This window comes from Salipiger mucosus DSM 16094, assembly GCF_000442255.1.
GTDB classification, from domain to species: Bacteria; Pseudomonadota; Alphaproteobacteria; order Rhodobacterales; family Rhodobacteraceae; genus Salipiger; species Salipiger mucosus.
Window position 1 is genome coordinate 1116158 of the sequence record NZ_KE557273.1, and the last position, 56223, is coordinate 1172380.

A 56223-nucleotide genomic window follows, 5' to 3' on the forward strand; every position below is an offset into this window, starting at 1 on the left:
CGACCGCGTGGTGCTGGCGGGCGGGGCCTGGTCCTCGCTGCTGCTGCGCCGGCACGGGATCGACATTCCGCAGCTCTCGGTGCGCTCGACCGCGATGGCGACCGAGGCGCTGCCGCAGGCGGTCAACACGGCCGCCGTGGACGACGGGCTGGCCTTCCGCCCGCGCGCCGACGGCGGCTACACGTTGGCGCCCGCGGGCTTTGCCGAGCTTTTCGTGGGGCCGGATTCGGTGCGGCACCTGAGCCGCTACCTGCCGCTGGCGATCTCGGGCGACTTCGACGTCCACCTGCGCCGCCCCGCGCCGGCGGGCTATCCCGATGCCTGGGGCACGCCCCGGCGCTGGGACGACGCGGAGGAGAGTCCCTTCGAGCGCGTGCGAATCCTGTCGCCCGAGCCGAACGCGGCCAAGGTCATCGAGATGCGCACCCGCTTCGGCGGGCATTTCCCGCAGATGGGCAAGGTGCCGCTGCAGGCCTTCTGGGCGGGGATGATCGACGTGCTGCCCGACGTCGTGCCGGTGGTGGGCCCGGTGCAGCAGCTTCCCGGCCTGACGGTGGCGACCGGCATGTGCGGACATGGCTTCGGCATCGGCCCCGCCTTCGGCCGCATCATGGCCGACCTCGCGCAGGAGCGCGACCTGGGCCACGACCTGCACCGCTTCCGCATCACCCGCTTCTCGGACGGCTCCAGGCTGGTGCCCGGCCCCAATATCTGAGGCTTACGGCGCAAAGCTCACGCGGACCGTCACATCGTAGCGCTCGGGCAGGCCGGTGCCGGGGTAGCGCGCCTCCTCGACCAGCCAGGCGCCGGTGAGCTTCCCCGCCATGCCGCAGGCCCGGTCGAGCGCGGCCTCGCGCGCGGCGTGCAGCGAGCGGTCCGAGGACAGGCTCAGTTCGGTCACCCGGCCCGGCGCCGCGTCCGGCGCGGGACAGGGCACTTTGACCTTTCGGCCTCGCTCGGCGGAGCCGGGCCAGGTCGGGTCGAAGCTGCGCAGGCGCAGGTCGCTCTGGAAGAGCGCGATGTCCGGAAACCCCGCGTCAAAGACCGCGCCGAGCGCGGCGCCGTCGTAAAGGGTCAGGTTGTCAGTGCCCGACACGGTTGGAGTGTCATGCACCTCGATCACCGCGCGCACCTCCGGCGAGGCATAGCGTTGCCGGGCGGGCGAGGCCTCGATCATCGCTGCGTAGGCGGGTGTCGCGGGCATGTAGCCGGTGCAGCGCACGCGGTCGTCATGTTCGCGCCAGGGCGCGGGCTCGTCGCGGGTCTTGCCTGGCGGCATCTGCCTGCCGGGCCTGCTCCTGCGCTCGGTCGCGAGCACGAGAAAGCCTTCGCCCCGGCGGTAGAGCGGCCCATGGAAGGCTCGGTCGGCCAAGACAGTGCCTTGCGCCAGAATGAACTCCAGGGTCTCGCGGGCGCGCTCGGGCGAGCCGATGTCGGGCACGCCCACCGTCGAGATCAACGCCAGGAGCATTGCCCTGTCGTCGGGATCCCGCGGGTCGAACTCACGGACGATGTCGGGCCGCATCGGGCCGGGGATGATCTCCTCCCAGCCGGCCGCGCGGAGCATCGCGTCGCGGGCCTCGGGCGGGATGTCGATGCGCTGGCAGAAGGCGTGGAGGCCTTCGGGTGTGGTCCGGTCGGGCGTTTCGGCAGCCGCCAGGCCGCCCGCCGCAGCGAGAGAGAGGGCGAGGCCCCCGGAGAGGAAAATGCGGCTCACGATGACGTTCCGGGCTGTTTCTCCGGCAAGAGGAGCACTGTCGTCACGCGGAAGGCAAGCGGCCTCTCGCAGCGTCCGTCTTGTGCCCTGCCGCCCCCGGTGGCACGCTTGCCGGCAAACCTGATCAAATTCCGCAGGAGCCCTCCATGCCCGTCAAGAACAGCTTTGCCGACCGACAGGACGAGATCACGGCCTGGCGCCGCGACATCCACGCACACCCCGAGATCCTCTTCGACACGCACCGGACCTCTGCGCTGGTGGCCGAGAAGCTGCGCGCCTTCGGCTGCGACGAGGTGGTCGAGGGCGTGGGCCGCACCGGCGTCGTGGGCGTCATCAAGGGCAAGGCGACGGGCTCGGGCAAGGTGGTCGGCCTGCGCGCCGACATGGACGCGCTGCCCATCGAGGAGGCGACCGGGCTGCCCTATGCCTCGAAGACGCCGGGCGCCATGCATGCCTGCGGCCACGACGGGCACACCGCGATGCTGCTGGGCGCGGCGGAGTACCTCGCCGAGACGCGCAACTTCGACGGCACCGTCGTGGTGATCTTCCAGCCCGCCGAAGAGGGCGGCGGCGGCGCGAAGGTCATGTGCGACGACGGGCTGATGGAGCGCTGGGGCGTGCAGGAGGTCTACGGCATGCACAACTGGCCGGGCCAGCCGCTGGGCAGCTTCGCGATCCGCACGGGGCCGTTCTTTGCCGCCACCGACATATGGCAGATGGTGATCGAGGGCCGCGGCGGTCATGCAGCCAAGCCGCACGAGACCGTCGACCCCGTCGTCTGCGCCGCGCAGATCGTGAGCGCCGCGCAGACCATCGCCGCGCGCAACGCCGACCCGGTCAGCCAGCTCGTGGTCTCGGTCACCAGCTTCGAGACCTCGTCCAAGGCCTTCAACGTGATCCCGGCGCGGGTCACGCTGAAGGGCACGGTGCGCACGCTCTCGCCCGAGAACCGCGATCTCGCCGAAAGCCGCCTCGGCGCCATCGGCACGGGCATCGCCGAGGCCATGGGCTGCAAGGCGACGCTGGATTACACGCGCAATTATCCGGTGATGGTGAACCACCCCGAGCAGACCGAGTTCGCCGCCGAGGTGGCGCGCGGCATCTCGGGGCAGTGCGCGGAGGCCCCGCTGGTCATGGGCGGCGAGGACTTCGCCTTCATGCTGGAGGAACGCCCGGGCGCCTACATCCTCGTGGGCAACGGCGACACGGCGGCGGTGCACCACCCCGAATACAACTTCAACGACGAGGCCATCCCGGCGGGCTGTTCCTGGTGGGCCGAGATCGTCGAGCAGCGCATGCCGGCGGCCTGATGCGCAGGCCAACACGATGAGCGACGCGCAGTAGGTGCCGCGGCCCGGAAACAAGGCACGCAGTGCCGCCGGGCCAGCTGCCCGTCCGCTCCCCGCGGCAGCTCGGCGTGCCGCAACGGACGGCGGCATATGGCCGAGGGACGCAGTGCCGGAGCCTCAGTCCATGAGCCGGCCCGGCGGACGGGGGCTGGCGAACTCGCCTTGCGGCTCATCGGGACGGCGCGCGGCGGGGAACCGCTGGCCCCGGGCAGCCGCCTGCGGTAGAGCGCCGGAAGAACCAGCGGGGATCCTGCCGTGACGACACCAGTCAACATCGCCTGCATCAAGTGGGGCACGCTCTTCGGGCCGGAATACGTCAACCGGCTCTACTCCGGCGTGCGGCGCAACATCTCGCGCCCCGTGCGCTTCCTGTGCATGACCGAGCACGCCGAGGGCCTGCACCCCGACATCGAGCTCATCGACCTGCCCACCGAACCCTTCGCCGAGCCCATGGCCGCCGCGCTGGCCGTGGCCAACCGTCAGGGGGCGATGCGCAAGGTCTCGCTCTTCCGGCCGGGCCTGGTGCCCGATCTCGAGGGGCCGGTGCTGGGCTTCGATCTCGACGTCGTGATCACCGGCAGCCTCGACGAGATCCACGATCTTGCGCCCGGCACCGTGGCCATGCGCCACGACTGGACCGAGAAGCGCAAGGGGCGGCCCACGGGGCATGGCTCGGTCTTTCGTTTCGACCCGGCGGTGCACGGCTTCCTCTACGAGGATCTCGCCGCCAACCCCTATGACGAGGTCGAGAAGGCGCGCGGCTCCGAGCAGCGCTACACCAGCCACAAGGCCATGGATCGCGGCGTTTTCACATATATTCCGGAGCCCTGGGTCGTCTCCTTCAAGTACGACTGCAACCCGTTCCCGCGCAATTGGGTGGCCCCGCCGCAGCTGCCCGAGGATGCCCGCGTGGTCTGCTTCCACGGCAGGCCCAAGATGCCGGAGGCGATCGAGGGTTATTCCGGCAGCCTGATCCGGCGCTCGAGGCCCTGCGACTGGCTCCGCGAGCACTGGGTCGAGCGGAGCCGCGCCGATCTGGGCGCCTATTGGGCCTGAGAGGGTCCGCTTCCCCTTGCCCCGCGCGGGCCGGGCAAGGTAAGAGCGGGTCCACGAAAAACCTGTGAGGGAAGGGCAGAGCAATGCGTCGCGTTGTGGTTACCGGGCTGGGGCTTGTCACGCCTCTTGCCGACGGTGTTGAAAAGAGCTGGGAACGCATTCTCGACGGAAAGTCGGGCGCGGGCCCGATCACGCAGTTCGACACCGAGGGCCTGGCCACGACCTATGCCTGCGAGGTGACGCGCGGTGACGGCAGCGATGGCACATTCGACGCCAACGCCTACATGGAGCCCAAGGAGCAGCGGAAGGTCGACACCTTCATCCTCTTCGGTCTCGCCGCCGCCGACCAGGCGGTGAAGGACGCCGGCTGGACCCCCACCGACCGCGAGGAGCAGGAGCGCACCGGCGTTCTGATCGGCTCGGGCATCGGGGGGCTCAACTCCATCGCCAACACCGCCGTGATGATGGAGGCCAAGGGGCCGCGTCGCGTCTCGCCCTTCTTCGTGCCCGGCGCGCTCATCAACCTGATCTCGGGGCAGGTCTCGATCCGCTACGGTTTCCGGGGCCCGAACCATTCGGTCGTCACCGCCTGCTCGACCGGCGCGCATGCCATCGGCGACGCGGCGCGGCTGATCCAGTACGGCGACGCCGACGTCATGATCGCGGGCGGCGCCGAGGCGGCGATCTGCAAGATCGGCATCGCCGGCTTCAACGCCTGCAAGGCGCTTTCGACCAAGCGCGCGGACGAGCCCGAGAAGGCCAGCCGGCCCTACGACGCCGACCGCGACGGCTTTGTCATGGGCGAGGGCGCGGGCGTCGTGGTGCTCGAGGACTACGAGCACGCCAAGGCGCGCGGGGCCAAGATCTATGCGGAGGTCAAGGGCTACGGCCTGTCGGGCGACGCCTACCACATCACCGCCCCGGCCGAGGACGGCGACGGCGCCGAACGCTCGATGCGCGCGGCGCTGCGCAGCGCGGGCCTGACCGCGGCGGACATCGACTACATCAACGCGCACGGCACCTCGACCATGGCCGACGTGATCGAGCTGGGCGCGGTCGAGCGGATGCTGGGCGAGCACGCGGGCAACGTGACCATGTCCTCGACCAAGTCCGCCACCGGCCACCTGCTGGGCGCGGCGGGCGCCATCGAGGCGATCTTCTCGATCCTGGCAATCCGCGACCAGGTCGCGCCGCCGACGATCAACCTCGACGATCCGGCGGTCGAGACCTCCATCGACCTGGCGCCGAATGCCAAGCGCGAGCGCAAGATCGACTTCGCCCTGTCGAACTCCTTCGGCTTCGGCGGCACCAACGCCAGCGTGATCTTCGGAAAGGCGGGATAACCCCATGTGGCGCAGCATTGCCTCGAACGCGATGACATTCCTGGTGGTGCTCGTCTTCCTTCTGGGCGGGGCGCTGATCTGGGCGCAGAACGAGTACAGCTCCGAGGGGCCGCTCGATCAGGCGATCTGCCTGCAGGTGGCGCGCGGCAGCAACTTCACCCGCGTTTCCGAGGATCTGGCCGGGCAGGGGGCGATCTCGTCCGACGTGCTGTTCCGGCTGGGCGCCGACTATTCGGACAAGCTGGCCGAGCTCAAGGCAGGTTCCTTCCTGGTGCCCGAGCACGCCTCGATGTCCGAGATCGTGGACATCGTCACGCGCGGCGGCGCCTCGACCTGCGGGACCGAGGTCGTCTACCGCATCGGCGTCACCCGGGCGACAGTGCAGGTGCGCGAGCTCGACCCCGCCGAAGGCCGCTACGAGGAGGTGTTGGAGTTCGATCCGGGCACCGAGGAGCCGCCGGCGGAATACGCCGAATACACCGGCGACGTTGGCACCCGCTTCCGCATTGCGCTGGCCGAGGGCGTGACCAGCTGGCAGGTGGTCGAGGAACTGGGCCAGATCGACGTGCTCGAGGGCGAGATCGGCGAGGTGCCGTCCGAGGGCTGGCTCGCGCCGGACAGCTACGAGGTGTCGAAGGGCGACAGCCGCGAGAGCGTCATCGCACGGATGCGCGAGGCGCAGGAGGCGATCCTGGCCGAGGCCTGGGAGAACCGCGACGAAGGCCTGCCGCTGGAAAGCCCCGAGGAGGCACTGACGCTGGCCTCGATCGTGGAGAAAGAGACCGGCGGCGCCGAGGAGCGGCCCCTGGTGGCCAGCGTCTTCATCAACCGTCTCGAGCGGGGCATGCGCCTTCAGACGGACCCCACGGTGATCTACGGCGTGACCGAGGGGCAGGGCGTGCTGGGCCGCGGCCTGCGCCAGTCGGAGCTGCGCGAGGCGACGCCCTACAACACCTACGTGATCGAGGGGCTGCCGCCGACGCCCATCGCCAACCCGGGCCGCGCCAGCATCGAGGCGGCGCTGAACCCGGACGACTCGGACTACCTCTTCTTCGTGGCGCGCACGCTGGACCCGGCGGACGGGCACGTCTTCGCGGCGACGCTGGACGAGCACAACAGCAACGTCGCCGCCTACCGCCAGCTCGAGGCGGAGCGGGACGCGCAGCAGAACTGAGGTGGCGGGGGCGGCCGGGCCGCCCCCTGCGACCCCCCGGGCGCCGCCGTGAGGCGGGCGCTGGACGCGGGGCGGGATTTCCGGTAGGAGCGCGGCATGACCGACGCGGCCCACATCATCTGCTGTATTACCTGCTGACATAGTCGGGAGACCCCCCGGCATCCGGCGGGGCGGTCGTCTATTCCAATCGACATCCGAAGTTGCTAGTCCCGCCGCGATCTTCGTGCGAAGGAGCGCGCCATGGACATCACTCTCACCAACACCCGCACGCGGCGCAAGGAGCCGTTCGAGCCCATCGATCCGGCCAACGTGCGCATGTATGTCTGCGGCCCCACGGTCTACGACCGGGCGCACTTGGGCAACGCGCGGCCCGCCATTGTCTTCGACGTGCTCTTCCGCCTGCTGCGCGAGGTCTACGGACCGGACCACGTGACCTACGTGCGCAACTTCACCGACGTCGACGACAAGATCAACGCGCGGGCCGAGGCGACGGGGCGCGAGATTTCCGAGATCACGGCCGAGACGACGCAGTGGTATCTCGACGACATGGCGGCCGTGGGCGTGATGCAGCCCACCGAGATGCCGCGCGCCACCGCCTTCATCCCGCAGATGATCGAGATGATCGCGGGCCTGATCGAGAGCGGCCATGCCTACGAGGCCGAGGGGCACGTGCTTTTCTCGGTCGAGAGCTATGCCGATTACGGCGCGCTCTCGGGCCGGACGGTCGAGGACATGATCGCGGGCGCGCGGGTCGAGGTGGCGCCCTACAAGCGCAACCCGATGGACTTCGTGCTGTGGAAACCCTCGGGCGAGGGGCTGCCGGGCTGGGAGAGCCCCTGGGGCCGGGGCCGGCCGGGCTGGCACATCGAGTGCTCGGCCATGAGCTACGAGTTGCTGGGCGAGACTTTCGACATCCACGGCGGCGGCAACGACCTGATGTTCCCGCACCACGAGAACGAGATCGCCCAGAGCTGCTGCGCGCATCCCGGCGGCGGGTTCGCGAAGGTGTGGCTGCACAACGAGATGCTGCAGGTCGAGGGGCGGAAGATGTCCAAGAGCCTCGGCAACTTCTTTACCGTGCGCGATCTGCTGGACGGGCACGACGGGTTGCCCGGCGTGCCGGGCGAGGTGATCCGTTTCGTCATGCTCTCGACGCACTACCGCAAGCCGATGGACTGGACCGCCGAAAAGGCCCGCGAGGCCGAGGCGACCCTGCGCAAGTGGCGCTCGATGGTCGCGGGCGTCGAGGCGGGTGCCGTGCCCGGGCCCGTGCTGGCAGCGCTGGCGGACGATCTCAACACGGCGGGTGCGATTGCGGAGTTGCACAAGCTGGCGGGCGCGGGCGACGGGGCCGGGCTCAAGGCGGGCGCGGCGCTGCTGGGGCTGCTGACGCCCGATCTTGGCGACTGGGCCGAGGTCACGGCCGACCTCTCCGGCTGGCAGGACCGGCTGGCGGCGGAGCGCGCGCGTGCGATGGAAACCAAGGATTTTACCGAGGTCGACCGCCTGAAGGCCGCTCTGGTCGAGGCGGGCGTCGAGGTGCGCATGTCGAAGCAGGGCGTCGAGCTGCTGCCGGGCGCGGGCTTTGCGCCCGAGAAGCTGGAGACGCTGGCATGAGGGGCGCCATGTCTCTTCGCAAAGAGCTGCAAATTCCGGGGAGGGAATTTGGCGGTGGCCGGTCGAGACTGTGCGCGGCCTGCAGGTCCGCGCCCGGTCTTCGCGTATTTTCGGAAAGATGAAAGGAGGGGGCGCGATGTCGAAGGACCGCCTCTATCTCTACGACACGACCCTGCGGGACGGGCAGCAGACCCAGGGGATTTCCTTTTCCACCGCCGAGAAGCTGCGGATCGCCGAGGCACTGGACGGGCTCGGGATCGACTACATCGAGGGCGGCTGGCCCGGGGCGAACCCGACGGACAGCGCCTTTTTCGAGGAGGTCGGCGCGACGCGGGCCACCATGACCGCCTTCGGCATGACCAAGCGGGCCGGACGCTCGGCCGAGAACGACGACGTGCTGGCGGCTGTGCTGAACGCGGGCACGCCGGCGGTCTGTCTCGTGGGCAAGACGCATGACTACCACGTGACCGAGGCGCTGGGGATCACGCTGGAGGAGAACCTCGAGTCGATCCGCGCTTCTGTGGCGCATTGCGCGGGGCAGGGGCGCGAGGCGCTCTTCGATGCCGAGCATTTCTTCGACGGCTGGAAGGCCAACCGCGATTATGCGCTCGAGTGCCTGAAGGTCGCGCTGGATGCGGGGGCGCGCTGGATCGTGCTCTGCGATACCAACGGCGGCACGCTGCCGACCGAGATCGGGCGCATCGTGGGCGAGGTGATCGCGGGCGGCATTCCCGGCGACCGCCTGGGCATCCACACCCACAACGACACCGAAAGCGCCGTGGCCGGCACGCTGGCGGCCGTCGATGCGGGGGCGCGGCAGATCCAGGGCACGCTCAACGGCCTGGGCGAGCGCTGCGGCAATGCGAACCTCACGTCGCTGATCCCCTCGCTGCTGCTCAAGGAGCCCTATGCCAGCAGCTACGAGATCGGCGTGACGCGCGAGGCGCTGGAGGGGCTGACGCGGATCAGCCGGATGCTCGACGAGGTCCTGAACCGCGTCCCCATGCGGCAGGCGCCCTATGTCGGCTCCTCGGCCTTTGCGCACAAGGCGGGGCTGCATGCCAGCGCGATCCTCAAGGACCCCTCGACCTACGAGCACATCGAGCCGGAGCAGGTGGGCAACCGCCGCGTCATTCCGATGTCGAACCAGGCCGGTCAGTCGAACCTGCGTCGCAGGCTCGCCGAGGCGGGCATCGAGGTGGAGAAGGGCGACCCGGCGCTGGCGCGGATCCTCGAGCGGATCAAGGCGCGCGAGTCGGAGGGCTATGTCTACGACACGGCGCAGGCCTCGTTCGAGCTGCTGGCGCGCGACGAGCTGGGTCAGATGCCCGAGTTCTTCGAGGTCAAGCGCTACCGGGTGACGATCGAGCGCCGCAAGAACAAGTACAACCGCATGGTCTCGCTCTCCGAGGCGGTCGTGGTGGTCAAGGTCGGCGGCGAGAAGAAGCTCTCGGTGAGCGAAAGCCTCGACAACGCGGGTTCGGACCGGGGGCCGGTCAACGCGCTGTCCAAGGCGCTGGCCAAGGATCTCGGGCCCTACCAGCACGCCATCGACGACATGCGGCTCGTGGACTTCAAGGTGCGCATCACCCAGGGCGGCACGGAGGCCGTCACGCGCGTCATCATCGACAGCCAGGACGGCTCGGGCCGCCGCTGGCAGACCGTGGGGGTGAGCGCGAACATCGTGGACGCCTCGTTCGAGGCGCTGCTGGATGCCGTGCGCTGGAAGCTGATCCGCGACTGCGGGACGGCGGCGTGATGGATCTGCCGCCGGAATTCCTCGAGCTCTACGCCCGGCTCGACCGGCAAGGGCCGGGCGTGCCCGACGACGTGCTTTGGGCGACCGGGCGGCTTGGCCTTGCCGGACCGCTGCGGGTCTGCGACGAGGGCTGCGGCACGGGGGCGGATTGCGCCACGCTGGCGGCCTGCCTGCCGGAGGCGCGCATCGAGGGCGTCGACGCGATGCCGGCCTTCGTGGAGGCGGCGGAGACGCGGCTGGAAGCTGTGCCGAACGTGTCGGTGCGCACCGGGGACATGGGCGCGCTGGAGGGGCCGTTTGACCTCATCTGGTCGGCGGGTGCGATCTATTTCCTCGGCGTGATCGAGGGACTGCGGGCCTGGCGCGAGGCGCTGGCGCCGGGCGGGGCGGTGGCCTTCTCGCAGGGAGTGCTGCCCGAGGGCGAGGTGCCGCAGGCTGTGCGCGACTTCTGGTCGGCGGAGCCGGACATCACCGATCAGGACGGGCTGCTGGCGCAGGTCGAGGCGGCCGGTTACGCGGTGATCGACACGCGCTGGCTGACCGCCACGCCCTGGGCGGCCTACTACGACAGTCTGGAACGCGAGATCGCGGCCCTGCGCCCGGGCGCGAGTGCCGCCATGACCGAGGTGCTGGACGGGGCCGCGCGCGAGATCGCGCTCTGGCGGCAGGCGCCGGAGCAGATCGCCTACCTTCTGGTGCTCGCGCGGCCGCGCTGAGGCTTTCCTTTCCGCCGGTCGCGACTTAGGTGCACCCCATGGAATTCGACGATGACCTGACCGCCTGTGCCCAGCTCGTGGAGCGCGGCGACCCCGACCGTTTTGCCGCCGCAATGGCCGCGCCGGTCGAGGCGCGCGCCGTGCTCTTCCCCATCTATGCCGCCAACCTCGAGATCGCCCGCGCGCCCTGGCTCACGCAAGAGAGCATGATCGCCGAGATGCGCCTGCAGTGGTGGCGCGACGCGTTGGAAGAAATCGGCGCCGGCGGGCAGGTGCGCCGGCACGAGGTCGTGACGCCGCTCTCGCGCGTGCTCGATGCCGAGGGGGCGCGGCTGCTCGACCGGCTGGTGGGCGCGCGGCGCTGGGACATCTACCGCGACGCCTTCGAGGACGAGGCGCATTTCATCCGCTACATCGAGGAGACCTCGGGCCACCTGATGCTGGCCGCCGGCCGTGCCCTTGGAGGAATGCCGGAGGAGGTGGCGCTGGACGCGGGCTATGCCGCGGGCCTGGCGCAGTTCCTGCGCGCGGTGCCCGAGCTCGAGTCCAAGGGCCGCGTGCCGCTGGTCGACGGCCGGGCCGAGGCTGTTGCAGCGATCGCGCGTGATGGGCTGGCGCGGCTCGCGCGGGCGCGGCAGACGTCGGTGCCCAAGGCGGCGCGGCCGGCCTTGCTGGCGGGCTGGCAGGCGGCCCCGGTGCTGCGGCTGGCGGCGAAGGAGCCCGCGCGCGTCGGCGCGGGGGAGCTAGAGCTGTCGGAGTTCGGCAAGCGGATACGTCTTCTGCGAGCGGCGGCCCGCGGCCGGATCTGAAGCGGGATCCCTTCCCAGGGAATTTTCTCAAGTCTTCAAAAACTGCCGCGGCGCGTTATTCCGCCGGTTGTTTCTCGGGCCGCAGCAGGAGCCAGATCAGCGCGCCGCCCGCGAGGGCGAGGAAGGGCGCCATGGCCATGTTTACGGCCAGCCAGCCTTCCTGTGCCGTGCCGCCCGAGCAGTTCATCAGCCCGCCCGAGGTCAGCGAGGCGAAGGTCACCGCGCCGAAGACCAGCAGGTCGTTCAGCCCCTGCATCCGGCCGCGCTCGTGCGGCTCGTGCGCACCGGCGAGCATGGTGGTCGCGCCGATGAAGCCGAAGTTCCAGCCGATGCCCAGCAGGATGAGCGCGCCGAAGAACTGTTCGAGCTGAACGCCGGTCATCGCAACGCCGCCCGCGCAGGCGAGGATGAAGAGCCCCAGCCCCATGACCTTTTCCACGCCCCAGCGCGCGATCAGGTGCCCGGTGAAGAAGGAGGGGATGTACATCGCCAGCACGTGCGCGGTGACCACGTCGGCGGCGTTGTCGGTCTCGAAGCCGCAGCCGACGACCGCGAGCGGCGTCGAGGTCATGACGAGGTTCATCAGCGCGTAGCTGACCATGGCGCAGATCACCGCCACCGCGATGCGCGGCGTGGTCAGCAGCTCGCGCGCGCTGCGCCCGCGCGGCGCGTCGTGCGCGGGACGGGGCGGGGGCGGGATACGCAGGAAGAGGAACAGCAGCGCCCCGACGAGGTTCACCGCGATCACCGCCACGTAGGCTCCGAGGAACGGGATCACGAAGGCGTCCGTCGTGGCCTTGACCAGCTGCGGCCCGATGATCGCCGCGGCAAGCCCGCCCGCCATCACGTAGGAAATCGCCTTGGGCCGGAAGGAATCCGAGGCGGTGTCGGCGGCGGCGAAACGGTAGAACCCCTGCGCCGACATGTACATGCCCGTCAGCAGGCTGCCCGCCAGGTAGATCGGGAAGGACGCCTCGTAGAGCCCGTAGGCTCCGATTGCACCGCCGACGGCGCCGCCGAGGGTGCCCAGCATGAAGCCCGCGCGCCGTCCGAAGCGCTGCATGAAGGCCGAGAGCGGCCGTGCCGAGAGCATCGAGCCCAGCACGATCAGCGAGATCGGCAGCGTGGCCCAGCAGGGATTGGAGGCCAGCGATTCTCCCGCGAGCCCGGCGATGGTGAAGATCATCGGCATCTGCGCACCAAGGATCGCCTGTGCGAGCACCAGGACGGTCACGTTGCGCTTGGCGAGGCTGTCGGATTGGACGGTCATGGCGCCTAGCGGTATGCGGAGCGCGGACGTATCGCAAGAGGGGAATGGGTGTGGCGAAACGCCTTTGCCGTCTCTATGTGAGGGGCATGACACAGGACGCGAGCCCCACCCCCGGACGCATCATCGAGACCGACGCCTGCGTGGCCGAGGGCGCCGCCCACCTCTGCGCCGCCGAGCCGCGCTTTGCCCATGCGCTTGAGCTGACCGGCCCGCTGCCGCTGCGCCGCCGCCCGGACGGGTTCGAGCAGCTGCTGTCGGCCATCGTCAGCCAGCAGGTCAGCGTCGCCTCGGCCCGGGCCATCCAGGGCCGCCTCGAGGCCGCGGGCATGACCTCGCCCGAGGCGATCCTCGCCACCGACGTGGAGGGCCTGCGCGCGCATGGCCTCTCGCGCCAGAAGGCGACCTACGCCCAGGCGCTCGCCTCGGCCGAGATCGACTTCGACGCGCTGCGCCACGCCCCGACCGAGGAGGTGGTGAAGACCCTCACGGCGGTGAAGGGCATCGGCGTCTGGACCGCCGAGATCTACGCCATGTTCTCGCTCGGGCGGGCGGATGTCTTCGCCCCGGGCGACCTCGCGCTGCAGGAATCCGCGCGGCTGCTCTTCGACCTCGAGGACAGGCCCAGGGAGCGCGCCTTCCGCGAGATGTCGCAGGCCTGGAGGCCGTGGAGATCGGTTGCGGCGCGGGCGCTCTGGGCCTACTACCACGTGCAGAAGCAACGAGAGGGGATCGCATGACCCGAGTGCTGCAAGCCGGCCGCAAGGAGCCCGTTTCGGGCGAGAAACGCTCCTGCGTGGTCTTCCTGCACGGCTACGGCGCCAACGGGGCCGACCTGCTGGGGCTGGCCGATCCGCTGGGCGAACACCTGCCGGACACGCTCTTCGTGGCGCCCGATGCGCCCGAGTCCTGCGCCGGCGCGCCCTTCGGCTACCAGTGGTTCCCGATCCCCTGGATCGACGGCTCCTCGGAAGAGGAGGCCATGGCCGGCATGGCCCGTGCCGTCGGCGATCTGAGTGCCTTCCTCGACGCCCTCATGGTCGACGAGGACCTGCTGCCCGAGCAGGTGGCGCTTTTCGGCTTCTCGCAGGGCACCATGATGGCGTTGCATGTCGCGCCCCGGCGCGAGGACGAGGTCGCGGGCATCGTCGGCTTCTCCGGCCGGCTGATCGAGCCCGAGCTGCTGTCGGACGAGGCGCAGAGCAAGCCGCCGGTGCTGCTCGTGCATGGCGACCAGGACGACGTGGTCCCGCCCGAGTCCCTGCCGCAGGCCGCCGAGGCGCTGCAGAACGCGGGCTGGAAAGAGGTCTATGCCCACGTCATGAAGGGCACCGCCCACGGCATCGCCCCCGACGGGCTGTCGGTGGCGCTGGCCTTTCTGCGCGACAAGTGCGGCTTCTGAGCCGAGCGCGGGGCGGTCGCGGCTGATCTGAGCGGCGACCATGGTGGGACGCAGCCGCCGTTTCACGAAGGCGCACGGACCGACCGTGTCCTCGGCCACTAGCGCGCCCAGAGCGCCGGGTCGGCGAGTTCCACCGAATTGCCGCCGGGATCGCGGACGTAGATCGAGCGCGCCCCGTTCGGCCATTCGAAATCCGCCTCGATCTCCACGCCCGCCGCTTCGAGCCGATGCCGCCAGGGATCGAGCGCGGCCCCCGGCATGGCGAGGCAGACGTGTCCCTCTCCCCGCGCTCCGTGAGGGGGCACCGGCAGGTCAGGGTTGCCCGGCGGTTTCACCGTCTCGTCCGGGTTGAAGACCAGCAGCACGCCGGGTCCGACCCGGAAGAAGACGTGGCGGTTCTTGACCCGGAGCAGTCGCTTGAGCCCCAGCACGCGGCCGTAGAAGTCCTCGGCCGCGTCGAGGTCGGTGCAGTAGACCGCGGCTTCCAGCAGGTGCGGTGGCGGATCGGCGGGGGGCAGCTCGTCGGTCATGGTCTGTCCTGCCTAGGGGCGCAGTTGCCGCGCGTCAAATCCGCTCCGTCGCTTCGGCAGGAGCGCGGCCCGCGCAGATGGTCGCGTCAGATCAGGAAGTCGCCCTCTGTCAGGGCGACCGCCCCGCAGAGTGCGATCTCGAAGTTCGGCGCGGGGTCGCCGTCACGGTCGGCCTGCACGATGGTGAGCCCCGCTTCCTGCCTGTAGCCGAGCTCGCCCGCCGTGCCGCTGAAGCCCGCGTCGCTGATCCAGCTGAAGGCCTGCTTGAAGCCCTGCGTGATGTCGGTGTCGAAGCGCGATATCTCGATCCCGTCCGGTCCGTCGCCGACGAAGGTGAAGTCGCTGCCCTCGAACACCACGTCCACCCGGACGGGGTCGTCCCGGTCCTCGACCTCGAGATTGACAGAAAACCGGAAGACGGTGCCCGCCTCCTCGATGGACTGGACCATCGTCTATCTCGTGGCCGCGACCATGACGGCCTCCGCGGACAGCCCGAAGCGGGCCTCGAACTGTTCGACGATCACCACGGGCCTCCAATGCGCGCTCGGATATGCCCTTGGAGTGTCGCCGAGCGATTGCCCCCACGTCAAGCGCGTCGTCCGGCGTCGAACGCTGTCATGCACACGTCATGAGCAGCGCATATCCACGGGGCGACCACTGCATGTTGCGAGGCTTGCCAGAGCATTTCCGCGATATATAGTGATTTCAGGCAGGGGCGGGATGTCCCGCTCTGGTGCTTGGCAGACGGGCAGACAGGGCAGGGAACGAGTCACCCATGGATGGCGATTTCAGGACACATTTTGTCAGGGAACCTTCGGCGCTGAAGCAGCATCCGGCGCTGGTTTTGAACGCGGATTACAGGCCGTTGTCCTACTATCCGCTGTCACTATGGCCATGGCAGGAGGCGGTGAAGGCCTCCTTCCTCGATCGTGTCGACATTATCGCCGAATACGACGAGGTGGTGAGAAGTCCCTCGCGGGAGATCAGGATCCCCAGCGTCGTCGTCCTGAAAGATTACGTCAAACCGAGGAAGCGCGTGGCATTCACGCGCTTCAATCTTTTTCTGAGGGACGAATTCCGCTGCCAGTACTGCGGATCGAAAGGCGACCTGACCTTCGACCACGTCGTGCCCCGCGCCTCGGGCGGCATCACGAGCTGGGAGAACGTCGTGGCCGCCTGCGCGCCCTGCAACCTGCGAAAGGGCTCGCGCACGCTTCGGCAGGTGGGCATGTCGCTGCGCCAGACCCCGCGCCAGCCGGGGGCGTCGGAGCTGATGAACGTGGGGCGCAAGTTCCCGCCCAACCACCTGCACGACAGCTGGCTGGACTTCCTCTACTGGGACGCCGAACTCGAGGCCTGAGCCGGGCAGGGGCCGGTGCATCCTCCATCAAGGGAAGGCCCGGAACGGTGCCTGACACGACGCGCTTGAGCCGGCAGATCCGCAAACGGCCGGCAAGAGGCTGTTGCCGTGCGAGCGGCTGCAGCGGTTCCGACCATTGCTGAACATGACCCGAGACAGGTCCTACCGGCGGCGCTAGGCTGGGAGCATCAAGGCCGGTGCCGGGTCCGGTGGCGGGCGGCCCGATGCGGGGGAGGCCGCCATCGTCAGAGCGGCGCGGGCAAAGTCATTTCTGCAAGGAACGCATGTCATGTCACTTTCCACCGGACTCGCCCTCGAGGACATCACCGTCGCGGCCTATGCCGCCCAGGCCTCCTACAGTTCCGACCCTCAGGACAGCTACCTGTCGAACCTCGGTGTCGACACGGCGGACGGCCTGCAATCGGTGGACCTTAGCGCCTTCCTGCCCGCAGGATCCGACGATGTCTTCGACAGCGGCAACGTGTTCCAGGGCGGCTCGATTTTCGTCAGCGATCTCTTCGCCACGGATGGCGAGTTGCGCGATGCCTTCGCGACGGCGATCCTGGGAAGGCCCACGACCGGCACCACGGTCGAGACCTTCCGGCCCTTCGCCGATGCGAAACCGGCCGAGGCGGTGGCCTTCGTCTCCGACGGCTCGGGCGCCGGGGATACCGACACGCTCTACCTGGCGATCCGGGGCACCGACAATATCGTCGATGCGGCCATGGGCGGGCAGGCCTTCACCGCCGACGGTCAGAGCGCCTATTTCATGATGCTGCTGCCCTTCTTCGAGGCCGCGCTGGCCTATGCCCGGGACGAGGGGCTGGGCCGCGTCGTGGTGACCGGCGGCTCGCTGGGCGGGTCCATGGCCGATCTCTTCAGCCTGTTTCTCAAGCCGCAATGGGAGGCCGAGCTCTCGGTCTCGGTGGTCTCCATCGCTTCGGCCGGACTTGCCGACGGTGTCATCGCCGAGCTGGGCGCGGCGCTGGGGCTGGGCGCCGCCGCGCTTCCCACGCCGCAGGCCGACGGCACCTTCGCGCGACCCGACGATCACCTGAACTTCGCCAATACCGAGGACATCGTTCCGAATCCGGACCTGCTGTCGGGCTACCTCATCACCGACCAGCTGCAGGGCAACGCGCGCATCGCGGATGCCGTGCGCTTCGACCAGGTGACGCTCGACGGGACGGTGGTGGACTTCCAGACCAACACCTTCGGCGCCGAGCACGCGGGCGAGCTCTACCTGTCGACGATGACCGCCTTCCTCGAGGGGCGTGACGACCTGACGGATGCCGAGACGCTGGCGGACGGCGGCGCGACGGTCGGCGGCGGGGCAGGCGACGCGATCGCCACGGGAGCCTTCGGCGCAGTCATGGGCCTGGGCGGCAACGACACGCTCTCCGGCTCGGCGCGGGACGAGACGCTCATGGGCGGTGAGGGCAACGACCTGCTGATCGGCGCGGGCGGCGACGACTGGTACTTCGGCGGCGCCGGAAACGACCAGGCGCGGATCGGTGCCGCCTCGAGGGATGTCACGATCGAGGTTTCCGGCGACACGCTGACCCTGATCTCGGCGGAGGGGACGGACAGCTTCCGCTCGATCGAGAGCTTCGCCTTCACCGATACGATCCTGACTCTGGCCCAGGTCGAGGCGCTGGCGGGTGGAACGCCGGTGGCGACCGAGGGCAACGACACGCTGCCGGACGCGCCCGGCGCGCAGGCGTTCGACGGTCTGGGCGGGATCGACACGGTGGACTACTCGGCCTCGGCCGGGCGGGTACTGCTCGACTTCCAGTCCGACGTCGGCGGCCGCGACTTCGCGCGCTTCTACGACGTGGGCGCGGCCGAGGGCGACACCTATGCGAATGTCGAGAACGCCATCGGCAGCGCTTCCGCCGACAACCTGCGCGGCGACGCGGGCGTCAACGTGCTGGAGGGCGGCGGCGTCTCGGACAGGCTTTACGGCCGGGCGGGCGACGACGTGCTCATGGGCGGGTCCGGGGCAGACGCGCTCTACGGCAACCTCGGGACCGACACCATGACCGGTGGCGACGACGTCGGCCGGCGCGATCGCTACATCTACTTCCAGACGCAGGAATCGGGCACGGGCGCAGGCAACCGCGACGTGATCACCGACTTCGTCGCCGGCGAGGACCGCATCGAGCTGTCCCGCTTCGACGCCGACACGACCCAGGGCTTCAAGCAGGCTTTCGACTGGATCGGCAACGCGGGCTTCTCCGCGGCCGGGCAGCTTGGCTACCGCTACGAGGAGGGCAACACCATCGTGCAGGCCGACTTCGACGGAGACGGCGCTGCCGACTTCGAGATCGAGCTGACCGGCACGATGGATCTGACGGCGGACGATTTCCTCATCTGACGTCCCGCGCTTTGCAGGAAGCCAGCCGTTCTGGGGAGTGAATGGTTTACAGAATCGCAAGCTGAAGTAATCCTTTTGCGATGGGGACAGGCCGGTGCGGATTAACTGTGTCCATGTCACGTCAATATGACCAGTTCAGAGAGGGTATCGAGTATGCCGACATTCACGGGCGACGGAGACACTGATTTCATTGCCGGTACCGCCGGCGCGGACACGATCTATGGAAACGGTGCAGGCGATAACCTCCGGGGTCGGGGCGGGAACGACTTCATAGATGGCGGTACCGGTGATGATGACTTAATCGGCAACGGCGGGGACGACACCCTGATCGGCGGCCTTGGCTATGACCTCCTGAGGGGCGGTCCCGGGGACGACTCCATGGATGGTGGCGCCGATGCTGACGTGCTCATCGGCGACGACGGCAACGACATCCTCATCGGCGGGGGCGATGGCGACGAGCTGAGGGGCAACAACGGGCAAGACGTGCTGATCGGCGGCCTTGGCGACGACATCCTGACGGGAGGCGGCGGGCACGACAGCCTCGACGGTGGAGCGGGCGATGACACCCTGACTGGAGGGGACGGGGGCGACACCCTCGAAGGCGGTGACGGCGCCGACCTCCTACAAGGTGAGGAAGGCGACGACAGTCTGGTCGGGGGCGGCGGAAACGATACGCTGACCGTCGAAAACGGCGACAACACAATTCTCGGCGGCGATGGCAACGACCTGCTGGAGACCTCGGCCTGGGAGACGATCACTGCCGATGATGTCCTTGAAGGCGGGGCCGGCAACGACACGTTGCGGATCAACCGCAGCGATGCCGAGCATCTCGTAATTGCCGAGGACGACGGCATTGAGGTCGTGGATATCGATAACGGGCTGACGGACATCGGCACGGACGGCGGCGATATGCTGGACCTGTCCGGTGCTGGGTCGGTGATAAACGGCGACGACACGCTGGCTTTCGTCGGCATGGCCGGGGGGGACGACACCTTCGTGGGCCATTCCGGCAGCGACAGTGTCGCGGGCGGAACCGGAAACGACAGCTTGCACGGAGGCGATGGCGGCGACGACACGCTGACCGACGAAGGCGGCGATGACACGATCGACGGGGGAGCGGGCGACGACCTGATTGAGATCGGCGTCTATAACGTCATTACAGCCGCCGACAGGTTCATTGGCGGCGCCGGTAGCGACACGCTGCGGGTCGATCTTGGTGAAATCGAGTACCTTGTCATTGCCGCGCACGACGGCATCGAGGTCGTGGATCTCGAAGACGGAGCGCGCGTTGGTACGGATGGCGGCGATATGCTGGACCTGTCCGGCGCAGGCTCGGTGGTCGATGGGGATGACACGCTTCCCTTTATCGGCATGGCCGGCGGCGATGACACCTTCGTGGGCCATGCCGGAAGCGACAATGTCAACGGTGGCAGCGGAAATGACAGGCTGGTCGGAGGCGACGGGGACGACACTCTTGGAGGATCGGATCAGAACGACACTCTGGACGGTGCTGCGGGCGACGATCTGCTTGTCGGCGGCTCCGGCGATGATCTGCATGTCGGTGGTGCCGGGCAGGACCGTGCGGAAATCGATGCAGATTCGAACCAGATCTCTGTGACCTATTCCGAGGATGAGGTGACGGTCGTTTCGTCGGACGGAACAGACGTCTTTGTCTCGGTCGAGAGCTTTGCCTTCAGGGACGCCTTGCTAACACTCGGCGATCTCGAGGCCCTGACCCGGGGCCCGCTCGAAGAGGGAACATCTGGAAACGACACGCTCTTCGATGCACCGGGCGCGCAGCATTTCGACGGCGGTGCCGGGCGCGACACGCTGGATTTCTCCGCTGTCGACGGACGCGCCTTCGCCGACATCGAGACCGACCAGCGCGGCGCGGCCTTTCTGCGCTTCTACGACTACGGCCAGCCGCAGGGCGACACCTATGCCAATCTCGAGAACCTCAACGGCAGCGCCTTCTCGGACGACCTGCGCGGCGACGACCGGGGCAACTACCTTTTCGGCGGCGAAGGCTGGGACAGGCTCTACGGCCGCGCGGGCGACGACCGGCTGATCGGCGAAGGCGGCGGAGACAAGCTCTACGGGAATTCCGGCGCCGACACGATGACCGGCGGCGACCGCCCCGGCTTCGGCCGACCGGACCGCTACATTTACTTCCGCGAGAGCGATTCAGGCGTTGGCTCGGACAATCGCGATGTGATCACTGACTTCGCGACAGACGAGGACCGGATCGAGATCAGCCGCTTTGATGCCGACACCACGCAGCACGGCAAGCAGGCCTTCGACTTCATCGGCGACGCCGCCTTCTCGTCCGCCGGCCAGCTCGGGTATCGGCACGAGAGCGGCAACACCATCGTGCAGGCGGATTTCGACGGCGACGGCGCCGCAGACTTCGAGATCGAGCTGACGGGCATCATGGACCTGACCGCGGACGATTTCCTGATCTGAGGGTCTGGCGCTCCCGCATAACGCGAAAACGCCGGGCGCGAGGCCCGGCGTTTCATCGTTCGGTCTGACTGGAGCGGCCGGTTCAGCCGGTCTCGCCGTTACCGCCAGCGCCGGCGGGCTGCGGTGCCGGCTTCTGCTGCTGCTTCGGCTGCTGCTGGTGCACAGGCTGCGGCTGCTTGTCCTTGGCCGACAGCGGGTCGTCCTGGCGCTGCACCGAGCCTTCGAAATGCGCACCGCTCTCTATGGCGATGGTCTTGTGGATGATGTCACCCTCGACCCGCGCGGTCGCGGTCAGGCGGACCTTGAGGCCTCGCACGCGGCCCACGATGCGGCCGTTCACCACCACGTCGTCGGCGATGACCTCACCCTTGATCGTGGCCGTCTCGCCGATGGTCAGCAGGTGGGCGCGGATGTCGCCCTCGACCGTGCCCTCGACCTGGATGTCGCCGGTGGTCTTGAGGTTGCCCGTGATGTGCAGATCGCTCGACAGAACCGAGGCCGCCGGCTTGGGCTTGGACGCGGACGCGGCCTTGTAGTCGCCGGCGGGCTGGCGCTGCGGCGCCGCCTCGGGCGCGGCGGACTTCGGCGCGGCGTTGTCCTCGGCCTTGGGGCCGGGCTCGTTGATCTTGCTCTTAGAAAACATCGTTTGCAGCCTTGATGTAGATCATGGGGTTGACGGGTTCCCCGCCGACACGGACCTCGTAGTGCAGGTGGGTGCCGGTAGACCGTCCTGTATTTCCCATAGCAGCAATCTTGTCCCCGCGCGAGACCCTTTGGCCGACCTTTACATAGAGTTTCGAGTTGTGTGCGTAGCGCGTCTCGATGCCGAATTCGTGCTTTATCTTCACGAGCCTGCCGTAGCCCGACATCCATCCCGCGTGCGTCACGACGCCATCGGCCGTGGAATAGATCGGCGTGCCGTGCGGCGCGGCGAAATCGGTGCCTGCGTGCAGGCGGCCCCAGCGGCGACCGAAGCCGCTGGTGAACCGGAACGGGTCCTTGATGGGCACCGCGAAGGGCGCTTTCTGCGCCGCGATCCGGTAGAGGTTCAGCCGGTCCATCTCGCCCAGGATGCGGTTGGCGCGTTCCATCTCGGGCGAGGGCTCCTCGCCACGGGTCGAGAAGGTGAGGGGGGTCAGCGGGCCGCCCTGGCCCGAGTAGCCGCGACGCACCTCGTTGATGATGTCGTCGGGGTCCATGCCCGCCGCCTCGAACATCTTGTCGAGCGGCTTGACCGAAACCGTCATGGCCTCTTCGAGCTGACGGAAGATCATGTCGTTCTTCTCTTCCATCAGGCGGATCTCGGTCGCCATCTCGTCGGCGCGGATAAGGGCGTCCTGCGCGTCGGCGACAACCTTGTCACGTTCCTCGGCGGTCCGCGCCAGCGCGTCGGCCAGAAGGTCCATCGTGCCCGAGGCCTCGCCCTCGCCGCCGGCGACCTGCGCGCCGCCTGCGACCTGCGCCTCGAGCGCCGCGAGCCGGGTGCCCAGCTTCTCGCGCGCGCGCATCGTGTCGCGCAGCGTGGCCTGGATGATGTCGATGCCGGTTTCGAGCTCGCGGCGCTGGGTTTCCGAATCCAGCAGCCGGGACTGCATCCGCGAGACCTGCGCGAGCGCCGAGTTGAAGCGTTCCTGCGCTGCAAGCGCCTCGGCCGCGCGGGCGTCGCGTTCGGAGGAAAGCTCGTTCAGGCGACGCTGGTAGGTCACCTGGTCGCGGCGCGCCTGGTCGCGGAAATTGCCGGCGCTGATGCTGTCCATCAGCAGGATGGCGGTGGCGATGATCGTCCATGAGACGACGAGCGTGCCGCCGAGATAGGCCGCTGCCTGGGTCTCCGGCCTGAGCCGGATGAACCTTGTGTCGTCTTCGGATCTGAGAAACAGCCGTCGTTCCGGAAAGAAACGCTCGATGAGCGCGTGTGTCCTGATCGCGAGCCTTGTTCGCACAAGCCTGCCCCTTTTCCCGTCCCAGTCGCGACGCTCGGATCCCCAAACCCGGCATCTTCCGACAAGGGGGTAAAGCGACGTCGGCGATTTCGCAATGTTTTTGGGCACATGATTCGCATGAGGCGGCAGATGCCCGCCACAAGCGGCAAAAATCCGCCGACGCCAATGGCTTCCCTCGCACGGCTCAGCCCTTTTCCTGGGCAAGCGGCCAGTAGAAGTCGGGTGGCAGGCCCGCCTCGGCGCGCTTTTCCTCGTTGAACGGCGGCTTCAGCGCGCCGTGGAAGTAGGTGCGGACGAGGTCGTGGAAGACATCGCGCGGGTCGCGGTTGTGCCGTCCGCAGAGGAAGTGGAACCACTTCGAGCCGTAGGCGACGTGGCCGACTTCCTCGGCGTAGATCGTCTCGAGCGCGGCGACGGCCTCGTCGTTGCCGGCCTTGCGGAAGATCTCGATCATGCCCGGCGTCACGTCGAGCCCGCGCGCCTCGAGCACCATGGGCACGACGGCGAGCCGGCCCATGATGTCCTCGGCCGTGTCCTCGGCCGCGCGCCACATGCCCGCATGCGCGGGCAGGGCGCCGTAGTGGCTGCCGAGGCTTTCCAGGCAGTCGCACATCAGGTTGAAGTGCTTGCTCTCTTCGTCGGCGGCCCGGACCCAGTCGTCGAAGAAGCCCGGCGGAAAGGGCACCTCCGTGAAGCGGGCGATGATGTCCCAGTGCAGGTCGACGGCGTTGAGCTCGATATGCGCCACGGCATGCAGCAGCGCGATGCGACCCTGCGGCGAGCCGGGCTTGCGCCGCGGCACGTCGCGCGGGTCGAGCAGTTCCGGGCGTTCGGGGCGCGCCGGGCGCAACGGTGGCGCGGCGCTGCCGACAGCGATCCCGGGGCCCTCGCCCGCACGGGCCGCGCGCCATGCGGCCGCATGGGCGTGGCTTTTCGCGGTTTTCTCGCGGCCGTCGGCGGTGGTGAGCACGTCGACGGCCATCTCGGCCAGCGTCTTCATCCGGCACGTCCTTTCGGTCGGGCACAAATTCCTTGGCAAGGAATTTGCAGATCTTTTCGAAAAGCTTTGGCGCGCTCAGAGCGCCTTGGCGGCCTCGAGAACCTCGGCGGCGTGGCCGGGGACCTTCACCTTGCGCCATTCTTTCGCGATGCGGCCCTCGGCATCCACCAGGAAGGTCGAGCGTTCGATCCCCATGAAGGTCTTGCCGTACATCTTCTTCTCCTTCCAGACGCCGAAGGCCTCGCAGACCTCCGAGCCCTCGTCGGACAGGAGCGGCACGGTCAGGTCCTTCTTCTTCATGAACTTCTCGTGGCTGGCCATGCTGTCCTTCGACAGGCCGAAGACCTTGATGCCGGCCGCCTCGAACTCGGGCAGGAGCGCGCTGAACTCCTCGTTCTCCTTGGTGCAGCCCGAGGTGTCGTCGCGCGGGTAGAAGAACAGCACGACGGGCGCCGGGCGCAGCGCCGAGAGGGTGACGTCCTCGCCGGTGGTGGCGGGCAGGGTGAAGTCGGGGGCGGTCTCGGTCATTATGCTCTCCAAAGCCTGTTTCGCCAATGCTGCGGAAAGATGTAGAACGACGGGCAGGCAAAGGGAACCGCGAGGCAGGACCGACACGTGACGACGCGCGACAGGACCCCCGAGGCGGCGGCGCGACCGCGCCGCGTGCGGTGGTGGCTGGTGGCGCTGCTGGCGCTGCCGCTGGTGCTGGCGGGCGCCGGGGCGGCAACGCTGTGGCACCTGCAGGGGCGCACGCTTTCGATACCCGACTGGCTGCGCGATCGGATCGAGACACGGATCGAGACGGCCACCCCCGGGCTCGATCTGCGCTTCGGGGACATCAGGCTCGCGGTGCAGCGGGACTGGCTCGCGCGGGTGGCGCTGTCGGATGTCGAGATCCGCACCAAGGCCGGGCAGGAGGTTGCCACCCTTGCCGACCTCGAGGCGGGTTTCGACGTGACCGAGCTGCTTCGCGGCGAGTACGAGCTGCGCGCGGTGCAGCTCTCGGGCGCATTTGTCACGCTGACGCGTGATGCGACGGGCCGTCTGGGGCTCGCGCTCGGGGATGCCTTTTCCGGCGAGACGAAGATGCCCGACCTGCCGAGTCTCGTGGCGCAGGTCGACGAGGCGCTGAGCGATCCGCGGCTCGCGGCGCTGGACGAGATCGCCGCCGAGGCCCTGACCATCCGTTACGAGGATGCCCGCGCCCGTCGCGGCTGGACCGCCGACGGCGGCCGGCTGCGGCTCACGCGCGAGGACGGCGCGCTGCGGCTGGCAGGCGACGTGGCGCTGCTGGGCGGCGGCGACGTGGCGGCGACGCTGGCGCTCAACGCCGAGAGCCGGATCGGCGAGCGGGCGGTGCGCTTCGGGCTGACGCTTGGCGGGCTCGACGCGACCGACATCGCCAGCCAGAGCCCGGCGCTGGCCTGGCTCGACGCGCTGCGGGCGCCGATCTCGGGCGCGCTGCGCGGCGAGATGACGGCGGGCGGCGGGCTGGGCGCGCTCGATGCCACGCTGCAGATCGGAGAGGGCGTGCTTCAGCCCAACACCCAGACCCGGGCGATCCCCTTCGAGCAGGCGCGCACCTATTTCTCCTACGACCCGGCCGAGGCCGCGCTGCGGTTTGACGAGATCTCGGTCGACAGCGCGCTTGGCGGGCTGTCGGCGCAGGGGCGGGCGCATCTCGAGGGTCTCGAAGCGGGCTGGCCGCGGGCCATGACCGGCCAGTTCCGCGTGACCCGGTTCAACGCCCAGACCGGAGGGCTCTATCCCGAGCCGCTCGAGCTTGCCGGAGCCGAGATGGATTGGCGGCTCGAGCTGGACCCGTTCCGCTTCGAGCTGGGCCGCCTGCGCAGCCTGCAGCCCGACCTGCCGCTGCGCCTATCGGGACGCTTCGATGCCGCGCGGACCGGCTGGCGCCTCGCGCTCGACGGGACGTTGGAGCGGGCCGAGCTGGACACGGTCCTGCACTATTGGCCGCCGACCCTCGCGGACAAGGCCCGCCGCTGGGTCGTGGAGAACGTCGAGACCGGGCGGGCGCATGACGCGATCTTTGCCCTGCGCGCAGAACCCGGAGAGCGGCCGGACGTCTACCTCGACACGCGGCTGGAGGGCGTGGAGCTGCGCTATGCCCGCACGCTGCCGAACCTCGAGGAGGCCTCGGCGCAGCTCACGATTCACCGCGACCGGCTGGCGGTGCATGTCGACGGCGGTCGCATCGTGCCGCCCGAGGGCGGGGCGATCGAGGTCGCGGGCTCGCGCTACGTGATCCCGAACACCCGTCAGAAACCGCCGAGGGGCGAGGTCTCGGTCGTTGCGCAGGCGCCCATGGTCGCGATCCTGTCGCTGATCGACAGTCCGAAGCTCGAGTTCATGACCAAAGCCGGCAAGCCGGTGCAGCTGGGCAGCGGGCGGGCCGAGGTCGAGGGCCGGATCACGCTGCCCCTGATCCGCAACGTCCCGCGCGAGCGCGTCGCGATCGACTTCGACGGGCGCCTTTACGACGTGGAAAGCGACCAGGTCGTGCCCGGGCGGGTGCTGACGGCGGACCGGCTCGACGTCGACGTGGACGACGAACGGCTGGTGATCTCGGGTGCCGCCGACCTCTCGGGCGTCCCATTCGAGGGCGAATGGCGCCAACCGCTCACGCCCGGGTCGGGGAGCCGTGTGACCGGCGACGTCACGCTGTCGGAGCCCGTGGCGCAGGCACTGGGGCTCGGGCTGGCGCCGGGCACGCTCTCGGGGCGCGGTCGGGGCCGGGTCGAGATCGAGCTCGAACGCGGGGTGCCGCCGGTCTTCACGCTGGAGTCGGATCTCGCCGGGCTGGGCCTGTCGGTGCCGCAGATCGGCTGGCGGCTGGGGCAGGGGCAGACCGGGGCGCTCGAGGTCTCGGGAACGCTGGGCAGCCCGGTGCGCATCGACACGCTGGAGCTGAATGGCGCCGGGCTGGAGGCGCGCGGATCGCTCGACCTGCGCGCCGACGGGCGCTTCGAGGCCCTGCGCCTGCCGGTTCTGCGGGTGGGCAGCTGGCTTGACAGCGCGGCGGTGCTGCGAGGCCGCGGGCAGGGCGCCGCGCCGGCGGTGACGCTGGAGGGCGGGCGGATCGATCTGCGCAGCGCGCCCTTCGGCAGCGGCGGAGGCGGCGGCAGCGCGGGCGGCGGCGCGCCGCTCGACATCGCGGTGGACCGGCTGCAGATCACCGACGGCATCTACCTGACCGAGTTCCGGGGTGCGTTCGCGGGACGCGCGGGCATGACCGGCGACTTCACCGGCAGGGTCGGGGGCGAGGCCCCGGTCAGCGGCCAGATCGTCCCCCGCAACGGGCGCAGCGCCTTCCGCATCCGCAGCCGCGACGCCGCGGACGTGCTCGAGGGCGCGGGCCTGTTCGAGTCGCTGGACGACGGCACCTTCGACCTGACGCTGTCGCCGGTGGCGGGCCGGCCCGGGGAATACGACGGCGCGCTGCAGATCGAGGGCACGCGCCTGCGGGGCGCCCCCGGCATCGCCGCACTGCTGGACGCGATCAGCGTGGTGGGCCTGATCGACCAGCTGAACGGCCCGGGCATCTACTTTTCCGAGATCGAGGCGCGCTTCCGGCTGACGCCGACCGAGGTCGTCATGACGCGGTCCTCGGCGGTCGGGCCTTCGATGGGCATCTCGCTCGACGGTTACTACGACCTGGGGCGCAAGGTCATGGACATGCAGGGCGTGATCTCGCCCATCTACATCCTGAACGGCATCGGGCGGCTCTTCTCGCGCAAGGGCGAGGGTCTGATCGGCTTCAACTTCTCGCTGCGCGGTCCCGCCAGTGATCCGCAGGTCTCGGTCAACCCGCTCTCGGCCTTCACGCCGGGGATGTTCCGCGACATCTTCCGCAGGCCGCCGCCCGAGGTGCCGCAGCAGAACTGAGCACGCCGCGGCCTCTTCCGCCCGCCCGCGCGGGGCGCTAAGGAGCGGGGCCATGAAGCTCTCCGATTTCGATTTCGACCTGCCCGAGGACCTGATCGCCACGCGGCCCGCGCGGCCCCGCTCCTCGGCGCGGCTGCTGGTGGCCGAGGGCGACGCCGTGACCGATGCGGTCGTGCGTGACCTGGCCGACTGGCTGCGGCCGGGCGACCGGCTGGTGCTGAACGACACGCGCGTGATCCCCGCGCGGCTCTCGGGCACGCGCCGTCGCGCGGGGGCGCAGGGCGAGAGCGAGGCGAAGATCGAGGTCACGCTGCTCGAGCCTCGCGCCGACGGTCTCTGGTCCGCGCTGGTCAAGCCGCTCAAGAAGCTGCGCGAGGGCGAGACGGTGACCTTTTCACCGGCGCTATCCGCAACTCTGGAGGCGCGCGAGGAGGGGCAGGGGCTGCTGCGCTTCAACCTCACGGGAGAGGATTTCGACGCCGCGCTGGCCGAGGCCGGCGCCATGCCGCTGCCGCCCTACATCGCCGCGCGCCGCGCCGCCGACGCGCAGGATCGCGACGACTACCAGACCGTCTGGGCGCGCAACGCGGGCGCCGTGGCCGCGCCCACCGCCTCGCTGCATTTCGACGAGCCGCTGCTGGCCGCGCTGCGCGACCACGGTGTCGACTTCACCCATGTCACGCTGCACGTCGGCGCCGGCACCTTCCTGCCGGTCAAGGTCGAGGACGTGACCACTCACAAGATGCACGGCGAGTGGGGCGAGGTGAGCGAGAGCGCCGCCGCCGAGATCGCCGACACGAAGGCCCGGGGCGGGCGGGTCATTCCCGTTGGCACCACCGCGCTGCGCCTGATCGAGACCGCCGCGCGCGAGAGCGGCGCCATCGCGCCCTGGCGTGGCACGACCGAGATCTTCATCTACCCCGGCTTCGAGTTCAGGGTGGCCGATGCGCTGATGACCAATTTCCACCTGCCCAAGTCGACGCTGCTGATGTTGGTCTCGGCGCTCATGGGACGCGAGCGGATGCTGCGGATCTACGCGCATGCCGTTGCGGAACGCTACCGTTTCTTCTCCTACGGAGATGCCTCGCTGCTGATCCCCTGACTGGCGCAGCGCTCGGAAACCTCACGTAAATCTGCTTCGTGCGATGACGCGCGGGAACCGCGCTTGAAAGAATGGTTCACGAACGTCAGGGCTGTGTCGTGAACAGGCAATATCCCGGGTCCGTCGGGTGGCAGATGGACCGGCGAGTCACCGGAGACAGACGATGCTGGACGTGTTGAGACAATCCTGGGCACTGCTGCTGGGCATGGGCCTGCTCATGATGGGCAACGGCCTGCAGGGCTCGCTGCTCGGCGTGCGCGGCGGCGAAGAGGGATTCTCGGCCTTTTACATGTCCATCGTCATGTCGGCCTATTTCGCCGGCTTCCTGGTCGCCTCGCGCGTCACGCCGGGCATGATCCGGCGCGTCGGGCATGTGCGGGTCTTCGCGGCGCTGGGCTCGTTCATTTCGGCAGTCCTGATTCTCTACCCCGCCTATCCCGACCCGATCACCTGGACCATCGAGCGGGCGATCATCGGCTTCTGCTACTGCGGCGTCTACGTGACCGCGGAAAGCTGGCTGAACAACGCCTCGACCAACCAGTCTCGCGGACAGGCGCTGTCGCTCTACATGATCGTGCAGATGCTGGGCATCATCGTGGCGCAGGGTATCCTGCTGGTGCCCGACGCCTCGGGCTTCCTGCTCTTCGTGATTCCCTCGGTGCTGGTCTCGATCGCCTTCGCGCCGATCCTGCTGTCGATCTCGCCCACGCCGGCTTTCGAAAGCACCAAGCCCATGAACCTGCGCGAGCTCTACCGCGTCTCGCCGCTTGGCATCGTCGGCATGTTCCTTGTTGGAGGCGCCTTCGCCGCGCAGTTCGGCATGGCCGCGGTCTTCGCGACCGAGGCCGGGCTCAGCCTGCAGCAGACCTCTATCTTCGTCGCGACCTTCTACGTCGGCGCACTGATCACGCAGTACCCGCTGGGCATGCTCTCCGACCGGTTCGACCGGCGCCAGCTGGTGGCCGCGGTGGCCCTGATCGGCGGCGGCTCGGCCGCAGCCGCAGTGACGCTGGCCGACAGCTTTCCGGTGCTGCTGGTCGCCGCCTTCATGATCGGCGGCGCAAGCAGCCCGCTCTATTCGCTGATCATGGCCTACACCAACGACTTCCTCGCGCACGAGGACATGGCGGCGGCTTCGGCGGGCCTGCTCTTCGTCAACGGGGTGGGAGCGATCAGCGGGCCGCTGGTCACCGGCTGGCTGATGGCGCAGGTCGGCCCGAGAGGCTTCTTCATCTTCATCGGCGCGCTCATGCTGACGCTTGCGGCCTACGCGATCTGGCGGATGACACAGCGTCCGGCGCCTGCCGTCGATACGCTCGGCGTCTACACCGCGATGTCGCCCACGGCCTCGCCCGTGGCGATGGAAGCGGCGCAAGAATGGGCAATCGAGGCGGCAGAGGCCGAAGCCGAGGCGCAGGAACAGGCCGAAGAAACCTCTTCCGCCGCCTGACGGGTTGCGACGCCGGATTCGTCTCGGCAGTGTCGGAAACTGACACGAATTGTTACTTCAAAGCCTTCCGGGCACATGTAACGGTTTTGAGACGACCACGCGCTGCGAAGGAGCAGGGGACCATGACGCAGGCACCCGAAGAGATTCTATCGTTCTGGCTCGACGAATGCGGGCCGGACAAATGGTATGCCACGGACGCGGAACTCGATGACCGCATCCGCGGACGCTTTCTCGAGACCTGGGAAGAGGCCATGGAGGGCCGTTTCGGCCTGTGGCTCACTTATCCCAGCGGATCGCTGGCCTACATCATCCTGCTCGACCAGTTCCCGCGCAACATGTTCCGCGGCGAAGGTGCGGCCTTTTCCTCGGACGAGATCGCGCTGGCGGCCTCCAAGCAGGCGATATGGAGAGGCTGGGACCTCAAGATCGACGAACCGGCGCGGCAGTTCTTCTACCTGCCGCTGATGCACTCCGAGAACCTGACCGACCAGGACCGCTGCATCCGCCTGATGAAGGAACGCATGCCTCAGACCGGCGCATCCAACCTTCTGCACGCTCGCGCCCATCGCGAGGTGATCCGCGATTTCGGCCGGTTCCCGACGCGGAACGTGGCGCTGGAACGCGCGTCGACCCTGGCCGAGCAGGCCTTCGTCGATGGCGGCGGCTACGGCGCGACGCTGCGCAAGCTGCAGATGGAAGCGGCCTGACACCCGGCCCATCCCCGGAAAAGACCTTGGGCGGCCCGTGCGAAAAGACTCGCACGGGCCGTTTTCCTGTGGTGTGCTGCCCCGGAGGCAGTGGCGTGTTGCCGCTTCGGATGTTCAAAGTTGAACGGATTTCCGAAATGGTTTAATGCCAAACCAATTCTGGATCGAGGGGAGAGGACCCATGGCTTCGCAAAACTTCGACATGATCGTGATCGGCGCCGGGCCGGGCGGATATGTCGCCGCAATCCGCGGCGCGCAGCTCGGGCTGAAGGTGGCCTGCGTCGAGCGCGAGCACATGGGCGGCATCTGCCTGAACTGGGGGTGCATCCCGACGAAGGCGATGCTGCGCACCTCGGAGATCTTCCACTACATGGAGCGGGCCAAGGACTACGGCCTCAAGGCCGAGAACATCGGCTACGACCTCGACGCGGTGGTCAAGCGCTCGCGCGGCGTGGCCAAGCAGCTGGCCTCGGGCGTCACGCACCTTCTGAAGAAGAACAAGGTGACCTCTTTCATGGGCGAGGCCTCGATCCCGTCCAAGGGCAAGGTCACGGTCAAGACCGACAAGGGCACCGAGGAGCTGACCGCGAAGAACATCGTGGTGGCGACCGGTGCCCGGGCGCGTGAGCTGCCGGGGCTCGAGGCCGACGGCGAGCTGGTCTGGACCTACAAGGCCGCCCTGACGCCCAAGCGCATGCCCAAGAAGCTGCTCGTCATCGGCTCGGGCGCGATCGGCATCGAGTTCGCCAGCTTCTACCACACGCTCGGCGCCGAAACGACGGTGGTCGAGGTCATGGACCGGATCCTGCCGGTCGAGGACGAAGAGATCTCGAAGTTCGCCAAGAAGCAGTTCGAGAAGCAGGGCATGACCATCCGCGAGAAAGCCATGGTCAAGCAGCTCGACCGTGGCAAGGGCAAGGTCACCGCGCATATCGAACAGGGCGGCAAGACCACCAAGGAAGAGTTCGACACGGTGATCTCGGCCGTGGGCATCGTCGGCAATACCGAGGGGCTGGGCCTCGAGGAGCTGGGCGTGAAGGTCGAAAAGAGCCACGTGGTGGTCGACAAGCACTGCCGCACGGGCGTCGAGGGCGTCTATGCCATCGGCGACGTGGCGGGCGCGCCCTGGCTCGCACACAAGGCCAGCCACGAGGGCGTGGCCGTGGCCGAGATGATCGCGGGCGGCCATCCTCACGCCGTCGATCCCGACAGCATCGCCGGCTGCACCTACTGCCATCCGCAGGTGGCGAGCGTCGGCCTGACCGAGGCGCAGGCCAAGGAGAAGGGCTTCAAGATCAAGGTCGGCCGCTTCCCCTTCATCGGCAACGGCAAGGCCATCGCGCTTGGTGAGTCCGAGGGCATGGTCAAGACGATTTTCGACGAGAAGACCGGCGAGCTTCTGGGCGCGCACATGGTGGGCGCGGAGGTGACCGAGCTGATCCAGGGCTACGTCGTGGGCCGCCAGCTCGAGACCACCGAGGAGGACCTGATGAACACGGTCTTCCCGCACCCGACGCTGTCGGAAATGATGCACGAGTCCGTGCTCGACGCCTACGGGCGCGCCATCCACTACTGATGGCTGGTCCTGCTTGAGAAAGCAATTTGTCTGAATGAAATTCAGGGATATCCTTTGCCTGCGTTAAGAGTATGTAAAGGATATTCCATGAAGTTGATGATTGCGTGCATTACGGCAACCATAGGCCTTGCCGGTACGGCCTCCGCTTCCGTCGTGTTGTTGAACGAAGGCGAAGGCGGCAGTTTGATGGGCTCTCAAGGTCCGGGGAGGGGCCGCGGCCTTGTCTTGTCTGCGAACGAGAACATCACGATCGACAGTGTGGGAATCCTGGCCGACCTGCGGTATCAGTCTTACGATTTCCAGATTTACGCTGGTGACTCGGTTGGAACCGTGCTGGCCGAGAAAACTGCGGTTCTTGGCGGAACTGGATCGCAGTATCATGACATTGGTCTCGAGTATTCATTCTCGACTGGTCAGACATATTCGATCCTGTTCCAGCCGTCTGACCTGGGGGTGAACGACTGGGTCGCCGGCCCGACGGAAAACGGCTATTTTCTCGACTCCCTGCTGCCGCTTGACGTCGGCCCCTTCACCATTCTTGATGGATTCAGCGGTAATGAGGACGGGTTCAGCCTCGGCAACGCTGCACACCCCAATTTTCGGGTGAATACGGTGGCGGCCACGGTGCCAATTTCCCCGGGCGGGGTGTTTTTGCTCTCTGCTCTTGCTGGGCTTTGGGGCCTGAGAGCATCTCAGAAGGGCGCCTGAGGCGGTACACCGGCGCCAGGATTGTTCGTCAGAAAGGTTCGGGTCAGCGCGCCGCCGAGAAGAAGGCGGCGACCCGCGGCCGCAGCCAGTGCCACAGCTTCGGCGCGCCGCGTGCGATCTTCGGCGCCATCTTCGCCTCGAAGACATCCTGCGTGACGCCGTAGTCGGTCCAGGAGCCGCCCCCGGCCGCGAGGTTCAGGTTCGGCGGCTGGAACCGGTCGAGCGACTTGGCAAAGCGCGCCTCGGGCGTTTCGTTGGCCTCGAATTCCTCCCAGATCGCGCGCAGGGCGGCGCCCTGATCGGCCGGCAGCATCCCGAAGAGCCGTTCGGCGGCGGCCTGCTCGGCCGCTTCCACCGCCGCCGCGTCGACCGCGCCGAAGACCGGCGCGTCGCCCGCGTCGATCTCGACCAGGTCGTGCAGCAGCAGCATGCGGATCACGCGGTCGGTGTCGATCTCGTCCTCGGCGTGCTCGCCGAGCACCAGCGCGAAAAGCGCGATGTGCCAGCTGTGCTCGGCCGAGTTCTCGAAACGCGAGCCGTCGTGGATGCGCGTTGCGCGGGAGACCGACTTCAGCCGGTCAGCCTCCATGAGAAAGACCATCTGCGCGTCAAGGCGGGGCGTGGCGGCGCGGTCGTCCGGCGGCACGGGCTCAGTAGCTGCCCGGCGCTTCGCCGCGCCCGTCGAGCCGGTCCTGGATGAACTGCCGCGCGCGCCGCTCGGCGAGGCGCACGCGCACCGAGGTCAGGTAGGCCTCTTCCAGCGTGGTCGAAGAGGCGCCGATGACCTTGGCGACCTCCATGAAGAAGCGGTCGTCGCCGGTAGCTTCCATCGCCTTGAACGTATCTTCGGCCAACTGGTCGGCCAGATCCTGGGCTAGCGACATGGGCGCGCTCCTCGTCAGCGGGTGGATTCGGTCAGGCGGCGCTTCACGTAGCCGCTCACCGTGTCGATCATCGTCTCCATGTGCGGCTCTTCGAAGAAGTGCCCCGAACCCTCGATCTCCTCGTGGGTGATCGTGATCCCGCGCTGCTCCTTGAGCTTGCCCACCAGCGCCGTGGTGTCGGCGGGCGGGGCCACCCGGTCGGCGCCGCCGTTGACGATGAGACCGGACGAGGGGCAGGGCGCGAGGAACGAGAAGTCGTACATGTTCGCCGGCGGCGAGACAGACACGAAACCCGTGATCTCGGGCCGCCGCATCAGCAGCTGCATCCCGATCCAGGCGCCGAAGCTGAAGCCCGCGACCCAGCAATGCTTGGAGTTGTTGTTCAGCGACTGCAGGTAATCCAGCGCCGACGCCGCGTCGGAAAGCTCGCCGATGCCCTGGTCGTATTCGCCCTGGCTGCGCCCGACGCCGCGGAAATTGAACCGCAGCACGGTGAAGCCCATGTTGTAGAAGGCGTAGTGCAGGTTATAGACAACCTTGTTGTTCATCGTGCCGCCGAACTGCGGGTGCGGATGCAGGATGATCGCGATGGGGGCGTCGTTTTCCTTCTGGGGGTGGTAGCGGCCTTCGAGGCGGCCTTCGGGTCCGGGAAAAATGACCTCGGGCATAGGGTGCGATCTGCTCCTGTATCGGGCCGTGCGGATGTTGACAGAATCCGTCGGCCATCTTAGAACCATTCTAAACCCGGCGCCGTGGCCGGGTCGGGCTGTGTTGCAGATAGGCAATCGACCGGACAAGGTCAATTGTCAGCAACTGTCTTCGGGCCGCGCAGGGAGGCGTGCGATGAAACTGAGTACCAAGGGGCGTTACGCAATGGTGGCGCTTTGCGATATCGCGCTTCAGCCCGAGGGGTCCCTTGTGACGCTGGGCGACATCTCCAAGCGTCAGGACATCTCGCTGCCCTATCTCGAGCAGCTCTTCGTGAAGCTGCGGCGGCATGGTCTCGTCGTGTCGGTGCGCGGACCCGGCGGCGGCTATCGCCTGTCGCGGCCCTCGACCGAGATCTCGGTCGTCGACATCCTCGCCGCCGTGGACGAGACGGTGGATGCCATGCACAAGGGGGCAGGCGCCTCGGGCGGCGCCTCGGGCAGCCGCGCGCAATCGCTCACGAACCGGCTGTGGCAGAGCCTTTCGGCGCATGTTTACGTCTTTCTGCACCAGACGCGCCTGTCGGACGTGGTCGAGAACGGCCTCGCTCCCTGCCGGGCGGTGCCGACGCTCTTTGCCGTGGTGGACGAGCATGACGTGCAACCCGCAGGCTGAGCCGCACCCCGCGATGATCGGAGGGGCGGCATGAAGCGCGCCTATCTCGACTGGAACGCCACGGCGCCGCTGCGTCCCGAGGCGCGCGAGGCGATGGTCGCGGCCATGGACGTGGTCGGGAACCCGTCCTCGGTCCACGCCGAGGGCCGCGCTGCCAAGGCATTGCTCGAGCGGGCGCGGGGGCAGGTCGCCAGCGCCATGGGCGCGGACGGGGCCGACGTTGTCTTCGTCTCTGGCGCGACCGAGGCGGCCGCACTGGCCTGCGCCGGGCGCGGGCTGCAGGGCGCGGGCATCGAGCACGATGCGCTCGACGCCTGGATCGATCCCGTCCTGCCCGTCGATCCCGAGGGGCGCGTCACGGTCCAGGACCCGGCGCAAACCGTGCTGCAGGCGGCCAACTCGGAAACCGGCGTGATCCAGAACCTGCCGCAGGGCCTGGCGCTGACGGACGCGACGCAGGCCTTCGGCAAGATCCCCTTTGCCTTCAACTGGAGCGGCGCCGATATGGCTGTCGTCTCGGCCCACAAGCTGGGCGGGCCCAAGGGTGTGGGCGCCCTCGTGATGCGGCGCGGCACCGATCTTGCTGCGCAGCTGCGCGGGGGCGGGCAGGAGATGGGCCGCCGGGCGGGCACCGAGAACCTGATCGGCATCGCCGGCTTCGCCGCGGCGGCCGAGGCTGCGGCCCGGGACTTGGCCGACGGGGTCTGGAGCGAGGTCGAAAAACTTAGAAACATTCTAGAGAATGCCGTTGCGGCCGACGCGAAAGAGACTATTTTTGTCGGAAAAGGCGCCGCGCGGCTTCCGAACACGTCGTGCTTTGCGGTGCCCGGCTGGAAGGGCGAGACGCAGGTGATGCAGATGGACCTGGCCGGTTTCGCGATTTCCGCGGGCTCGGCCTGTTCCAGCGGCAAGGTGCGCGCCTCGCGCGTGCTGCAGGCGATGGGCTACGACGAGGCGGCCGCACAAGGCGCGATCCGCGTCAGCCTTGGGCCCGAGACGACGGAAGACGAGGTGATGCGCTTTGCCGAAAGCTGGCTGCGCCACCATGAGAAACATCGCGCGCGCGCAGCGTGAGGACAACCGGGCCTGCGCATGACGCGGGCAGACGCACCAGGCGCGCGGACCACGCGCGCGGACAGGAGAGACGACATGGCAGCCTTGGACAACGTCAAGGAAGGGGTCGAGAAGGAGACCGTGGACGCGGTCGAAGCCGTTTCGACCTACAAGTACGGCTGGGAAACCGACATCGAGATGGACTACGCGCCGATGGGCCTCTCCGAGGACATCGTGCGGCTGATCTCGACCAAGAACGACGAGCCGGAATGGATGACCGAATGGCGGCTGGCCGCCTACGAGCGCTGGCTCCAGAAGGAAGAGCCCAACTGGGCCATGGTCGACTATCCCAAGATCGACTTCCAGAACCAGTACTACTACGCCCGCCCCAAGAGCATGGAGACCAAGCCCAAGTCGCTGGACGAGGTCGATCCCAAGCTGTTGGAAACCTATGAAAAGCTGGGCATCCCGCTCAAGGAGCAGATGATCCTCGCCGGCGTCGAGGGCGCCGAGGACGCGCCCGCCGATGCACGCGAGAGCGAGCGCAAGGTCGCCGTGGACGCGGTCTTCGACTCCGTATCGGTCGGCACGACCTTCCAGAAGGAGCTGGAGAAGGCGGGCGTGATCTTCTGCTCGATCTCCGAGGCGATCAAGAACCACCCGGAGCTGGTGAAGAAGTATCTCGGCTCGGTCGTTCCGGTCAGCGACAACTTCTACGCGACGCTGAACTCGGCGGTCTTCTCGGACGGCTCCTTCGTCTACGTGCCGCCGGGCGTGCGCTGCCCGATGGAGCTCTCGACCTACTTCCGCATCAACGCCGAGAACACCGGCCAGTTCGAGCGGACGCTGATCATCGCCGACAAGGGCGCTTACGTGAGCTACCTCGAGGGCTGCACCGCGCCGCAGCGCGACACCTCGCAGCTGCACGCCGCCGTGGTCGAGATCATCGCCGAGGAAGACGCCGAGGTGAAATACTCCACGGTTCAGAACTGGTTCCCCGGCGACGAGGAAGGCAATGGCGGCATCTACAACTTCGTGACCAAGCGCGCGGACTGCCGCGGCGACCGCTCGAAGGTGATGTGGACCCAGGTCGAAACCGGCTCGGCCGTGACCTGGAAGTACCCGTCCTGCATCCTGCGCGGCAACGAGAGCCAGGGCGAGTTCTACTCGATCGCCATCACCAACGGGCACCAGCAGGCCGACACCGGCACCAAGATGATCCACCTCGGCCGCGATACCAAGTCGCGGATCGTGTCCAAGGGCATCTCGGCGGGCGTGGCGCAGAACACCTACCGCGGCCTCGTGTCGATGCACCCCAAGGCCAAGAACTCGCGCAACTACACCCAGTGCGACAGCCTTCTGATCGGCGACAAGTGCGGGGCGCACACCGTCCCCTACATCGAGGTCAAGAACAATTCGTCGCGCTGCGAGCACGAGGCGACCACCTCGAAGGTGGACGACGACCAGCTCTTCTACTGCCGCCAGCGCGGCATGGACGAGGAAGAGGCCGTCGCGCTCGTGGTCAACGGCTTCTGCCGCGAGGTGCTGCAGGCGCTGCCCATGGAGTTCGCCATGGAAGCCCAGCAGCTGGTCGCGATCTCGCTCGAAGGCTCGGTGGGCTGAGGCCCGCCGCGAAGGAGGGCCTGGCGTGATCCTGGAACTCGCACGACAGTCGGCCGGTGCCGGTCTGGGCGTCTTCATCGGCGTCCTGATCGGCCTCTCGATCCGCCGCCGCAAGGGCAAGACCGAAGGGCTGATCTCGGACTCGGTGCCGCTTACGGCCGCGGCAGCGGGCGGGCTGGCGCTGCTGGCGATGATGGCCTTCACCTGGATGCAACGGACGATGTGAGTTGGTGCGCGGCATGAGGATCGTCGCGCAAGCCACTGGAGAAACGACATGATCGTGACCACAACCAATACCGTCGAAGGCCATCGCATCACCGACTACAAGGGTGTCGTCGTGGGAGAGGCCATCATGGGCGCCAATGTCGTGCGCGATCTCTTCGCGCAGATCACCGACATCGTCGGCGGCCGGTCCGGCGCCTACGAGGCCAAGCTGCAGGAAGGCCGGGAAACTGCCTTCCGCGAACTCGAGGAACGCGCGGCGGCCCTTGGGGCCAACGCCGTTGTCGGGATCGATCTGGATTACGAGGTTGTGGGCGACTCGATGCTCATGGTCTCGGTCTCGGGCACCGCTGTCGTGCTGGACCGGGACTGAACGAACAGGAACGGGCGGCCGGGGCGCCGCCGATCGGAGATGGAAAAGATGCTGCAAATCAAGAACCTGCAAGTGAAGCTTGAAGAAGAGGACAAGCAGATCCTCAAGGGTGTGGACCTCGAGGTGCCGGCCGGCAAGGTGCACGCGATCATGGGCCCCAACGGCTCGGGGAAGTCGACGCTGAGCTACGTTCTGTCGGGCCGTGACGGCTACGAGGTGACCGGCGGCGAAGCGACGCTCGAGGGCGAAAGCCTGCTCGACATGGAGCCCGAGGAGCGCGCGGCGGCCGGTCTCTTCCTGGCGTTTCAATACCCCGTCGAGATCCCCGGCGTCGGCAACATGACCTTCCTGCGCACCGCCGTGAACTCGCAGCGCAAGGCGCGCGGGCAGGAGGAGATGTCCTCGACCGACTTCCTCAAGCTCATCCGCGAGAAGGCGAAGGATCTCAAGATCGACGCCGACATGCTGAAGCGCCCGGTCAACGTGGGCTTCTCGGGCGGCGAGAAGAAGCGGAACGAGATCCTGCAGATGGCCGTGCTCGAGCCCAAGATGTGCATCCTCGACGAGACCGACTCGGGCCTCGACGTCGACGCGATGCGGCTGGTGGCCGACGGCGTGAACGCGCTGCGTTCGGAAGGCCGCGGCTTCCTCGTCATCACGCACTACCAGCGGCTTCTGGACCACATCAAGCCGGACGTCGTGCACATCATGTCGAACGGTCGGATCATCAAGACCGGCGGCCCCGAGCTGGCGCTCGAAGTCGAGAAGGAAGGCTACGAGCACCTGAAAGAGGAGGTGGCCTGATGGCTCTGCCGCAACAGAAACTGGACGCGACCGAGGCGCGGATCGCCGCGCACCAGCTGCCCCAGGGCGGCTGGTCGGCTGCGGCGCGAACCGACGCGCTGGCCCGGCTGCGCGCCATGGGCCTGCCGCATCCGCGCGACGAGTACTGGAAATACACCCGCCCCGAGACGCTGACCGCGCCCGAGGCGCCGGCCGCGGCTTCGTTCAAGGCCGACGAGGCGCCGATCTTCGGCGATATCGACCGGCTGACCATCGTCTTCCGTGACGGTGTCTTCGATGCCGAGGCGTCGGACGCGCTCGAGATGGAAGGCGTCAGCATCGAGCGGCTGGACGGCGGCCCCGACATCCACTGGGCCAGGGACATCTACGGCACGCTGGAAGCCAACGGCCAGAGCCCGGTCGAGCGTCCGCTCGCGGCGCTGAACACGGCCTTCGCGACCGACGGGCTGCTGATCCACGTCACCGGCAAGGCGGCGAAGCCGATCAGCGTGGTCTACGTGCACGAGGCCGAGACCTCCGACGCGATGCTGCACCACGTGGTCAAGGTCGACGCGGGCGCCGAGCTAACCCTGCTGGAAAACGGTCCTGCAGCGGCGCGCTTCAACAAGGTGATGGAAGTGGACGTGGCCGATACCGGCGCCTTCCACCACATCCGCGCCCAGGGCCGCGACCACGAACGTCGCGCCGCCACGCATATCTTTGCGCGGCTGGGGCAGGAGAGCGTGTTCAAGACCTTCACGCTGACCGTCAACGGCGTGCTCACGCGCAATGAATGCGTGATCGAGCTGACCGGCGACGATGCGGTGGCCCACGTGGCCGGCGCCTGCCTGGGCGACAACGACTTCCACCACGACGACACGGTCTTCATCACCCATGACGCGGTGAACTGCGAAAGCCGGCAGGTCTTCAAGAAGGTGCTGCGCAACGGTGCCAAGGGCGTCTTCCAGGGCAAGATCCTGGTGAAGCCCGACGCGCAGAAGACCGACGGCTACCAGATCAGCCAGTCGCTGCTGCTGGACGACGACAGCCAGTTCCTCGCCAAGCCCGAGCTCGAGATCTACGCCGACGACGTGGCCTGCTCGCACGGCTCGACGAGCGGCGCGATCGACGACGACAGCCTGTTCTACCTGCGGGCCCGTGGCGTGCCGCGCGGCATCGCCGAGGATCTCATGACCATCGCCTTCATCGCCGAGGCGGTGCAGGAGATCGAGGACGAGCGCCTGCAGGAGGAAATCGTCGGCCGCGTCGAGGGTTGGCTGACCCGGCGCCGCGACGCATGAGCCTCACGCGCGAGATCGTGGCGACCTACCGGGGGCCCGGCGCCGTTGTGCGCCGGCTGCTCTCGCAGGGACCGCGCGAGGATCGCGCGCTGATGCTCGTGATGGCGGCCTGCGCGATCTTCTTCATCGCGCAGATGCCCGCCCTTGCACGGCAGGCACATCTCGACGGCAGCGCGCTGAACCCGAAGCTGGGCGGCGCGCTGTTGGCATGGCTCATCATCGCGCCGTTGCTCTTCTACGCGCTTGCCGCGGTCACGCACTTCATCGCCCGCATCTTCGGGGGCAAAGGCACCGGCTACGGCGCGCGGCTCGCGCTGTTCTGGAGCCTGCTGGCGGCGAGCCCGCTTGTGCTGCTCAACGGGCTGGCCGCTGGGCTCATCGGGCCGGGGCCGCAGCTGACACTGGTGGGGCTGGTCTGGTTCGCCGTGTTCCTGTGGTTCTGGATCCGCGGCCTGAGCGTCGCGGAACGCGGGGCCCCGGCATGACACCGGCGGGATTCCTGCGGCTCGCGATGCAGACGCTCGTGGCGCCGCGAGACGTGGCGCGGCTGCTGCTTTCGATGAACCTCTCGCAGGAGGCGATCCTCACCGCCTTCGGCCTCGTGGTCGTGCTGAACGCGCTGGTGGTCGGCACGATGCAGGCGGCCGGGCTCGGCGGCGGGGCGATGCCGATGCTGGCGGGGCCGGTGATGCTGGTCTTCCTGCTGGCGGCGGCGCTCTCGGCCTCGATCCTCTTCATGACCTGGGCGGGCCGTCCGCTGGGCGGCACCGCGCGCGCGCAGGACGTGGCGCTTCTGCTGGTCTGGCTGCAGGCGCTGCGCGCGCTGGTGCAGGTGGGCGTGGCGCTCGTCACCGTGATCTCGGGCGGGCTGGCGGCGCTGCTGGTGATCGCCGCGATGCTGGCCGGCCTCTGGATCACGGTCAATTTTCTCGACGTGGCGCATGGGTTCGACAACCCGCTCAAGGCGCTCGCGGTGCTGATCCTCGGCGGCATCGGGCTTGTCTTCGCGCTCATGTTCCTGTTGTCCCTTACGGGACTAACACCGGACGCTATGGTGGCTCATGTATGACGTAAACGACATCCGCCGCGACTTTCCGATCCTCTCGCGCGAGGTGAACGGCAAGCCGCTGGTCTATCTCGACAACGGCGCCTCGGCCCAGAAGCCTCAGGCGGTGATCGACGCGGTGACGCGCGGCTATGCCGAGGAATATTCCAACGTCCACCGCGGTCTGCACACGCTGTCGAACCTCGCCACCGAGAAATACGAGGCCGTGCGCGGCACCATCGCGCGCTTTCTTGGCGCCCCGGACGAGGAAGAAGTGGTCTTCACCACCGGCACGACCGAGGGGATCAACCTCGTGGCCTACGGCTGGGCCATGCCCCTGATCGAACCCGGCGACGAGATCGTCCTGTCGGTCATGGAGCACCACGCCAACATCGTGCCCTGGCATTTCCTGCGCGAGCGGCAGGGCGCTGTCATCAAGTGGGTTGATACCGAGCCCGACGGCTCGCTCGACCCGCAGAAGGTGATCGACGCCATCGGGCCGAAGACCAAGCTGGTCGCGGTGACGCACCTGTCCAACGTTCTGGGCACGGTCGTGGACGTGAAGGCGATCTGCAGCGCGGCGCGCGAGCAAGGCGTGCCGGTGCTCGTCGACGGCAGCCAGGCGGCGGTGCACCTGCCGGTGAACGTGGCCGAGATCGGCTGCGACTTCTACGCCATTACCGGGCACAAGCTCTACGGTCCCAGCGCCTCGGGCGCGATCTGGATCCGGCGCGAGCGCATGGACGAGATGCGGCCCTTCATGGGTGGTGGCGACATGATCCGCGAGGTCCACAAGGACGAGGTCACCTGGGCCGACCCGCCGATGAAGTTCGAGGCCGGCACGCCGGGCATCGTGCAGCAGATCGGGCTGGGCGCGGCGCTCGAGTACATGATGGACCTGGGGATGGAGAACATCGCCGCGCACGAGGCCGGCCTCGCCGCCTACGCGGGCGACCGGCTTGGCGGGCTGAACTGGCTGCAGGTGCAGGGCAGGGCGCCCGGCAAGGCGGCGATCTTTTCCTTCACGCTCGACGGCGCCGCCCATGCGCACGATATCTCGACCATCCTCGACAAGAAGGGCGTCGCGGTCCGTGCCGGTCATCACTGCGCCGGGCCGCTGATGGATCACCTCGGGGTCTCGGCGACCTGCCGGGCTTCCTTCGGGCTCTACAACACCGAGGCCGAGGTCGACGCCCTGGTCGATGCGCTGGAACTGGCGCACGAGCTTTTCGCGTGAACGGTCCTGCCCGGGCGGAGACTCGCCGCCCGGTGCCCGGGCGGAGACTCGCCGCCCGGTGCCCGTGCGGCCTGCCCGCAAATGAGGCATTGGCCGCCGGTTTCGGCAAATCTGCGGCCCTGCTGTGGTGCTTCCGGGCCCGGGTTGATAGCGTCCGCCCATCGCGACAACAGGGAGACTGCGAATGGGTCTGGCCACTCAAGCCGACGAGATTTCCGATATTGCCTTCGGGTTCATGGGGTCGAAAGCGCTTTTCGTCGCGCTCGACCACAAGGTGTTCACGCACCTCGCCGAAGCGCCGCTGACCGCCGATGAACTGGCTGCGAAGAGCGGACTGCACCGCGACCGCGCCGAGACGCTGCTGACCTCGCTCGCGGGCCTTGGCCTGCTGAGCGTCGAGAACGGCCGCTATTCCAATTCGCCCGCCGCCGAGGCCTTCCTCGTGCAGGGCGCCAAGTACGATTTCGGCGACTACCTGCGGCTGCAGGTCGGCCGCCAGATGTATGCGCTGATGGACCAGCTCGGACCCGCCATCTCGGGCGAGATGCCCGAGGGGTCGACGGGCTCCTACGAGGAGTGGTTCTCGGACCCGGCCGAGGCGCGTCTTTACTCCGAAAGCCAGCACGCGGGCTCCTTCGGCCCCGCGCGGCAACTGGCCAAGCGCATCGACCTGTCCGGCGCCAAGAAGCTGCTGGACGTGGGCGGCGGCACCGGCGCCTTCGCGATCACGCTCTGCAAGGCTTTCCCGAACCTCGAGGCGACCATCGTCGAGTTCCCCAACGTGGCCTCGCTGGGCCGCGAGTTCGTGGAAAAGGCGGGCCTGTCGGACCGCATCACCTACGTCGACGGCAACGCGCTCGAGACCGACTGGCCGGGCGGTCAGGACGTGGTGCTGATGTCCTACCTCTTCTCGGGTGTCCCGGGCGAGACCCACGACGGCCTCATCAAGGGCGCCTATGAGCGTCTCGTGCCCGGCGGTCAGCTGCTGATTCACGACTTCATCGTGCACGGCGACCGCAGCGGCCCCGCGCTGGCGGCTCTCTGGCAGCTGCAGCACACCGCCTTCACGCCGCAGGCGCGTTCGGTGGACGCGGCAAGCCTCGCCTCCGAGATGGAAGCGGCCGGCTTCTCGGGCGTCTCGGTCGACGAGATGATCCCGCAGATGACCATGCTCGCGCAGGGCAAGCGCGAAGGCTGAAAATTCGGCGGCGCCCCTCGCGGATTTGCGATTGCGGGCGCCGCCTCTTTGCCGTAAGACCACGCCCGCGGCACCCGTAGCTCAGCTGGATAGAGCGCTGCCCTCCGAAGGCAGAGGCCATAGGTTCGAATCCTATCGGGTGCGCCACTTTTCCTCGACATTTCAATGCCGCGCGACCAGTGCGCGACACGGCCGCGTCAGGGCACCGTGCAGGCGTAGCCTGTGCCGTCGGGCAGCCGACAGAGCCGCGCGTCGAAAGCGGGGTCCAGCGACCCGTAGCTCGGCAGACGGTGGTCGCGCTCGGCCTCGTCGAGATATTGCGAACAGGCGGCGACGTAGTAGGCCTCCTCGCGCGAGTCGCTTTCGAACCACTGTTGAAAGGCGGCGCCCGCTGCCAGGGCCACGTTGCCGGAGGCATGCATCTCGGCCTCGAAGGCCACGGCGATATCCGCCTGCATGGGCCAGCCTGCCAGGGCCTCCCAGAGATCCTCGCGCCCAAGCTCGCGCATCCGCCAGGCCACGACGAGGCTCGCCACGCTGGCGTCGGCTTCCATGGCCAGAACGGCGCGCGCGTGTTCGGCCATCGCGAGGCCCGGCGCGGGGCAGGCGCCCAGCGTCAGTTGCTGCAGGTGGCGCAGCTCGTGTACCACGACGGCCGCGCGCAGCCCCTCGGGCAGGCCGCGGGCGATGACGATCCGGCCGTCCGACGGGTCCATGTAGCCCTGCACACCGTAGAGCCGGTCGGCGAGGCAAAGCGCGTCCAGATCGTTGTCCAGGGTGCGGTCAAAGGATGGAAAGGCCTTCAGGACCGGGGCGAGGTCGTCGAGGACCGCGGCCACTTCCGGGGGGTGGTCGAAGGGCGGGGCGCCGCAGACCATCTCCTGCGCGAGGCCCGGGCGGGCCCCGACGAGGATCGCCAGCGCGGCGCAGAGGGACAGGACGGTCGGTCGCATCGTCCCGAGGATAGCACATGCCGGGGATCAGGTAAGCCTGCGTCGACACGTTGAAAATGTATTTTATCGCAGTGGTTTAGGCGGGTGTCACGCGCACGCTTTGGGCGATCAGCATGGCGGGGCCGGGGGTCTCCATGAAGGCCACGTCGCAGGCGTCGCGGCCGACGGCGATCATGGCCATGGCGTCCGAGTTGCCCATGCCGGTGGCGTCGACCATGTGCCAGTCGCCTTCGAGCCAGACCTGGGCGACCGCGTGGAAATCGGGTGGGGTGACGTCGGGGCCGTAGACGGAGGCGTAGCGGGCCGGGATGCCGGCGGCGCGGACGAGGGCGCAGACCATGTGGACGTAGTCGCGGCAGACGCCCTCGCGGGCGGCGAAGGTGTCGAGCACGGTGGTCGCGGGGCCGGAAGCCTCTGGAACATAAGACATTTCCGCCTGCACCCAGTCGCGGATCGCGGCCACCCGGGCGCCGCCCTCGAGGTGGCCGAAGCGGCGCGAGACGAAGGCGGGGAACATGTCGGACTGGCAGTAGCGCGAGGGCCGCAGGTAGCCGATGGCCTCGGACGGAAGCGTGTGCGTGGGCGCGGCGGAGAGGTAGGAAATGTCCGTATTACAACGGGTTACATCCACTCGCGCCGTGTAGCGCAGGCTCAGATTCTCGTTGGGGAGATGGGCCCAGATGCGCTGGCCGACGCCGCTTTCGCCCTGGATGCGGGTGACCGTGGCCCCGGCAATGTCGATGAACTGGGACTGGATGATCTGCCCGGGATAGTGGGCCGCCTCGATGGTCAGGAGCGCGGTCGGGTCGCCAAACACTTGATATTGCATGGCAATGTCGATGTCGATCTGCATGTGCGCCCCCGTCGAGCTGGCCGGTATCCCAAGTCCACGTCAAGCCGGTTTCGCCCTTCATTGCAAGAGCGAAGGGCCGCCGAAAGGCACCTCCCGTGGCGTCGGCCGGCCGGGCGCGCGGGATGCGGGCCTTGGCCAGCCGTACCGGACGTACGGGAGTTCCGTACGGTTCGCGCGGCTCAGCCGCGCTGGAAGACCAGCGCCATCGAGTCCTTGAGCGTGATCTGGCCGCCCCCGTACTCTTCACCGATGCCGGGCGTACGGATGGCGAGGTGCCAGCCGTCGTGCGAGACCCCCTCGGGCAGGAGCGAGAGCGGCTCGATCTCGTCGGTTGGACCGCCCTCCATGTGGCAGAGCGCAAAGACCTCGCGGCCGTCCGGTCCGTGCCGGTGGGCGGCAAAGACCGTCCGGCCCTCGATGGGCTCGAGGTAGCGGAAGCTGTCCTCGTCGCGGAAGTTGCCGCGCAGCCACTGGTTCTCGTGGCGGAACTCGCGCAGGGCCAGCATGCCGGAGGTCTGCGCCGGGTCGAGCTTGGAGACCGAGTGCGAGACGTTGCAGTACTCGTGCATGTCGTCCATCCAGGCGCGCGCGATCTGCTTGAGCGTGCCGACGGTCACCGGGCGCGGCCCGGCGAGCGGCGGCTCGACCGCGTTCAGCAGGGCCGCGATGGTGTTGAGGTCGTAGTCGGTCACCTCGACCAGCGCGGGCAGGAATTCGAGGAAGCGGGCGAGGTCGTCGCGCGTCTCGAAGCCCAGCTCCTTGAGCCAGCGGAAGGCGCCGGGGACGGAGTAGCTGTATTCGTCGACCTGCCACTTGAGGCTGATCGCCTCTTCCGAGACGACCTTCACGCCGTACTTGTCATCCTGGTTGCGGATGAAGCCCCAGCTGGCGCGGGCGGTGGCGTTGAGGAAATCCATCGGCACGCCGGGGAAGACCGCGTAGGTCAGCACCGAGACGGCCGGGTTGTCATAGGCCTTGTCGAGGATCTCCATCTTGGTGTCGCCGAGACGGGTGTTGATGTTGAGCTTGGGATTCACCTGCGTGCCCCGGCGCAGCGTGTCGTGGTTGGCGGTGCCCGAGATCCAGTTGGCGCCGTAGCGCAGGATTTCCTTGATCCGCCAGTATTTCGACAGCCAGAAGGTGTAGATGAAGGGCGTGTTGTGGGCGAAGGTCAGCGGCCCCCACTGGAAGACATCCGGGTCGCCCTCCTGCTGGTTGAGGATCACCGCGCGGTAGTCGGACGACAGCTCCCAGTCCTCCTGCGGCCAGGGGCGGCCGTCCTCGAAGACGAACCAGGGCTTGTAGTCGGTGCCCGCGACGTGCTGCACGATGTCGGACATCTCCTGCAGGTAGGCATCGTCGTGGCGCAGCTCCTGCGCGGTGAAATCCCACCACTTGAAGTCCTGCGCGCCATCCACGCGCACGCCGTCGGCGCCGAAGTTCACCTTGCGGCGCTGCATCTCGAGCAGGATCGCCCGGACGTAGGGATTCTTGTAGTCGAGGTTCTGGCCGTACATGTTCGGCCCGGCGAAGTAGTGGCTGTTGAGCGCCTCGAGCCCCTGGTTGTCGGAGTGGCCGAAGACCACGTCGAAGATCAGCTTCTTGGGACGTCCGGGGAAGTTGTGCAGCACGGCCGCGAGGTCGACCAGCTCGTCCGGGCGGGCGTTTTCCAGCAGGACCGGGTTCACCGTGGCCATGCCCGAGATGACGATGTCATAGCCCCAGTTCGTGGTATCCGGGCGCATCAGGTGCACGGTGACTTCGTCGTCGAGCGAGGAGGTCTCTGTCCAGAAGGCGGGGCCGGCCTCGTAGACCGTCGTGGGCTCGACCGGCAGAAGCTGCACGGCGTCGTAGCCGACGAAGAGCTCGTCGTCGGGTTCCAGCGAGAGGCCCTTGCCGACGCGGCTGGCGATGCGCTCGAACTGGCGGGTGAGGCTGGCCAGCGTGCCGCCGGGGGTGGCGGTGGGCACGTGCACCTGCAGGATCGAGGTGGGCGGCCCGAACTTGTGCGGCGCCTCGGAGCGCAGGCCGGCCCAGTAGTCCTTGTCGGCGCGCTGCGCGAGCATGCCCTCGACGTCGTAGATCTCGGCGGGCGCGAAGGCGCCGTAGGGCAGGGAGGCCGCGAGCGGGTCGAGGATGCGGTGCAGCGTGCCCTCGGAATCGCGCCAGACGAGCGAGTAGAAATCGCCGATGAGCTCGCGCGAGCCGATGTGCACGCCGGTGGCGGCGGCGAAGGTGAAGGCCTCGGACCGCGCGACCGGCAGCAGCACGCGGTCGAAGCGCACGTCGGACTGGCTGAGAGTCAGGTCGATCTGGTCGCGCGGGCGCAGGATCTCGAGGAAGACGTCGCTGTCGGAGACGCGCCAGTCCTGAAGCTCCGGCGTCCAGAAGCCGAAGTTGACATGCCCGTTCTCGACCTGGGCGCCGAGCCGGCGGGCGATCTGGGCCGCGGCGTGGACGCGGTCCTCGGCGGTGTTCAGGATCTCTTCGCACCAGGCGGCGCTGGCCTCGGCGGCGTCGATGTCGGCGGCGATGCTGTCGGTGGTCTGCACGATCTGTCGTCCCTCGTGGTTGTCTTTGGCGCGCTCAGGCGGCGGGCGTGAACATCACCGCAGAAAGCGGCGGCAATGTCACCCGGGCGGAGGCGGGAAATCCCTTGGCGGGGGTGTCGGTCGCGGTGACCTGCCCCATGTTTCCGCGCCCCTGGCCGCCGTAGATGCCGGCGTCGGTGTTCAGGATCTCGCGCCATGTGCCGGACCGGGGCAGGCCGAGGTCCCAGCTGCTGCGTTCCTGCGGCGAGAGGTTCACCGCCACCAAGACGGGGGCGTCGTCGCCGGTGCCCTTGCGGACCCAGGAATAGACCGAGGCCTCGGTCGCGTCGACGTCGATCCAGCCGAAGCCCTCGGGGTCGGTGTCGAGCCGGTGCAGCGCGGGCATCTCGCGGTAGAGGCGGTTGAGGTCGCGCACGAGGTCGCGGATGCCTGCGTGTGCGGGGGTGTCGAGCAGGTGCCAGTCGAGCTGGCCCGCGTGGTTCCATTCGTGGGACTGCCCGAATTCCTGCCCCATGAAGAGCAGCTTCTTGCCCGGGTGGCCCCACATGAAGCCGTAGAAGGCGCGCAGGTTGGCGAATTTCTCGGCCTCGGTGCCGGGCATCTTGCCCAGCATGGAGCCCTTGCCGTGCACGACCTCGTCGTGGCTGATCGGCAGGATGAAGTTCTCGGAATAGGCGTAGCTGAGGCCGAAGGTGAGCTTGTGGTGGTGGTACCGGCGGTGTTCGTGCGCCTCGCCCATGTAGGAGAGCGCGTCGTTCATCCAGCCCATGTTCCACTTGAAGCCGAAGCCGAGCCCGCCCTGGTCGACCGGGCGCGAGACCATGGGGAAGGCGGTGCTTTCCTCGGCCACGGTCATGATCGAGGGATCGTCGCCGTAGGTCTCGGTGTTGACGCGGCGCAGCAGGTCGATGGCCTCGTAGTTCTCGCGGCCGCCGTCCTTGTTGGCGACCCATTCGCCGTCGTTGCGCGAGTAGTCGCGGTAGAGCATCGAGGCGACCGCGTCCACGCGCAGCCCGTCGGCGTGGTATTCCTCGATCCAGTAGCGGGCGCTGGCCGAGAGGAAGTTGGCGACCTGCGGCTTGCCGAAGTCGTAGATGAGGGTGTTCCAGTCGCGGTGGAAGCCCTCGCGCGGGTCGGCGTATTCGTAGAGATGGGTGCCGTCGAAATGGCCGAGGCCGTGGGCGTCGGCGGGGAAGTGGGCGGGCACCCAGTCTAGGATGACCCCGAGGCCCGCGCGGTGGGCGGCATCGACGAGGTCGCGGAACTCGTGCGGGGGGCCGTGGCGCACGGTGGGGGCGAAGAGGCCCACCGGCTGGTAGCCCCAGGAGCCGTCGAAGGGGTGCTCGCTGATGGGCAGCAGCTCGATATGGGTGAAGCCCATGTCGCGGGCGTAGGCGACCAGCTCCTCGGCGGCCTCCTTGTAGGAGATCGGGCGGTCGTTCTGGGTGGCGTCACGCTTCCACGAGCCGAGGTGGACCTCGTAGACAGAGACCGGCGCCTCGCGGTCGTTGCGGGCGGCGCGGCTCTGCATCCAGTCGCCGTCGTGCCAGCCGTAGCCGCGGATGTCGCGCACGATGGAGGCGTTCTCGGGGGCATGCTGGCCGCCGAAGCCCACCGGGTCGGCCTTGAGCGGCAGCACGGTGCCGTCGGGGCCGGTGATCTCGTACTTGTAGATGGTGCCTTCGCCGAGGTCGGGGAGGAAGATCTCCCAGATGCCGCTGCGGCGGCGGCGCATCACGTCCCGGCGGCTGTCCCAGCCGTTGAAATCGCCGACGACGGCGACGCGGCGGGCGTTGGGGGCCCAGACGGCGAAATGGGTGCCGTATGTGCCTTCGTGCTCCATTACATGCGCGCCGAGCGCCTCCCAGAGGCGGCCGTGGCTGCCCTCGGCGAGGAGGTGCTCGTCGAGCTCGCCCAGCACCGGGCCGAAGGCGTAGGGGTCGTGGTGTTCGAGCGTGGCGCCGTCGGGCCCGGTCTTGCGCAGGCGGTAGGGGCCGTCCTCGGGAATGCGGCCGGTGAAGAAGGCCGTGTCGCCCGGGTCGCGGTCGAGGTCGACGGTGCTGTCTCCGACCACCGCAGAGACCTGGCTGGCGTCCGGGGCGAAGACGGTGAGGCGGCGCGCGTCGCCGTCGGCGCGGGGGCCCAGGACGGAGAAGAGATCATCGGCGGTGCCGTCGAGAATTGCGGCGTAGGCAGGTGTCGTCATGGCGTCTTCCGTGGCTGCGCCTCGGCTCCGGAACGGCGACAACGGGGGCGGTGCGGCGTCCAAAGCGCTTCGGGCAATTGAGCCTCAAGTTATGCCGCATCGCCGCAAGATCAACGCTTTCCGCCGTTTTAGGCGGTTGCGCCCCCTCAGGTCAGCCGTGCGATGGCCTGCGTCACGGCCACCAGAACCGGCTGGTGGATCAGGTAGATCGCGAGGCTGTGCCGCCCCGGCCAGCCGAGCGGATGCAGCAGGTTCGCAGCGGGTTTCTCGCGCTCGCGCAGACGTGGCCAGAGGCCTGCCGCGGTCGCCAGCCGCGTGCAGGCGAGGCCTGCGAGCGTGGCGGCGGCCCAGGGAAAGAGGGGCTCGAAATCCATCGAGGGGCGGTGCCATGTCGAGAGGCCGATCCAGTGCAGCGCCGGGTGGTCGAGCGCGGGGAGCGCCACGAGACGCGGCAGGGCCCAGACCCCGCCCGCCACGAGGAGGGTGAGCAGGGCGGGCAGGCGCAGAAAGGCCAGCGCGAGGAGGTTCGAGACCGCGATGGCGTGCAGGATGCCGAAATAGACGAAGCGGTCGGGGGCCATGGCGTAGGTGGTGGCGCTGATCGCCGCCGCCGCCAGCGCGAGCACGCCGATGCGCCGCACGAAGACGGGCCAGCGGATGCCGCGCCCGTGCGCCAGCCAGAGGCTGACGCCCGAGAGGAAGAGGAAGCTGCCGGCCACGAGCTTGGCGAAGAGCCGCCAGCCCTCGCGGGTGGGCACGTCACGCGGGATCAGCCCGGCAAGGGCCAGATCGTAGCAGAGGTGAAAGATCACCATGCCCAGCAGCGCGACGCCGCGCGCCACGTCGAGCGAGAGCAGGCGTCCGGCCCCGGCGGACGACGCGACGGAAGGACGGCGCATGGCGGGCGAAACTCCTTGGAACGGTCCTGCCTCCTCGGTAATCTGCCGATCCCGTTCCGTCAAAGGCCGTCGCGGCCGAGGGGGCCGGTGCGCGATGCGCGCGCCGGAGGACGGGGTGGCCGGGACACCGGGAGGAGGTGAGGGAATGGCGATTTTCTGTCGCATCGTCATGGCGTTGTTCGCCGCGCTTTACCTGATGGCGCTGGCGATCTTTGCCATCGGCTCATGGGGCCTGTTCGGACAGGCGCGCGATCCGCTTGCGGGTGTCTACCTCGTGCCGCTGGGCTGGCCGTGGAACCTTGCGATCGACGTGCTGCCCGAGGCGGCCTGGCCCTGGTTGGCGGCGCTGGCGCCCGTGGTGACGCTGGCGGTGCTGGCATGGCTTTGCCGGCGGCAGCGACTCTGAGCGGCGCTGCGCCGCGGCACCGGGTTTTCATGTCGGGGGAGCGGGGCTAACATATGTCCATGATACCGGATTCCGCTGCCACACCGACGCCGGTCGCCGAGAGGGAGACCGACGGGCTGTTCGCCTGTCCGGCCTGCGACGCGCTGATGCAGGCGCATGAGGTGGCGGCCGGAGAGACCGCGCGCTGCCCGCGCTGCGGCGAACGGCTGGAGGCGCCCCGGCGGGACGCGATGACGCGGATCATCATGCTGGCGCTGGCGGCGCTGATCCTGATGGTGGCGGCGATCTTCTTTCCCTTCCTCGAGGTGGGGGTCGCCGGGCGGAGCAACCGCGCCTCGCTGCTGGACACGGTCACGGCTTTTTCCTCGGGGCTGACGGCGCCGCTGACCTTCGCAATGGCGGCGCTGATCGTGATCCTGCCGGTGATCCGCTTCGTATCTCTGATATACGTGCTGGGCCCGATGGCGGCGGGGCGCCCGCCGGCGCGCCATGCCTGGCGGGTCTTCCGGCTGGTCGAGGCGCTGCGGCCCTGGGCCATGGCCGAGGTCTTTATCGTCGGCGTCGCGGTGGCGCTGGTGAAGGTCGCGGGACTGGCGCAGGTGTCGCTGGGGCCGGCCTTCTGGGCCTTCGTGGCGCTGGTGATCGTGACGGTGCTGAAGGACAATTTCATGTGCAGGGTAACGGTTTGGAAAACACTGGACGCGCGCCGGCAGTCCTGACCGCGCGGCGCGCGGGACTTGTCGGCTGCACCCATTGCGGCAAGGTCCACGCCCGTGGACGGGAGCGTTGCGCGCGCTGCGGCGCGCGGCTTGAGAGCCGCGACGAACGCAGCCTGCAGCGCGTCTGGGCCTGGTGGTTCGCGGGGCTGGTGGTCTACGTGCCGGCCAACCTCTACCCCATGCTGGTGACGACCATGCTGGGCAGCACCTCGCAGAGCACGATCATGGGCGGGGTCATCGACCTGATGCACCACGGCTCCTACGGGGTGGCGACCATCGTCTTCGTCGCCTCGATCTGCATCCCGGTGGGCAAGTTCCTGGCCATCGCCTATCTCGCGCTCAGCATCCGGCACCGGGTGTCGATGTCGGCGCACGGGCGGCAGGTGCTGTTCGAGGCGGTCGAGTTCATCGGGCGCTGGTCGATGATCGACGTCTTCGTCGTGGCGATCCTGTCGTCGCTGGTGCAACTGGACTTCGCGGCCAGCATTCATCCCGGCATCGCGGCGGTCAGTTTCGCGCTTTCTGTTGCATTTACCATGCTTTCGGCCCAGAGCTTCGACCCGAGGCTGATCTGGGACGCAAGCGAGGAAGACGCCGCATGAGCGATCCGCAACCGGGAGACATGAAGGTGGAGAGCGGCCGGCGCTCGATCTGGAGCAACCTGTCGCTGGTCTGGATCGTGCCGATCGCGGCGCTTGTCATCACGTTGCTGATCGCCTGGCGCAGCTGGTCCGAGCGCGGGGCGCGTATCGAGATCCGTTTCGAGAACGCCGCCGGCGTGGTCGCCGACGAGACGGCGCTGCGGTTCCGCGACGTGGTGATCGGCCGGGTCGAGGACGTGTCCTTTGCCGACGACCTGGAATCGGTCGTGGTGACCGCGGCGATGGATCAGAACGTGGCCGACGCCCTGCCGGCGGACGCGCGGTTCTGGGTGGTGCGGCCCGAGGTTTCCGCGAGCGGGATCAGCGGGCTCTCGACGGTGCTGTCGGGGGTCTACATCCAGGCCGCCTTCGAGCCGAGCCCGGGCTCGGGCGCGACGAGCTTCGAGGGGCTCGACACCGCGCCGCTGGTGCTGCCGGGCATGGAGGGCACCAAGATCGTGCTGCGCGCCGAGGACGGCAACCAGCTCTCGGCGGGGGCGCCGATCTTTCACCAGGGCATCGAGGTCGGCCGGATCGAGACGCCGCGCCTGCTCGACAACGGCAACGGCGTGATCGTGGATGCCTTCATCGAGGCGCCGCACGACCAGCGCATCACCACCGCGACACGGTTCTGGGACACCTCGGGCTTCCGGGTGAACTTCGGGCCGGGGGGCCTGAACCTCTCGGTGGGCTCGGTGGCGGCGCTGCTGCGGGGCGGCATCGCCTATGACACGGTCTTCTCGGGCGGCAACCCGGTGGAGGAGAACTACGTCTTCGATCTCTTCGACGGCGAGGACTCGGCGCGGGACAGCGTGTTCAACCAGTCGCTCGACAACGCGGTCGAGCTGACGGTGGAGTTCGACGAATCCGTGCAGGGGCTCGAGGCGGGCTCGCCGGTGACCTACCGCGGTCTGCGGGTGGGCAACGTGACCTCGATCGGGGCCTTCATCGAGGAGACCGGCGACCGGCAGGAGGTGCGGCTGCGGGCCGTCATCTCGATCGATCCGCGGGCGCTGGGGCTGGACCCGGAGACGCCTGCGGCCGAGACCATCGCCTTCCTGTCGCGGGCGGTGCAGGACGGTCTGCGCGCGCGGCTGGCGTCGCAGAGCCTCTTCAACCGGACGCTGACGGTCCAACTGGTCGAGATTCCCGATGCCGAGGAGGCCTCGCTGGGGATCTTCGAGCAGGAGGCGCCGCTGCTGCCCTCGGTCGAGTCCGACATTCCCGACGTGGCGGCCACCGCCGAGGGGCTGCTGAACCGGGTGGACAACCTGCCGGTCGAGGAACTGCTCGACCAGGCGATCACCACGATGGCGGCGATCGAGTCGCTGGCCGCCGACGAGGGGCTGCGCGATGCGCCGCAGGCCTTCACCGGGCTGCTCGAGGACGCGCGCGGCGTCATCGGCAGCGAGGAGGTGCAGGCGCTTCCGGCCGAGATCGGGGCCACCATCGCGGCGCTGCGCGGCGTGGCCGAGGAGCTGCAGGAGGCGGGCACCGTCACGCAGCTGACCGACACGCTGGCGAGTGCCGAGACCGCCGCCGGAGAGCTGGGCTCGGTCGGGGAGACCGTGCGCGAGGCCATCGCGGACGTCCCCGGGCTGGTCGACGATCTGCGGGCGCTGTCACAGAAGGCGAACGCGCTGCAGCTCGAGGCGACGGTGACGGCCGCGACCGAGTTCCTGGGCGACGCCGAGGCGCTGGTCGCCAATGCCGATGCCATCGTCGGCGCCGAGCAGATGCAGGCGCTGCCCGAGGACGTGGCGGCCACGGTCGCCTCGCTGCGCGCCGTGACCGAGCGGCTGCAGGAGGCGGGCGCCGTCGACAAGCTGGTCTCGGTGCTGGAGAGCGCCGACAGCGCGGCCGCGGGCCTGGGCGAGGCGGGGACCGCCGCCAGTGCCGCGGTCGAGGACGTGCCGGGGCTGGTCGAGGACCTGCGCTCGCTCGCGGGCAAGGCCAATGCGCTGCAGCTCGAGGCGGCGGTCGCGGCGGCGACCGAGTTCCTGGGCAACGCGGATTCGCTGGTGGCCAGCGAGGCGGCGCAGGGGCTGCCGGCCGAGCTGTCGGCCACCGTCACGCAGCTGCGCGGCGTCGCCGAGGACCTGCGCGAGGCCGATGCCGTGGGCCGGCTGGTCGAGGCGCTGGAAAGCGCCTCGGAGGCGGCCGACAGCGTGACCGGCGTGGCCGCCGACCTCGACGAGGCGACGGCGGGCGTGCCGCAGCTGATCGAGGATCTCGACGCGTTGGTCGCCAAGGCCAACGGGCTGCCGGTGGAGCAGCTGGTCAACTCGGCCTCGGCCTTCCTCGAGGGCGCGGACCGGCTGATCGACACGCCGCAGGCGCGGGCGCTGCCCGAGAGCCTGAGCGCCACGCTTGACGAGGCGCGCGCCGCGCTCTCCGAGCTGCGCGCCGGGGGCGTGGTCGAGAACACCAACGCCACGCTCGCCTCGGCGCGCGAGGCCGCCTCGGCCATCGAGCAGGCGGCGCAGAGCCTGCCGGCGCTGTCCACGCGCATCCAGGGGCTGGTCGACGAGGCCGGCACCGTGCTGGACAGCTACGGCGACAACTCCTCGTTCAACCGCGAGACGGTCTCGGCCCTGCGCGAGGTGCGCGAGGCCGCCGAG

51 protein-coding genes and 1 tRNA gene (2 of these 52 only partly in view) are annotated in these 56223 nt (G+C 68.5%); 36 read left to right on the top strand and 16 right to left on the bottom strand.

Features of this window, described 5'->3' with window-relative positions; translation table 11 throughout:
* On the top strand, positions 1 to 715 hold the 3' portion of the coding sequence (locus SALMUC_RS05570; RefSeq protein WP_020041109.1) for an NAD(P)/FAD-dependent oxidoreductase. The gene continues 629 nt to the left of window position 1, outside the view; 715 of the gene's 1344 nt are visible here — the last part of the coding sequence; its start codon lies beyond the left edge, outside the window; it ends in the stop codon at positions 713 to 715.
* 3 nt (positions 716 to 718) lie between these two features.
* Here SALMUC_RS05570 and SALMUC_RS05575 read toward each other — a convergent pair whose 3' ends face one another.
* Positions 719 to 1717 carry a hypothetical protein gene (locus SALMUC_RS05575; protein ID WP_020041108.1) on the bottom strand — a complete coding sequence of 333 codons (999 nt, stop codon included), beginning with the start codon at positions 1715 to 1717 and terminating at the stop codon, positions 719 to 721.
* A gap of 146 nt (positions 1718 to 1863) precedes the next feature.
* Here SALMUC_RS05575 and SALMUC_RS05580 point away from each other — a divergent pair, with 146 nt between their 5' ends.
* The 8 genes from SALMUC_RS05580 to SALMUC_RS05615 all read left to right on the top strand — a co-directional run bounded on the left by SALMUC_RS05580 (position 1864) and on the right by SALMUC_RS05615 (position 11540).
* Entirely contained in the window at positions 1864 to 3027 is a 1164-nt protein-coding gene (locus SALMUC_RS05580) for a M20 aminoacylase family protein (RefSeq protein ID WP_020041107.1), read from the top strand.
* A gap of 294 nt (positions 3028 to 3321) precedes the next feature.
* The gene (locus tag SALMUC_RS05585) at positions 3322 to 4122 is read left to right on the top strand and encodes a hypothetical protein (protein ID WP_020041106.1); all 801 of its coding nucleotides are present in this window, start codon (positions 3322 to 3324) and stop codon (positions 4120 to 4122) included.
* A gap of 83 nt (positions 4123 to 4205) precedes the next feature.
* A complete protein-coding gene (gene fabF, locus SALMUC_RS05590; protein WP_020041105.1) occupies positions 4206 to 5465 on the top strand; it encodes a beta-ketoacyl-ACP synthase II in 1260 nt (419 codons plus the stop codon).
* Positions 5466 to 5469: 4 nt separating this feature from the next.
* Complete coding sequence (gene mltG, locus SALMUC_RS05595) at positions 5470 to 6639, top strand: endolytic transglycosylase MltG (protein WP_020041104.1); 1170 nt, start codon at positions 5470 to 5472, stop codon at positions 6637 to 6639.
* A 240-nt stretch (positions 6640 to 6879) separates the two neighbouring features.
* On the top strand, positions 6880 to 8256 hold the full coding sequence (gene cysS, locus SALMUC_RS05600) for a cysteine--tRNA ligase (protein ID WP_020041103.1): 1377 nt from the start codon (positions 6880 to 6882) through the stop codon (positions 8254 to 8256).
* A gap of 136 nt (positions 8257 to 8392) precedes the next feature.
* Positions 8393 to 10015, top strand: a complete 1623-nt coding sequence (cimA, locus tag SALMUC_RS05605; protein ID WP_020041102.1) for a citramalate synthase — start codon at positions 8393 to 8395, stop codon at positions 10013 to 10015.
* Complete coding sequence (locus SALMUC_RS05610) at positions 10015 to 10731, top strand: class I SAM-dependent methyltransferase (RefSeq protein ID WP_020041101.1); 717 nt, start codon at positions 10015 to 10017, stop codon at positions 10729 to 10731. The genes cimA and SALMUC_RS05610 overlap by 1 nt, the downstream gene beginning before the upstream one ends.
* A 38-nt stretch (positions 10732 to 10769) precedes the next feature.
* Positions 10770 to 11540, top strand: coding sequence for a squalene/phytoene synthase family protein (locus tag SALMUC_RS05615; RefSeq protein WP_020041100.1), 771 nt, complete (start codon positions 10770 to 10772; stop codon positions 11538 to 11540).
* A gap of 55 nt (positions 11541 to 11595) precedes the next feature.
* Here the strand turns inward: SALMUC_RS05615 and SALMUC_RS05620 are convergent, their stop codons facing one another.
* The gene (locus SALMUC_RS05620) at positions 11596 to 12810 is read right to left on the bottom strand and encodes an MFS transporter (RefSeq protein WP_020041099.1); all 1215 of its coding nucleotides are present in this window, start codon (positions 12808 to 12810) and stop codon (positions 11596 to 11598) included.
* 86 nt (positions 12811 to 12896) lie between these two features.
* On the opposite strand from SALMUC_RS05620, the gene SALMUC_RS05625 reads away from it, so the two are divergent.
* Complete coding sequence (locus SALMUC_RS05625; protein ID WP_021119876.1) at positions 12897 to 13547, top strand: DNA-3-methyladenine glycosylase family protein; 651 nt, start codon at positions 12897 to 12899, stop codon at positions 13545 to 13547.
* A complete protein-coding gene (locus SALMUC_RS05630; RefSeq protein WP_020041097.1) occupies positions 13544 to 14209 on the top strand; it encodes an alpha/beta hydrolase in 666 nt (221 codons plus the stop codon). The genes SALMUC_RS05625 and SALMUC_RS05630 overlap by 4 nt, the downstream gene beginning before the upstream one ends.
* A gap of 98 nt (positions 14210 to 14307) precedes the next feature.
* Here SALMUC_RS05630 and SALMUC_RS05635 read toward each other — a convergent pair whose 3' ends face one another.
* Positions 14308 to 14739 (bottom strand): VOC family protein, encoded by a 432-nt coding sequence (locus SALMUC_RS05635; RefSeq protein ID WP_020041096.1) that lies wholly within the window; start codon positions 14737 to 14739, stop codon positions 14308 to 14310.
* Positions 14740 to 14825: 86 nt separating this feature from the next.
* Positions 14826 to 15188 (bottom strand): hypothetical protein, encoded by a 363-nt coding sequence (locus SALMUC_RS05640; protein ID WP_020041095.1) that lies wholly within the window; start codon positions 15186 to 15188, stop codon positions 14826 to 14828.
* A gap of 326 nt (positions 15189 to 15514) precedes the next feature.
* Here SALMUC_RS05640 and SALMUC_RS05645 point away from each other — a divergent pair, with 326 nt between their 5' ends.
* From SALMUC_RS05645 to SALMUC_RS05655, 3 genes are all read left to right on the top strand, one after another.
* Positions 15515 to 16099 (top strand): HNH endonuclease, encoded by a 585-nt coding sequence (locus tag SALMUC_RS05645; RefSeq protein WP_021119877.1) that lies wholly within the window; start codon positions 15515 to 15517, stop codon positions 16097 to 16099.
* Between the two features lie 289 nt (positions 16100 to 16388).
* The gene (locus SALMUC_RS05650; RefSeq protein WP_020041092.1) at positions 16389 to 18476 is read left to right on the top strand and encodes a M10 family metallopeptidase C-terminal domain-containing protein; all 2088 of its coding nucleotides are present in this window, start codon (positions 16389 to 16391) and stop codon (positions 18474 to 18476) included.
* 153 nt (positions 18477 to 18629) lie between these two features.
* Complete coding sequence (locus tag SALMUC_RS05655; RefSeq protein WP_021119878.1) at positions 18630 to 20939, top strand: calcium-binding protein; 2310 nt, start codon at positions 18630 to 18632, stop codon at positions 20937 to 20939.
* An 82-nt stretch (positions 20940 to 21021) separates the two neighbouring features.
* Here SALMUC_RS05655 and SALMUC_RS05660 read toward each other — a convergent pair whose 3' ends face one another.
* The 4 genes from SALMUC_RS05660 to SALMUC_RS05675 form a co-directional block, all read right to left on the bottom strand.
* Positions 21022 to 21582 carry a bactofilin family protein gene (locus tag SALMUC_RS05660; RefSeq protein ID WP_020041090.1) on the bottom strand — a complete coding sequence of 187 codons (561 nt, stop codon included), beginning with the start codon at positions 21580 to 21582 and terminating at the stop codon, positions 21022 to 21024.
* Complete coding sequence (locus tag SALMUC_RS05665; RefSeq protein WP_020041089.1) at positions 21572 to 22882, bottom strand: M23 family metallopeptidase; 1311 nt, start codon at positions 22880 to 22882, stop codon at positions 21572 to 21574. Before SALMUC_RS05665 ends, SALMUC_RS05660 begins: the two co-directional genes overlap by 11 nt.
* A 184-nt stretch (positions 22883 to 23066) precedes the next feature.
* Positions 23067 to 23882 carry a ferritin-like domain-containing protein gene (locus SALMUC_RS05670; RefSeq protein WP_020041088.1) on the bottom strand — a complete coding sequence of 272 codons (816 nt, stop codon included), beginning with the start codon at positions 23880 to 23882 and terminating at the stop codon, positions 23067 to 23069.
* A 75-nt stretch (positions 23883 to 23957) separates the two neighbouring features.
* On the bottom strand, positions 23958 to 24410 hold the full coding sequence (locus tag SALMUC_RS05675; RefSeq protein ID WP_020041087.1) for a peroxiredoxin: 453 nt from the start codon (positions 24408 to 24410) through the stop codon (positions 23958 to 23960).
* An 87-nt stretch (positions 24411 to 24497) separates the two neighbouring features.
* Here SALMUC_RS05675 and SALMUC_RS05680 point away from each other — a divergent pair, with 87 nt between their 5' ends.
* The 6 genes from SALMUC_RS05680 to SALMUC_RS05705 all read left to right on the top strand — a co-directional run bounded on the left by SALMUC_RS05680 (position 24498) and on the right by SALMUC_RS05705 (position 33331).
* Positions 24498 to 27788 carry a YhdP family protein gene (locus SALMUC_RS05680; protein WP_021119879.1) on the top strand — a complete coding sequence of 1097 codons (3291 nt, stop codon included), beginning with the start codon at positions 24498 to 24500 and terminating at the stop codon, positions 27786 to 27788.
* Between the two features lie 52 nt (positions 27789 to 27840).
* A complete protein-coding gene (gene queA / locus SALMUC_RS05685; RefSeq protein WP_020042629.1) occupies positions 27841 to 28890 on the top strand; it encodes a tRNA preQ1(34) S-adenosylmethionine ribosyltransferase-isomerase QueA in 1050 nt (349 codons plus the stop codon).
* A gap of 163 nt (positions 28891 to 29053) precedes the next feature.
* Complete coding sequence (locus tag SALMUC_RS05690; RefSeq protein ID WP_020042628.1) at positions 29054 to 30340, top strand: MFS transporter; 1287 nt, start codon at positions 29054 to 29056, stop codon at positions 30338 to 30340.
* A 122-nt stretch (positions 30341 to 30462) separates the two neighbouring features.
* Positions 30463 to 31047 carry a DUF924 family protein gene (locus SALMUC_RS05695; RefSeq protein WP_020042627.1) on the top strand — a complete coding sequence of 195 codons (585 nt, stop codon included), beginning with the start codon at positions 30463 to 30465 and terminating at the stop codon, positions 31045 to 31047.
* Between the two features lie 181 nt (positions 31048 to 31228).
* Positions 31229 to 32623, top strand: coding sequence for a dihydrolipoyl dehydrogenase (gene lpdA, locus SALMUC_RS05700; protein ID WP_020042626.1), 1395 nt, complete (start codon positions 31229 to 31231; stop codon positions 32621 to 32623).
* A gap of 87 nt (positions 32624 to 32710) precedes the next feature.
* Positions 32711 to 33331, top strand: coding sequence for a hypothetical protein (locus tag SALMUC_RS05705; protein ID WP_020042625.1), 621 nt, complete (start codon positions 32711 to 32713; stop codon positions 33329 to 33331).
* 43 nt (positions 33332 to 33374) lie between these two features.
* Here SALMUC_RS05705 and SALMUC_RS05710 read toward each other — a convergent pair whose 3' ends face one another.
* From SALMUC_RS05710 to SALMUC_RS05720, 3 genes are read right to left on the bottom strand one after another with little or no spacing between them, the layout of a single operon-like run.
* On the bottom strand, positions 33375 to 33932 hold the full coding sequence (locus SALMUC_RS05710) for an HD domain-containing protein (RefSeq protein WP_037371232.1): 558 nt from the start codon (positions 33930 to 33932) through the stop codon (positions 33375 to 33377).
* A 49-nt stretch (positions 33933 to 33981) separates the two neighbouring features.
* Positions 33982 to 34215, bottom strand: coding sequence for a hypothetical protein (locus tag SALMUC_RS05715; RefSeq protein ID WP_020042623.1), 234 nt, complete (start codon positions 34213 to 34215; stop codon positions 33982 to 33984).
* Between the two features lie 14 nt (positions 34216 to 34229).
* Positions 34230 to 34883, bottom strand: a complete 654-nt coding sequence (locus SALMUC_RS05720; protein ID WP_020042622.1) for an alpha/beta hydrolase — start codon at positions 34881 to 34883, stop codon at positions 34230 to 34232.
* 175 nt (positions 34884 to 35058) lie between these two features.
* On the opposite strand from SALMUC_RS05720, the gene iscR reads away from it, so the two are divergent.
* From iscR to SALMUC_RS05780, 12 genes are all read left to right on the top strand, one after another.
* Positions 35059 to 35538 (top strand): Fe-S cluster assembly transcriptional regulator IscR, encoded by a 480-nt coding sequence (gene iscR, locus SALMUC_RS05725; protein ID WP_020042621.1) that lies wholly within the window; start codon positions 35059 to 35061, stop codon positions 35536 to 35538.
* 30 nt (positions 35539 to 35568) lie between these two features.
* Positions 35569 to 36612, top strand: coding sequence for a cysteine desulfurase family protein (locus tag SALMUC_RS05730; RefSeq protein ID WP_020042620.1), 1044 nt, complete (start codon positions 35569 to 35571; stop codon positions 36610 to 36612).
* 75 nt (positions 36613 to 36687) lie between these two features.
* Entirely contained in the window at positions 36688 to 38214 is a 1527-nt protein-coding gene (gene sufB, locus SALMUC_RS05735; RefSeq protein WP_020042619.1) for a Fe-S cluster assembly protein SufB, read from the top strand.
* A 25-nt stretch (positions 38215 to 38239) separates the two neighbouring features.
* Positions 38240 to 38440 (top strand): hypothetical protein, encoded by a 201-nt coding sequence (locus SALMUC_RS05740; RefSeq protein ID WP_020042618.1) that lies wholly within the window; start codon positions 38240 to 38242, stop codon positions 38438 to 38440.
* Positions 38441 to 38488: 48 nt separating this feature from the next.
* Complete coding sequence (locus tag SALMUC_RS05745) at positions 38489 to 38809, top strand: heavy metal-binding domain-containing protein (RefSeq protein ID WP_020042617.1); 321 nt, start codon at positions 38489 to 38491, stop codon at positions 38807 to 38809.
* Between the two features lie 48 nt (positions 38810 to 38857).
* Positions 38858 to 39613: a Fe-S cluster assembly ATPase SufC gene (gene sufC, locus SALMUC_RS05750; protein ID WP_021119881.1), complete on the top strand. Its 756-nt coding sequence runs from the start codon at positions 38858 to 38860 to the stop codon at positions 39611 to 39613.
* Positions 39613 to 40893 (top strand): SufB/SufD family protein, encoded by a 1281-nt coding sequence (locus SALMUC_RS05755; RefSeq protein WP_020042615.1) that lies wholly within the window; start codon positions 39613 to 39615, stop codon positions 40891 to 40893. Before sufC ends, SALMUC_RS05755 begins: the two co-directional genes overlap by 1 nt.
* A complete protein-coding gene (locus SALMUC_RS05760; protein WP_021119882.1) occupies positions 40890 to 41378 on the top strand; it encodes a hypothetical protein in 489 nt (162 codons plus the stop codon). The genes SALMUC_RS05755 and SALMUC_RS05760 overlap by 4 nt, the downstream gene beginning before the upstream one ends.
* Entirely contained in the window at positions 41375 to 41962 is a 588-nt protein-coding gene (locus SALMUC_RS05765) for a YIP1 family protein (RefSeq protein ID WP_020042613.1), read from the top strand. Before SALMUC_RS05760 ends, SALMUC_RS05765 begins: the two co-directional genes overlap by 4 nt.
* Positions 41955 to 43175, top strand: coding sequence for a cysteine desulfurase (locus SALMUC_RS05770; protein ID WP_020042612.1), 1221 nt, complete (start codon positions 41955 to 41957; stop codon positions 43173 to 43175). Before SALMUC_RS05765 ends, SALMUC_RS05770 begins: the two co-directional genes overlap by 8 nt.
* A gap of 184 nt (positions 43176 to 43359) precedes the next feature.
* Positions 43360 to 44373, top strand: a complete 1014-nt coding sequence (locus tag SALMUC_RS05775; protein WP_020042611.1) for a methyltransferase — start codon at positions 43360 to 43362, stop codon at positions 44371 to 44373.
* A gap of 70 nt (positions 44374 to 44443) precedes the next feature.
* Positions 44444 to 44520, top strand: a tRNA-Arg gene (locus SALMUC_RS05780).
* A gap of 50 nt (positions 44521 to 44570) precedes the next feature.
* On the opposite strand, the gene SALMUC_RS05785 is transcribed toward SALMUC_RS05780, so the two are convergent.
* From SALMUC_RS05785 to SALMUC_RS05805, 5 genes are all read right to left on the bottom strand, one after another.
* Positions 44571 to 45326 (bottom strand): DUF6782 family putative metallopeptidase, encoded by a 756-nt coding sequence (locus tag SALMUC_RS05785; protein WP_020042610.1) that lies wholly within the window; start codon positions 45324 to 45326, stop codon positions 44571 to 44573.
* A gap of 76 nt (positions 45327 to 45402) precedes the next feature.
* Positions 45403 to 46179 carry a transglutaminase-like domain-containing protein gene (locus SALMUC_RS05790; protein ID WP_020042609.1) on the bottom strand — a complete coding sequence of 259 codons (777 nt, stop codon included), beginning with the start codon at positions 46177 to 46179 and terminating at the stop codon, positions 45403 to 45405.
* A 179-nt stretch (positions 46180 to 46358) separates the two neighbouring features.
* A complete protein-coding gene (gene gghA / locus SALMUC_RS05795; RefSeq protein ID WP_020042608.1) occupies positions 46359 to 48731 on the bottom strand; it encodes a glucosylglycerol hydrolase in 2373 nt (790 codons plus the stop codon).
* Positions 48732 to 48765: 34 nt separating this feature from the next.
* The gene (gene glgB / locus SALMUC_RS05800) at positions 48766 to 50937 is read right to left on the bottom strand and encodes a 1,4-alpha-glucan branching protein GlgB (RefSeq protein WP_020042607.1); all 2172 of its coding nucleotides are present in this window, start codon (positions 50935 to 50937) and stop codon (positions 48766 to 48768) included.
* Between the two features lie 146 nt (positions 50938 to 51083).
* Positions 51084 to 51836, bottom strand: coding sequence for a heparan-alpha-glucosaminide N-acetyltransferase (locus SALMUC_RS05805; protein ID WP_020042606.1), 753 nt, complete (start codon positions 51834 to 51836; stop codon positions 51084 to 51086).
* A 145-nt stretch (positions 51837 to 51981) separates the two neighbouring features.
* On the opposite strand from SALMUC_RS05805, the gene SALMUC_RS05810 reads away from it, so the two are divergent.
* The 4 genes in view from SALMUC_RS05810 to SALMUC_RS05825 are tightly spaced (at most 59 nt apart) and all read left to right on the top strand, a layout consistent with a single transcriptional unit that may run on beyond the window.
* Positions 51982 to 52242: a hypothetical protein gene (locus SALMUC_RS05810; protein WP_020042605.1), complete on the top strand. Its 261-nt coding sequence runs from the start codon at positions 51982 to 51984 to the stop codon at positions 52240 to 52242.
* Between the two features lie 59 nt (positions 52243 to 52301).
* The gene (locus tag SALMUC_RS05815; RefSeq protein ID WP_051155878.1) at positions 52302 to 52961 is read left to right on the top strand and encodes a paraquat-inducible protein A; all 660 of its coding nucleotides are present in this window, start codon (positions 52302 to 52304) and stop codon (positions 52959 to 52961) included.
* Positions 52928 to 53563 (top strand): paraquat-inducible protein A, encoded by a 636-nt coding sequence (locus SALMUC_RS05820; protein ID WP_020042603.1) that lies wholly within the window; start codon positions 52928 to 52930, stop codon positions 53561 to 53563. The genes SALMUC_RS05815 and SALMUC_RS05820 overlap by 34 nt, the downstream gene beginning before the upstream one ends.
* A protein-coding gene (locus tag SALMUC_RS05825; protein WP_020042602.1) for an MlaD family protein crosses the window boundary here: on the top strand, positions 53560 to 56223 show its 5' portion. Its footprint extends 63 nt past the window's final position; the window shows 2664 of its 2727 coding nt (coding positions 1-2664); it begins with the start codon at positions 53560 to 53562; its stop codon lies off the right edge, out of view. Before SALMUC_RS05820 ends, SALMUC_RS05825 begins: the two co-directional genes overlap by 4 nt.

What these genes read in the sequence shown, in the direction of transcription:
- SALMUC_RS05580 (WP_020041107.1), top strand. Translation starts at nt 1,864, where the DNA reads ATGCCCGTCAAGAACAGCTTTGCCGACCGACAGGACGAGATCACGGCC.
- fabF (WP_020041105.1), top strand. Translation starts at nt 4,206, where the DNA reads ATGCGTCGCGTTGTGGTTACCGGGCTGGGGCTTGTCACGCCTCTTGCC.
- mltG (WP_020041104.1), top strand. Translation starts at nt 5,470, where the DNA reads ATGTGGCGCAGCATTGCCTCGAACGCGATGACATTCCTGGTGGTGCTC.
- cysS (WP_020041103.1), top strand. Translation starts at nt 6,880, where the DNA reads ATGGACATCACTCTCACCAACACCCGCACGCGGCGCAAGGAGCCGTTC.
- cimA (WP_020041102.1), top strand. Translation starts at nt 8,393, where the DNA reads ATGTCGAAGGACCGCCTCTATCTCTACGACACGACCCTGCGGGACGGG.
- SALMUC_RS05610 (WP_020041101.1), top strand. Translation starts at nt 10,015, where the DNA reads ATGGATCTGCCGCCGGAATTCCTCGAGCTCTACGCCCGGCTCGACCGG.
- SALMUC_RS05615 (WP_020041100.1), top strand. Translation starts at nt 10,770, where the DNA reads ATGGAATTCGACGATGACCTGACCGCCTGTGCCCAGCTCGTGGAGCGC.
- SALMUC_RS05620 (WP_020041099.1), bottom strand. Translation starts at nt 12,810, where the DNA reads ATGACCGTCCAATCCGACAGCCTCGCCAAGCGCAACGTGACCGTCCTG.
- SALMUC_RS05625 (WP_021119876.1), top strand. Translation starts at nt 12,897, where the DNA reads ATGACACAGGACGCGAGCCCCACCCCCGGACGCATCATCGAGACCGAC.
- SALMUC_RS05630 (WP_020041097.1), top strand. Translation starts at nt 13,544, where the DNA reads ATGACCCGAGTGCTGCAAGCCGGCCGCAAGGAGCCCGTTTCGGGCGAG.
- SALMUC_RS05635 (WP_020041096.1), bottom strand. Translation starts at nt 14,739, where the DNA reads ATGACCGACGAGCTGCCCCCCGCCGATCCGCCACCGCACCTGCTGGAA.
- SALMUC_RS05640 (WP_020041095.1), bottom strand. Translation starts at nt 15,188, where the DNA reads ATGGTCCAGTCCATCGAGGAGGCGGGCACCGTCTTCCGGTTTTCTGTC.
- SALMUC_RS05645 (WP_021119877.1), top strand. Translation starts at nt 15,515, where the DNA reads ATGGATGGCGATTTCAGGACACATTTTGTCAGGGAACCTTCGGCGCTG.
- SALMUC_RS05650 (WP_020041092.1), top strand. Translation starts at nt 16,389, where the DNA reads ATGTCACTTTCCACCGGACTCGCCCTCGAGGACATCACCGTCGCGGCC.
- SALMUC_RS05655 (WP_021119878.1), top strand. Translation starts at nt 18,630, where the DNA reads ATGCCGACATTCACGGGCGACGGAGACACTGATTTCATTGCCGGTACC.
- SALMUC_RS05660 (WP_020041090.1), bottom strand. Translation starts at nt 21,582, where the DNA reads ATGTTTTCTAAGAGCAAGATCAACGAGCCCGGCCCCAAGGCCGAGGAC.
- SALMUC_RS05670 (WP_020041088.1), bottom strand. Translation starts at nt 23,882, where the DNA reads ATGAAGACGCTGGCCGAGATGGCCGTCGACGTGCTCACCACCGCCGAC.
- SALMUC_RS05675 (WP_020041087.1), bottom strand. Translation starts at nt 24,410, where the DNA reads ATGACCGAGACCGCCCCCGACTTCACCCTGCCCGCCACCACCGGCGAG.
- queA (WP_020042629.1), top strand. Translation starts at nt 27,841, where the DNA reads ATGAAGCTCTCCGATTTCGATTTCGACCTGCCCGAGGACCTGATCGCC.
- SALMUC_RS05690 (WP_020042628.1), top strand. Translation starts at nt 29,054, where the DNA reads ATGCTGGACGTGTTGAGACAATCCTGGGCACTGCTGCTGGGCATGGGC.
- SALMUC_RS05695 (WP_020042627.1), top strand. Translation starts at nt 30,463, where the DNA reads ATGACGCAGGCACCCGAAGAGATTCTATCGTTCTGGCTCGACGAATGC.
- lpdA (WP_020042626.1), top strand. Translation starts at nt 31,229, where the DNA reads ATGGCTTCGCAAAACTTCGACATGATCGTGATCGGCGCCGGGCCGGGC.
- SALMUC_RS05705 (WP_020042625.1), top strand. Translation starts at nt 32,711, where the DNA reads ATGAAGTTGATGATTGCGTGCATTACGGCAACCATAGGCCTTGCCGGT.
- SALMUC_RS05710 (WP_037371232.1), bottom strand. Translation starts at nt 33,932, where the DNA reads ATGGTCTTTCTCATGGAGGCTGACCGGCTGAAGTCGGTCTCCCGCGCA.
- SALMUC_RS05715 (WP_020042623.1), bottom strand. Translation starts at nt 34,215, where the DNA reads ATGTCGCTAGCCCAGGATCTGGCCGACCAGTTGGCCGAAGATACGTTC.
- SALMUC_RS05720 (WP_020042622.1), bottom strand. Translation starts at nt 34,883, where the DNA reads ATGCCCGAGGTCATTTTTCCCGGACCCGAAGGCCGCCTCGAAGGCCGC.
- iscR (WP_020042621.1), top strand. Translation starts at nt 35,059, where the DNA reads ATGAAACTGAGTACCAAGGGGCGTTACGCAATGGTGGCGCTTTGCGAT.
- SALMUC_RS05730 (WP_020042620.1), top strand. Translation starts at nt 35,569, where the DNA reads ATGAAGCGCGCCTATCTCGACTGGAACGCCACGGCGCCGCTGCGTCCC.
- sufB (WP_020042619.1), top strand. Translation starts at nt 36,688, where the DNA reads ATGGCAGCCTTGGACAACGTCAAGGAAGGGGTCGAGAAGGAGACCGTG.
- SALMUC_RS05745 (WP_020042617.1), top strand. Translation starts at nt 38,489, where the DNA reads ATGATCGTGACCACAACCAATACCGTCGAAGGCCATCGCATCACCGAC.
- sufC (WP_021119881.1), top strand. Translation starts at nt 38,858, where the DNA reads ATGCTGCAAATCAAGAACCTGCAAGTGAAGCTTGAAGAAGAGGACAAG.
- SALMUC_RS05755 (WP_020042615.1), top strand. Translation starts at nt 39,613, where the DNA reads ATGGCTCTGCCGCAACAGAAACTGGACGCGACCGAGGCGCGGATCGCC.
- SALMUC_RS05760 (WP_021119882.1), top strand. Translation starts at nt 40,890, where the DNA reads ATGAGCCTCACGCGCGAGATCGTGGCGACCTACCGGGGGCCCGGCGCC.
- SALMUC_RS05765 (WP_020042613.1), top strand. Translation starts at nt 41,375, where the DNA reads ATGACACCGGCGGGATTCCTGCGGCTCGCGATGCAGACGCTCGTGGCG.
- SALMUC_RS05770 (WP_020042612.1), top strand. Translation starts at nt 41,955, where the DNA reads ATGTATGACGTAAACGACATCCGCCGCGACTTTCCGATCCTCTCGCGC.
- SALMUC_RS05775 (WP_020042611.1), top strand. Translation starts at nt 43,360, where the DNA reads ATGGGTCTGGCCACTCAAGCCGACGAGATTTCCGATATTGCCTTCGGG.
- SALMUC_RS05785 (WP_020042610.1), bottom strand. Translation starts at nt 45,326, where the DNA reads ATGCGACCGACCGTCCTGTCCCTCTGCGCCGCGCTGGCGATCCTCGTC.
- SALMUC_RS05790 (WP_020042609.1), bottom strand. Translation starts at nt 46,179, where the DNA reads ATGCAGATCGACATCGACATTGCCATGCAATATCAAGTGTTTGGCGAC.
- glgB (WP_020042607.1), bottom strand. Translation starts at nt 50,937, where the DNA reads ATGACGACACCTGCCTACGCCGCAATTCTCGACGGCACCGCCGATGAT.
- SALMUC_RS05805 (WP_020042606.1), bottom strand. Translation starts at nt 51,836, where the DNA reads ATGCGCCGTCCTTCCGTCGCGTCGTCCGCCGGGGCCGGACGCCTGCTC.
- SALMUC_RS05810 (WP_020042605.1), top strand. Translation starts at nt 51,982, where the DNA reads ATGGCGATTTTCTGTCGCATCGTCATGGCGTTGTTCGCCGCGCTTTAC.
- SALMUC_RS05815 (WP_051155878.1), top strand. Translation starts at nt 52,302, where the DNA reads ATGATACCGGATTCCGCTGCCACACCGACGCCGGTCGCCGAGAGGGAG.